Annotated in this window: 47 protein-coding genes, 1 tRNA gene and 1 pseudogene (1 of these 49 only partly in view); 30 read left to right on the forward strand and 19 right to left on the reverse strand. The window is 72.7% G+C overall.

Annotated elements, in window-relative coordinates; translation table 11 throughout:
* The 8 genes in view from IG94_RS0103935 to IG94_RS0103970 are tightly spaced (at most 37 nt apart) and all read left to right on the forward strand, a layout consistent with a single transcriptional unit that may run on beyond the window.
* Window positions 1–554: the end of a histidinol-phosphate transaminase gene (locus IG94_RS0103935; RefSeq protein WP_031031031.1), read on the forward strand. 556 nt of this gene lie to the left of the window's left edge; 554 of the gene's 1110 nt are visible here — the last part of the coding sequence; its start codon lies beyond the left edge, outside the window; it ends in the stop codon at window positions 552–554.
* Entirely contained in the window at window positions 551–1144 is a 594-nt protein-coding gene (hisB, locus tag IG94_RS0103940) for an imidazoleglycerol-phosphate dehydratase HisB (protein ID WP_031031032.1), read from the forward strand. The genes IG94_RS0103935 and hisB overlap by 4 nt, the downstream gene beginning before the upstream one ends.
* Before the next feature lie 3 nt (window positions 1145–1147).
* The gene (locus IG94_RS42800; RefSeq protein ID WP_031031034.1) at window positions 1148–1312 is read left to right on the forward strand and encodes a hypothetical protein; all 165 of its coding nucleotides are present in this window, start codon (window positions 1148–1150) and stop codon (window positions 1310–1312) included.
* Complete coding sequence (gene hisH, locus IG94_RS0103950; protein WP_037764736.1) at window positions 1303–1956, forward strand: imidazole glycerol phosphate synthase subunit HisH; 654 nt, start codon at window positions 1303–1305, stop codon at window positions 1954–1956. Before IG94_RS42800 ends, hisH begins: the two co-directional genes overlap by 10 nt.
* Before the next feature lie 17 nt (window positions 1957–1973).
* Complete coding sequence (gene priA / locus IG94_RS0103955) at window positions 1974–2699, forward strand: bifunctional 1-(5-phosphoribosyl)-5-((5-phosphoribosylamino)methylideneamino)imidazole-4-carboxamide isomerase/phosphoribosylanthranilate isomerase PriA (protein WP_031031040.1); 726 nt, start codon at window positions 1974–1976, stop codon at window positions 2697–2699.
* The gene (locus IG94_RS0103960; protein ID WP_031031042.1) at window positions 2696–3100 is read left to right on the forward strand and encodes a RidA family protein; all 405 of its coding nucleotides are present in this window, start codon (window positions 2696–2698) and stop codon (window positions 3098–3100) included. Before priA ends, IG94_RS0103960 begins: the two co-directional genes overlap by 4 nt.
* Window positions 3097–3852 carry an imidazole glycerol phosphate synthase subunit HisF gene (hisF, locus tag IG94_RS0103965; protein WP_031031045.1) on the forward strand — a complete coding sequence of 252 codons (756 nt, stop codon included), beginning with the start codon at window positions 3097–3099 and terminating at the stop codon, window positions 3850–3852. The genes IG94_RS0103960 and hisF overlap by 4 nt, the downstream gene beginning before the upstream one ends.
* A 37-nt stretch (window positions 3853–3889) precedes the next feature.
* Window positions 3890–5164, forward strand: coding sequence for an MFS transporter (locus IG94_RS0103970; protein WP_372457697.1), 1275 nt, complete (start codon window positions 3890–3892; stop codon window positions 5162–5164).
* A gap of 21 nt (window positions 5165–5185) precedes the next feature.
* On the opposite strand, the gene IG94_RS0103975 is transcribed toward IG94_RS0103970, so the two are convergent.
* Entirely contained in the window at window positions 5186–5821 is a 636-nt protein-coding gene (locus tag IG94_RS0103975) for a TIGR03085 family metal-binding protein (RefSeq protein WP_031031051.1), read from the reverse strand.
* Window positions 5822–5902: 81 nt separating this feature from the next.
* On the opposite strand from IG94_RS0103975, the gene hisI reads away from it, so the two are divergent.
* From hisI to lgt, 11 genes and pseudogenes are all read left to right on the forward strand, one after another.
* Window positions 5903–6343, forward strand: a complete 441-nt coding sequence (hisI, locus tag IG94_RS0103980; RefSeq protein ID WP_051159577.1) for a phosphoribosyl-AMP cyclohydrolase — start codon at window positions 5903–5905, stop codon at window positions 6341–6343.
* Window positions 6344–6372: 29 nt separating this feature from the next.
* Window positions 6373–7863 (forward strand): anthranilate synthase component I, encoded by a 1491-nt coding sequence (locus IG94_RS0103985; RefSeq protein ID WP_031031056.1) that lies wholly within the window; start codon window positions 6373–6375, stop codon window positions 7861–7863.
* Window positions 7864–7947: 84 nt separating this feature from the next.
* Window positions 7948–8589 carry a TIGR02234 family membrane protein gene (locus tag IG94_RS0103990; protein WP_031031060.1) on the forward strand — a complete coding sequence of 214 codons (642 nt, stop codon included), beginning with the start codon at window positions 7948–7950 and terminating at the stop codon, window positions 8587–8589.
* A 374-nt stretch (window positions 8590–8963) separates the two neighbouring features.
* Entirely contained in the window at window positions 8964–9215 is a 252-nt protein-coding gene (locus IG94_RS0103995; RefSeq protein WP_031031062.1) for an HGxxPAAW family protein, read from the forward strand.
* Between the two features lie 101 nt (window positions 9216–9316).
* Window positions 9317–9772, forward strand: coding sequence for a DUF2752 domain-containing protein (locus tag IG94_RS0104000; protein WP_031031064.1), 456 nt, complete (start codon window positions 9317–9319; stop codon window positions 9770–9772).
* Window positions 9773–9892: 120 nt separating this feature from the next.
* On the forward strand, window positions 9893–10702 hold the full coding sequence (gene trpC / locus IG94_RS0104005; protein WP_031031069.1) for an indole-3-glycerol phosphate synthase TrpC: 810 nt from the start codon (window positions 9893–9895) through the stop codon (window positions 10700–10702).
* A gap of 21 nt (window positions 10703–10723) precedes the next feature.
* Window positions 10724–10885 (forward strand): annotated as a pseudogene (gene trpM / locus IG94_RS44300) (tryptophan biosynthesis modulator TrpM); the annotation flags it as partial.
* Between the two features lie 145 nt (window positions 10886–11030).
* Window positions 11031–12314 carry a tryptophan synthase subunit beta gene (gene trpB, locus IG94_RS0104010; protein ID WP_031031070.1) on the forward strand — a complete coding sequence of 428 codons (1284 nt, stop codon included), beginning with the start codon at window positions 11031–11033 and terminating at the stop codon, window positions 12312–12314.
* Complete coding sequence (gene trpA / locus IG94_RS0104015; RefSeq protein ID WP_031031073.1) at window positions 12311–13126, forward strand: tryptophan synthase subunit alpha; 816 nt, start codon at window positions 12311–12313, stop codon at window positions 13124–13126. The genes trpB and trpA overlap by 4 nt, the downstream gene beginning before the upstream one ends.
* A 101-nt stretch (window positions 13127–13227) precedes the next feature.
* Entirely contained in the window at window positions 13228–14001 is a 774-nt protein-coding gene (locus IG94_RS0104020; RefSeq protein WP_031031075.1) for a DsbA family protein, read from the forward strand.
* A 76-nt stretch (window positions 14002–14077) separates the two neighbouring features.
* Window positions 14078–15112: a prolipoprotein diacylglyceryl transferase gene (lgt, locus tag IG94_RS0104025; protein ID WP_031031076.1), complete on the forward strand. Its 1035-nt coding sequence runs from the start codon at window positions 14078–14080 to the stop codon at window positions 15110–15112.
* Window positions 15113–15222: 110 nt separating this feature from the next.
* On the opposite strand, the gene IG94_RS0104030 is transcribed toward lgt, so the two are convergent.
* Genes IG94_RS0104030 through IG94_RS0104055 form a run of 6 tightly spaced genes read right to left on the reverse strand, consistent with a single transcriptional unit; the run spans window position 15223 to window position 22471 of the window.
* Entirely contained in the window at window positions 15223–16047 is an 825-nt protein-coding gene (locus IG94_RS0104030; protein ID WP_031031079.1) for an HpcH/HpaI aldolase/citrate lyase family protein, read from the reverse strand.
* On the reverse strand, window positions 16044–17273 hold the full coding sequence (locus IG94_RS0104035) for a CaiB/BaiF CoA transferase family protein (RefSeq protein WP_031031083.1): 1230 nt from the start codon (window positions 17271–17273) through the stop codon (window positions 16044–16046). Before IG94_RS0104035 ends, IG94_RS0104030 begins: the two co-directional genes overlap by 4 nt.
* On the reverse strand, window positions 17270–18643 hold the full coding sequence (locus IG94_RS0104040) for an ADP-ribosylglycohydrolase family protein (RefSeq protein WP_031031086.1): 1374 nt from the start codon (window positions 18641–18643) through the stop codon (window positions 17270–17272). The genes IG94_RS0104035 and IG94_RS0104040 overlap by 4 nt, the downstream gene beginning before the upstream one ends.
* Window positions 18631–19887 (reverse strand): ADP-ribosylglycohydrolase family protein, encoded by a 1257-nt coding sequence (locus tag IG94_RS0104045; protein ID WP_224326155.1) that lies wholly within the window; start codon window positions 19885–19887, stop codon window positions 18631–18633. The genes IG94_RS0104040 and IG94_RS0104045 overlap by 13 nt, the downstream gene beginning before the upstream one ends.
* Window positions 19884–21389, reverse strand: coding sequence for an ADP-ribosylglycohydrolase family protein (locus IG94_RS0104050; RefSeq protein WP_224326149.1), 1506 nt, complete (start codon window positions 21387–21389; stop codon window positions 19884–19886). Before IG94_RS0104050 ends, IG94_RS0104045 begins: the two co-directional genes overlap by 4 nt.
* Complete coding sequence (locus IG94_RS0104055; protein ID WP_078892151.1) at window positions 21386–22471, reverse strand: ADP-ribosylglycohydrolase family protein; 1086 nt, start codon at window positions 22469–22471, stop codon at window positions 21386–21388. Before IG94_RS0104055 ends, IG94_RS0104050 begins: the two co-directional genes overlap by 4 nt.
* A gap of 248 nt (window positions 22472–22719) precedes the next feature.
* On the opposite strand from IG94_RS0104055, the gene IG94_RS0104060 reads away from it, so the two are divergent.
* From IG94_RS0104060 to IG94_RS0104070, 3 genes are all read left to right on the forward strand, one after another.
* Entirely contained in the window at window positions 22720–23451 is a 732-nt protein-coding gene (locus tag IG94_RS0104060; protein ID WP_031031096.1) for a VIT1/CCC1 transporter family protein, read from the forward strand.
* A gap of 431 nt (window positions 23452–23882) precedes the next feature.
* Window positions 23883–28427 carry a glutamate synthase large subunit gene (gene gltB / locus IG94_RS0104065; RefSeq protein WP_031031100.1) on the forward strand — a complete coding sequence of 1515 codons (4545 nt, stop codon included), beginning with the start codon at window positions 23883–23885 and terminating at the stop codon, window positions 28425–28427.
* Window positions 28420–29883 carry a glutamate synthase subunit beta gene (locus IG94_RS0104070; RefSeq protein WP_031031102.1) on the forward strand — a complete coding sequence of 488 codons (1464 nt, stop codon included), beginning with the start codon at window positions 28420–28422 and terminating at the stop codon, window positions 29881–29883. Before gltB ends, IG94_RS0104070 begins: the two co-directional genes overlap by 8 nt.
* Window positions 29884–29996: 113 nt before the next feature.
* Here the strand turns inward: IG94_RS0104070 and IG94_RS0104075 are convergent, their stop codons facing one another.
* The gene (locus IG94_RS0104075) at window positions 29997–30896 is read right to left on the reverse strand and encodes a chitosanase (protein WP_031031105.1); all 900 of its coding nucleotides are present in this window, start codon (window positions 30894–30896) and stop codon (window positions 29997–29999) included.
* 541 nt (window positions 30897–31437) lie between these two features.
* Here IG94_RS0104075 and IG94_RS0104085 point away from each other — a divergent pair.
* The gene (locus IG94_RS0104085; protein WP_031031109.1) at window positions 31438–32160 is read left to right on the forward strand and encodes a vWA domain-containing protein; all 723 of its coding nucleotides are present in this window, start codon (window positions 31438–31440) and stop codon (window positions 32158–32160) included.
* A 6-nt stretch (window positions 32161–32166) separates the two neighbouring features.
* Here the strand turns inward: IG94_RS0104085 and IG94_RS0104090 are convergent, their stop codons facing one another.
* The gene (locus IG94_RS0104090; protein WP_031031114.1) at window positions 32167–32796 is read right to left on the reverse strand and encodes an SIMPL domain-containing protein; all 630 of its coding nucleotides are present in this window, start codon (window positions 32794–32796) and stop codon (window positions 32167–32169) included.
* 38 nt (window positions 32797–32834) lie between these two features.
* Entirely contained in the window at window positions 32835–33731 is an 897-nt protein-coding gene (locus IG94_RS0104095; protein WP_031031115.1) for a hypothetical protein, read from the reverse strand.
* A gap of 156 nt (window positions 33732–33887) precedes the next feature.
* Here IG94_RS0104095 and IG94_RS0104100 point away from each other — a divergent pair, with 156 nt between their 5' ends.
* The 4 genes from IG94_RS0104100 (at window position 33888) to IG94_RS0104115 (ending at window position 39868) form a co-directional block, all read left to right on the forward strand.
* Window positions 33888–34238 carry a chorismate mutase gene (locus tag IG94_RS0104100; RefSeq protein WP_031031117.1) on the forward strand — a complete coding sequence of 117 codons (351 nt, stop codon included), beginning with the start codon at window positions 33888–33890 and terminating at the stop codon, window positions 34236–34238.
* Between the two features lie 112 nt (window positions 34239–34350).
* Window positions 34351–36849, forward strand: a complete 2499-nt coding sequence (pepN, locus tag IG94_RS0104105) for an aminopeptidase N (protein ID WP_031031119.1) — start codon at window positions 34351–34353, stop codon at window positions 36847–36849.
* Window positions 36850–37049: 200 nt separating this feature from the next.
* Window positions 37050–38462 carry a pyridoxal phosphate-dependent decarboxylase family protein gene (locus IG94_RS0104110; protein WP_031031122.1) on the forward strand — a complete coding sequence of 471 codons (1413 nt, stop codon included), beginning with the start codon at window positions 37050–37052 and terminating at the stop codon, window positions 38460–38462.
* Window positions 38459–39868 carry a lysine N(6)-hydroxylase/L-ornithine N(5)-oxygenase family protein gene (locus IG94_RS0104115; RefSeq protein ID WP_031031125.1) on the forward strand — a complete coding sequence of 470 codons (1410 nt, stop codon included), beginning with the start codon at window positions 38459–38461 and terminating at the stop codon, window positions 39866–39868. Before IG94_RS0104110 ends, IG94_RS0104115 begins: the two co-directional genes overlap by 4 nt.
* 28 nt (window positions 39869–39896) lie before the next feature.
* Here the strand turns inward: IG94_RS0104115 and IG94_RS0104120 are convergent, their stop codons facing one another.
* Entirely contained in the window at window positions 39897–41720 is a 1824-nt protein-coding gene (locus tag IG94_RS0104120) for a bifunctional metallophosphatase/5'-nucleotidase (RefSeq protein ID WP_031031128.1), read from the reverse strand.
* Between the two features lie 238 nt (window positions 41721–41958).
* Here IG94_RS0104120 and pyk point away from each other — a divergent pair, with 238 nt between their 5' ends.
* The gene (gene pyk / locus IG94_RS0104125) at window positions 41959–43389 is read left to right on the forward strand and encodes a pyruvate kinase (RefSeq protein WP_031031130.1); all 1431 of its coding nucleotides are present in this window, start codon (window positions 41959–41961) and stop codon (window positions 43387–43389) included.
* 47 nt (window positions 43390–43436) lie between these two features.
* Here pyk and IG94_RS0104130 read toward each other — a convergent pair.
* Window positions 43437–43510, reverse strand: a tRNA-Leu gene (locus tag IG94_RS0104130).
* A 102-nt stretch (window positions 43511–43612) separates the two neighbouring features.
* Between IG94_RS0104130 and IG94_RS0104135 the strand changes: the two genes are divergently transcribed.
* A complete protein-coding gene (locus IG94_RS0104135) occupies window positions 43613–44269 on the forward strand; it encodes an ANTAR domain-containing response regulator (RefSeq protein WP_031031132.1) in 657 nt (218 codons plus the stop codon).
* 79 nt (window positions 44270–44348) lie between these two features.
* On the opposite strand, the gene IG94_RS0104140 is transcribed toward IG94_RS0104135, so the two are convergent.
* The 7 genes from IG94_RS0104140 to IG94_RS0104170 all read right to left on the reverse strand — a co-directional run bounded on the left by IG94_RS0104140 (window position 44349) and on the right by IG94_RS0104170 (window position 53811).
* Window positions 44349–45065 carry an ABC transporter ATP-binding protein gene (locus IG94_RS0104140; RefSeq protein WP_031031136.1) on the reverse strand — a complete coding sequence of 239 codons (717 nt, stop codon included), beginning with the start codon at window positions 45063–45065 and terminating at the stop codon, window positions 44349–44351.
* Entirely contained in the window at window positions 45062–45970 is a 909-nt protein-coding gene (locus tag IG94_RS0104145) for an ABC transporter ATP-binding protein (protein WP_031031138.1), read from the reverse strand. Before IG94_RS0104145 ends, IG94_RS0104140 begins: the two co-directional genes overlap by 4 nt.
* A gap of 2 nt (window positions 45971–45972) precedes the next feature.
* On the reverse strand, window positions 45973–47799 hold the full coding sequence (locus tag IG94_RS0104150; protein ID WP_031031142.1) for a branched-chain amino acid ABC transporter permease: 1827 nt from the start codon (window positions 47797–47799) through the stop codon (window positions 45973–45975).
* 5 nt (window positions 47800–47804) lie between these two features.
* Window positions 47805–48737 (reverse strand): branched-chain amino acid ABC transporter permease, encoded by a 933-nt coding sequence (locus IG94_RS0104155; protein WP_031031145.1) that lies wholly within the window; start codon window positions 48735–48737, stop codon window positions 47805–47807.
* A 114-nt stretch (window positions 48738–48851) separates the two neighbouring features.
* The gene (locus IG94_RS0104160) at window positions 48852–50087 is read right to left on the reverse strand and encodes a branched-chain amino acid ABC transporter substrate-binding protein (RefSeq protein WP_031031147.1); all 1236 of its coding nucleotides are present in this window, start codon (window positions 50085–50087) and stop codon (window positions 48852–48854) included.
* 868 nt (window positions 50088–50955) lie between these two features.
* On the reverse strand, window positions 50956–51444 hold the full coding sequence (locus IG94_RS0104165) for a PaaI family thioesterase (RefSeq protein WP_031031149.1): 489 nt from the start codon (window positions 51442–51444) through the stop codon (window positions 50956–50958).
* A gap of 87 nt (window positions 51445–51531) precedes the next feature.
* Entirely contained in the window at window positions 51532–53811 is a 2280-nt protein-coding gene (locus tag IG94_RS0104170) for an FdhF/YdeP family oxidoreductase (RefSeq protein WP_031031152.1), read from the reverse strand.
* 177 nt (window positions 53812–53988) lie between these two features.
* Here IG94_RS0104170 and polA point away from each other — a divergent pair, with 177 nt between their 5' ends.
* Window positions 53989–56712, forward strand: coding sequence for a DNA polymerase I (polA, locus tag IG94_RS0104175; protein WP_031031155.1), 2724 nt, complete (start codon window positions 53989–53991; stop codon window positions 56710–56712).
* Window positions 56713–57225: the final 513 nt, after the last annotated feature.

Raw genomic sequence — 57225 nt, forward strand, 5'->3', positions numbered from 1 at the left:
ACGACGCGGCGCAGGCCGCGAAGCCCTCCATGGTCGTGGTCGACGAGGCGTACATCGAGTTCAGCCACGGCGCCTCGCTGCTGCCGCTCCTCGACGGCCGCCCGAACCTGGTGATCTCCCGCACCATGTCGAAGGCGTTCGGCGCGGCGGGCCTGCGCCTCGGCTACCTCGCCGCGCACCCGGCCGTCGTCGACGCCGTACAACTCGTACGGCTGCCGTACCACCTCTCCGCCGTCACCCAGGCGACCGCGCTGGCCGCCCTGGAGCACACGGACACGCTGCTGAAGTACGTCGAGCAGCTGAAGGCCGAGCGGGACCGGCTCGTCGCCGAGCTGCGCGCCGTCGGCTACGAGGTGACCGAGTCCGACGCCAACTTCGTCCAGTTCGGAAGGTTCGCGGACTCCCACGCCACCTGGCGGAAGATCCTCGACCGGGGCGTGCTGGTCCGGGACAACGGCGTACCGGGATGGCTGCGGGTCACCGCGGGCACCCCGCAGGAGAACGACGCGTTCCTCGACGCGGTACGTGAAGTCAAGAAGGAGCAGAGCACATGAGCCGCGTGGGACGCGTGGAGCGCACGACCAAGGAGACCTCGGTCCTCGTCGAGATCGACCTCGACGGCACCGGCAAGACCGACATCGCCACCGGCGTCGGCTTCTACGACCACATGCTCGACCAGCTCGGCCGGCACGGCCTGTTCGACCTGACCGTGAAGACCGACGGCGACCTGCACATCGACTCCCACCACACCATCGAGGACACCGCCCTCGCGCTGGGCGCCGCCTTCAAGCAGGCGCTCGGCGACAAGGTGGGCGTCTACCGCTTCGGCAACTGCACGGTCCCGCTGGACGAGTCGCTCGCCCAGGTCACCGTCGACCTCTCCGGCCGCCCCTACCTCGTGCACACCGAGCCCGAGAAGATGGCGCCGATGATCGGCGAGTACGACACCACGATGACCCGGCACATCCTGGAGTCCTTCGTCGCCCAGGCGCAGATCGCCCTGCACGTGCACGTGCCCTACGGGCGCAACGCCCACCACATCGTGGAGTGCCAGTTCAAGGCGCTCGCCCGGGCCCTGCGCTACGCCTCGGAGCGCGACCCGCGCGCCGCCGGCATCCTGCCCTCCACGAAGGGCGCGCTGTAACCCATGAACGGTACGTCCACCGCACTGATCGTCGTCGGCCTCTTCTTCCTCGGCGGCATCTACTCCTTCGCCAAGCAGCAGATGCCCAAGGGCCTGATCGTGCTGCTCTCCATCGGCGCCGCGATGTGCCTGTTCGCGGGCGTCCTGAGGCTGGAGGTCTGGAATTGACCGCCGCCCCCGGCAAGAAGGTCGTCGTCCTCGACTACGGCTTCGGCAACGTCCGCTCCGCCGAGCGCGCCCTCGCGCGCGCGGGAGCCGACGTCGAGATCACCCGCGACTACGACAAGGCGATGAACGCCGACGGACTGCTCGTCCCCGGCGTCGGCGCCTTCGCCTCCTGCATGAACGGCCTCAAGGCGGTCCGCGGCGACTGGATCGTCGACCGCAGGCTCTCCGGCGGGCGCCCGGTCCTGGGCATCTGCGTCGGCATGCAGATCCTGTTCTCGCGCGGCATCGAGCACGACGTGGAGGCCGAGGGGCTGGACGAGTGGCCCGGCACGGTCGGACCGTTGCAGGCCGACGTCGTGCCCCACATGGGCTGGAACACGGTCGACGCACCGGCCGGCTCCCAGCTCTTCGCCGGCCTGGACGCCGGCGCCCGCTTCTACTTCGTGCACTCCTACGCCGTCCACGAGTGGGCCCAGGAGGCGCACAACCCGCTGATCGCCGAGCCGAAGGTCACCTGGTCCACGCACGGCGAGCCCTTCGTCGCCGCCGTGGAGAACGGCGCGCTGTGGGCCACGCAGTTCCACCCCGAGAAGTCCGGCGACGCCGGCGCCCAGCTCCTCACCAACTGGATCGAGACCCTGTAGAGATGAGCCCGGTAGAGATGACCACGCTCGAACTCCTCCCCGCCGTCGACGTCCGCGACGGCCAGGCCGTCCGCCTCGTGCACGGCGAGTCCGGCACCGAGACCTCCTACGGCTCCCCGCTGGAGGCCGCCCTCGCCTGGCAGCGCTCCGGCGCCGAGTGGCTGCACCTGGTCGACCTGGACGCGGCGTTCGGCACCGGGGACAACCGCGCGCTGATCGCCGAGGTCGCGAAGGCGATGGACATCAAGGTGGAGCTGTCCGGCGGCATCCGCGACGACGACACCCTCGCCGCCGCGCTCGCCACCGGCTGCACCCGGGTGAACCTGGGCACCGCCGCCCTGGAGACCCCCGAGTGGGTCGCCGAGGTCATCGCCGAGCACGGCGACAGGATCGCGGTCGGCCTGGACGTACGGGGCACCACGCTCCGGGGCCGCGGCTGGACCCGCGACGGCGGCGACCTCTACGAGACGCTGGGCCGCCTCGACAAGGAGGGCTGCGCCCGGTACGTCGTCACCGACATCGCCAAGGACGGCACCCTCCAGGGACCCAACCTGGAGCTCCTGAAGAACGTCTGCGCGGCCACCGACCGCCCGGTCGTGGCCTCGGGCGGCGTGTCCTCCCTGGACGACCTCCGCGCGATCGCCGGACTCGTCCCGGCCGGTGTCGAGGGGGCCATCGTCGGGAAAGCCCTGTACGCGAAGGCATTCACCCTGGAAGAGGCCCTGGAGGCTGTGTCCCCATGACATCCGAAGCCGTACGGCGCGTGCAGAGCGGAAATCCCTGGGAAGAGTCCTTCGGTTTCGCACGGGCCGTGGCGGCGGGTGATCGAGTGATCGTGGCCGGCACCACCGCCTTCAAGGGCGACATGCTGTACGGGGAGGGCGACCCCTACGAACAGACCAAGGTCGCCTTCGCCACCGCGGTCGACGCGATCGGCGAGTTCGGGCTGGGCATCGAGTCCGTGATCCGGACCCGTGTGTGCCTGGCCCACTCCCGCGACGTCGACGAGGTGGGCCGCGCCCACAAGGAGCTGTTCGACTCCGTGCGGCCGGTCACGACCCTGCTGGTCGTGGAGGGCTTCATCGACTCGCGGGTCTTGGTGTCGGTCGAAGTGGAAGCGTATAGAGGAGCCGTGGATTCATGACCCTGGCGGTCCGAGTCATCCCCTGCCTGGACGTGGACGACGGGCGGGTCGTCAAGGGCGTCAACTTCCAGAACCTGCGCGACGCGGGTGACCCCGTCGAGATGGCCAAGGTGTACGACACCGAGGGCGCCGACGAGCTGACGTTCCTGGACATCACCGCCTCGTCGGGCAACCGCGAGACGACCTACGACGTGGTGCGCCGTACCGCCGAGCAGGTGTTCATCCCGCTGACCGTCGGCGGCGGCGTGCGCACCGCCGAGGACGTGGACAAGCTGCTGCGGGCCGGCGCGGACAAGGTGGGCGTCAACACGGCCGCCATCGCCCGGCCCGACCTGATCCGCGAGATCGCCGAGCGGTTCGGCCGCCAGGTCCTCGTCCTGTCGGTCGACGCCCGCCGCACCGAGGCGGGCACCTTCGAGGTGACCACCCACGGGGGCCGCCGCGGCACCGGCATCGACGCGGTGGAGTGGGCCCACCGCGCCGCCGAACTGGGCGCGGGCGAGATCCTGCTCAACTCGATGGACGCGGACGGCACGAAGGACGGCTACGACCTGGAGATGATCGGGGCGGTCCGGAAGCACGTGAGCGTCCCGGTGATCGCCTCCGGCGGCGCGGGCAGCCTCGCCCACTTCGCCCCGGCGGTCGGCGCGGGGGCGGACGCGGTACTGGCGGCCTCCGTCTTCCACTTCGGCGACCTGCGCATCGGCGAGGTCAAGGAGACGCTGCGGGAGGCGGGGCATCCCGTCCGGTAGGTCCGGGGACCGCTCACCGGTCCGCTCCGTGCCGGAGGTGCCGGAGAGGGCCGAGGCGGTGCCGGACCCGCTCATACCCGCGGCCGTCCGCGCCGCCGTACCCGCCCACCGCGACGGCAACGTGCTGCGCTGGGTCGGCGCCTACACCGCGTCCATGCTCGGGGACACCGTGTTCTACCTCGCGCTGTCCTGGGCCGCCGTGCAGCGCGGCAGTGCCGCCGAGGCCGGGGTGGTCACGGCCGTGAGCGCGGTGCCGCGGGCGCTGCTCATGCTCGGCGGGGGAGTGGTCGTCGACCGGCTGGGACCGCGCCGGGTCGTGATCGGGAGCGACGCCGTACGGTGCGCGGCGGTCCTCGCGGTGGCCGTACTGCTCTTCGCGACCGAACCCGGGCTGTGGCTCCTCGCCCTGCTCGCCCTCGTCTTCGGCGCGGTGGACGCCCTCTTCCTGCCCGCCGTCGGGGCGCTGCCCGCGCGGATCACCGCCAAGGACCAGCTGGCCCGGGTGCAGGGCATGCGCGGCCTCGCCGTCCGGTTCGCCGCCGTCGTGGGCGCCCCGCTCGGCGGGCTCGGGGTGGCGGTGGGCGGGTCGGCCGCCGCCTTCGCCCTCGCGGGGCTGCTGATCGCCGTGTCGGTGCCGCTGCTGGTCTGCGTGCGGATGCGTGAGCTGCCCGCCGACGACGCGGTGGCCGCCGCCGAGGGCGGGACCGCCTGGCGGGACCTGCGGGACGGGCTCTCCTACGTCCGCCGGCACCGTGTCCTCGGGCCGCTGATGCTGGTGATCGCCCTCGGCGACCTCGGATTCGTCGGCCCGCTCAACGTCGGCCTGACCCTGCTCGCCGACGAGCGCGGCTGGGGAGCCTCCGGGATGGGCTGGGTGCTCGCCGGCTTCGGGGCCGGCGCCGGGGCGGCGGCCCTGCTGCTGACCGTCCGGGGGCGCGTGCCGCACGCCGGGTACGTCGTCGCCGGCGCGCTCGTGCCCGGTGCCGCCGCGATCGGCGCGCTGGCGCAGGCGCCCGCGCTGCCCGCGGCCGTCGGGACCGCGCTGCTCATCGGCCTGCTCGCGGGGCTCAGCGGCGCGCTGTGCGGAGCCCTGCTCCAGACCCAGGCCGACCCGGGCCACCTGGGGCGGGTCACCGCCGTCGCCGGGATCGTCAGCCTGGGCATCGCGCCACTGAGCATGCCGCTGTCCGCCGCCGCCATCGGCGTCTGGGGCACCGGGCCGGTCTTCGCCGCCAGCGCGGCGGTCTGCGGCCTCGGCGGCGTCGTCGCCCTGTGCGCGCCCGGGGTACGGCGTGCCGAGCTGCCGAAGTGAGGCGGCGCGACCCCGAGGGCCTCAGATGCCGAGCTGCTTCGTCTCCCGCAGCCTGGTGATCGCGGCCTTCTCGCCCTCCAGCTCCACGTCGGCCGCCCCCTGCCGTCCGTACGCGAACAGCAGCAGCTCGGACGGCTCGCCCGTCGCCGTCACCACCGGCGTCCCCCGGTGGGCGACCGTCGTCTGCCCGTTCGGGCGGCGCAGCACCAGGCCCGTCGGGATGCCCCGGCCCATCAGCCGGGCGGAACGCTCCAGGCGGGACCAGAGGGCGTCCTGGAAGACCGGGTCCAGCTCGCGCGGCGACCAGTCGGGCTGCGCGCGGCGGACGTCCTCGGCGTGGACGTAGAACTCCACCGTGTTCGCCGCCTCGTCGACCTGCTTGAGCTGGAAGGGGGAGAAGCGGGGCGGACCGGTGCGGATCAGCTGGAGCAGCTCCTCGTACGGCTTCGCGCCGTACTCCTCCATCACCCGGTCGAGGCGGGCCGCCAGGGGCTTGATCAGGGTGCCCCCGGCCGCGTCAGGACGCCGCTCGCGCACCACCACGTGCGCGGCCAGGTCACGGGTCCGCCAGCCCTCGCACAGGGTGGGCGCGTCCGGGCCCGCCGTCTCCAACAGGTCCGCGAGCAGAAGCCGTTCACGCTTGGCGAAAGTCGACATGGGGCCAGCCTACGGCCGCCCGCCGGGTCCGCCCAGTGGACAGCGCCGGGGAGTGTCCGTCCCGCGCGGCACAATGGGGGCATGACCAGCAGCTCCCCCATCGGCGACCCGACCGGCGACTCCGCCGGCGACCCCACCGGGCGCACCGGCCCGCTCGCCCCGGAGATCGCCGACCGCCTCAAGCGCACCGCCGACGGCCTCCTGCCCGCCATCGCCCAGCAGTACGACACCGGAGAGGTGCTGATGCTCGGCTGGATGGACGACGAGGCGCTGCACCGCACGCTGACCACGGGACGCTGCACCTACTGGTCCCGCAGCCGCCGGGAGTACTGGGTCAAGGGCGACACCTCCGGACACTTCCAGTGGGTGAAATCCGTGGCCCTGGACTGCGACGCCGACACCGTCCTCGTCAAGGTCGACCAGGTCGGCGCCGCCTGCCACACCGGAGCCCGCACCTGCTTCGACGCCGACGTACTGCTCGCCGACGGTGCGGGGGCCGACGCCGACCGCGCGGATCAGTAGGGTCTGCGGCCATGGACGTCACGTATGACATGGACCTCGACACCTTCCGCAAGCTGGCCGCCGACCGCCGGGTGATCCCGGTCAGCCGCAAGCTCCTCGCCGACGGCGACACGCCCGTGGCCCTGTACCGCAAACTCGCCGCCGAGCGCCCCGGCACCTTCCTGCTGGAGTCCGCGGAGAACGGACGGAGCTGGTCGCGCTACTCCTTCGTCGGCGTCCGCAGCGCCGCCACCCTCACCGAGAAGGACGGCGCCGCCCACTGGGAGGGCACCCCGCCGGTCGGCGTCCCCACCGACGGCGACCCGCTCGCCGCCCTGCGCGCCACCATCGAGGCCCTGCACACCCCGCGCGACCTCGCGAACGACCTCGGTCTGCCGCCGTTCACCGGCGGCATGGTCGGCTACCTCGGCTACGACGTCGTGCGCCGCCTGGAGAAGGTCGGCCCCGGGGAGCGCGACGACCTGAAGCTTCCCGAGCTGACCATGCTGCTGACCAGCGACCTCGCCGTCATGGACCACTGGGAGGGCTCGGTCCTGCTGATCGCCAACGCGATCAACCACAACGACCTGGAGACCGGCGTCGACGAGGCCTACGCCGACGCGATCGCCCGCCTGGACGCCATGGAGGCCGACCTCACCCGCGCGGTCGCCCAGCCCCCGGCCGCGCTGCCGCCGTCCGAGCTGCCCGAGTACACCGCGCTCTGGGGCGGCCCCGACTTCCAGGACGCCGTCGAGGACATCAAGGAGCGCATCCGCGCGGGTGAGGCCTTCCAGGTGGTCCCCTCGCAGCGGTTCGAGACGCCGTGCACCGCGAGCGCGCTCGACGTGTACCGGGTGCTGCGCGCCACCAACCCCTCCCCGTACATGTACCTGCTCCGCCTCGACGGCTTCGACGTCGTCGGCTCGTCCCCCGAGGCGCTGGTCAAGGTCGAGGACGGCCGCGCCCTGCTGCACCCGATCGCCGGCACCCGCCCGCGCGGCGCCACCCCGCAGGAGGACCAGGCGCTCGCCGAGGAGCTGCTCGCCGACCCCAAGGAGCGCGCCGAGCACCTGATGCTCGTCGACCTCGGCCGCAACGACCTCGGACGCGTCTGCGAACCCGGCTCCGTCGAGGTCGTCGACTTCATGTCGGTCGAGCGGTACTCGCACGTCATGCACATCGTCTCCACGGTCACCGGCCGGGTCGCCCCGGACCGCACCGCCTTCGACGTCCTCACCGCCTGCTTCCCGGCCGGCACCCTCTCCGGCGCCCCGAAGCCGCGCGCCCTGCAGATCATCGACGAACTCGAACCCTCCCGGCGCGGTCTGTACGGCGGCTGCGTCGGCTACCTCGACTTCGCGGGCGACTCCGACACCGCCATCGCCATCCGCACGGCGCTGCTGCGCGACGGCACCGCCTACGTCCAGGCGGGCGCCGGCGTCGTCGCCGACTCCGACCCGGTCGCCGAGGACACCGAGTGCCGCAACAAGGCGGCGGCGGTGCTGCGGGCCGTGCACACGGCGGGCCGGCTGGCGCAATAGGGCCAACCGGTCGCGGCGGTGGGGGGATTCTCACGTCGGGGATTCCGAACCCCGGGTGACGGTTCGCCCGGGGTTCGGGTGATAGTGGAGTACGTGACAGCTGTTCCTCACCCCCGTGACCCAGCCGCAGGACCCGCCCGGGCCGGCCGCCGGAGCCTCGGCGTCGCCCTCCTGTGCGGCGCGCTCGGCGCCGCCGTAGCCCTGCTCGCCACCCGGCAGGAATGGGCGGAGGGCACCGCGATCGTGGCGGGCGGCGCCTTCCCGCTGACCGCCAAGGGCAGCGACGTCACGGGCGTACCCGCGGCGCTCGCCATAGTGGGCCTCGCCGCGCTCGTCGCCGTGTTCGCCGTGCGCCGCGCCGGCCGCTTCGCCGTCGCCGGCCTGCTCGCGCTCAGCGGCGCGGGCACCGTGGCGGCCGCCCTCGCCGGCGCCTCCGACAGCTCGGCCCTGGACGACCAGGCCGCGAAGGCCGCCGGTGACACCTCGGCCACCGTGGACGTCCTCTCCCACACGGCCTGGCCCTACGTCGCGGCCGTCGGCGGCGGCCTGCTCCTGCTCGCCGGGCTGCTCGCCCTGCGCTACGGCCGCCTGTGGCCCGCGATGTCCGGCCGCTACGAGCGCGACGGCACCCCGCGCCCGCGCCGCAGGCCGCAGACCGTCGACCCGGACCGTCCCGAGGACCTCTGGAAGGCCATCGACCGAGGCGAGGACCCGACCGGCGCGTGACCCCTCCGGGGGAGCGGGGCCTGGTCGGTGCCCGTCCCTCCGGGGGCGCCCGGTGCCTGTCCCCCGCGGTGGGGGCGAGGCGGGCCTTGCCGGTGCCCGGGTCCTGTGGGGAGGGAGCGGAACCACCCGCGGCCGGCCTCCCCGGCGAAGCATCCGTGGGCGCCCGGCCCACGGGAGGGCCCCGCACGCGCCCGTTCCCGGGCGAGGAGACACCGGCCTCCCGGCGCGCCGCGCCCCGTGCCGCGCCGGCCTCCTGGCGCGCCGGCCCCGTTCCACCCGCCGGAGCACCCCCGCTCACGGCGCGTGTGTCCGTGCGGGACAATGGACGACGAGCGTCCTGCTCAGACACGACACACAGCAACGAGGAGCAAGCAATGGCGGGCAGCAGCCACGGTCACACCCCGGCCGCCTGGACCGGTGTCATCATCGCCTTCATCGGTTTCTGCATCGCGGGCATGTTCATGGTGGCGGCCCGGCCGGCGGGCTTCTGGGCCGGCATGGCGGTCGTGCTCCTCGGCGGCGTCGTGGGCTACATCATGCGCATGATGGGCCTCGGCCAGCCGAAGCAGAACCACCCCGTGCACCAGGTCGCCGACGACCGCACGGCGGCCGGCGCGCAGGGCTGACCGCGCGGCACGGCGGTCCCGGATCCTCCGAGGGGCGGTCCCGGCACCACACGGATGCCGGGACCGCCCCTCGCGTGCGGGTACGGCGGGCCCGGGGCAGAATGCGGGACGTGGACGCCGAGAGCGCAGAGCCCCGCCCGACCGGCACGCCGCTGTCCCGCGGCGCGGCCGCCCGCCTGGCCGTCCCGGCCGCGGTGCTCGCCGCCGTCGCCGGGGCCTTCACGTACGTGGGCAGCGTGGACCCCTACGAGCCCGGCCACTACCCCGTCTGCCCCCTGCTGCGGTTCACGGGCGTCTACTGCCCCGGCTGCGGCGGACTGCGCAGCGCCCACGCCTTCGTCCACGGTGATCTGGCCGGTGCGCTGCACGCCAATGCCCCGGCCGTCCTCGCCTATCTGGGCTTCGCCGTCCTGTGGGTCCTCTGGGCGGTCCGCGCGGCCCGGGGCCGCCCCGTGCGGGTGGACCTCGGCCCGGTGCACCTGTGGACCCTGGGGACGCTGATGCTGGTGTTCACAGTGGTCCGGAACCTGCCGTTCGGCGGCTGGCTGCTGCCTTGACCACCGGGTGAACGTCCAGGGCGCAACGGGACCGCGACCGGCCGGATGCGGGGCTCGCGCCCGGCTGCGGATACCATCGCAGTGACCACAGCTTCAGCCGTCCGAAAGGGGACCGCTCGCGTGAGTGTGCTCGACGAGATCATCGACGGAGTCCGTGCCGACCTCGCGGAACGGCAGGCGCGCGTCAGCCTCGACGAGCTCAAGGAGCGCGCGGCCGAGGCACGCCCCGCGAAGGACGGTGTGTCCGCCCTGCGCGGCGACGGCGTCAAGGTCATCTGCGAGGTCAAGCGCTCCAGCCCCTCCAAGGGCGCGCTGGCGGCCATCGCCGACCCGGCCGCACTCGCCGCCGACTACGAGGCGGGCGGCGCCGCCGTCATCTCCGTGCTCACCGAGGAGCGCCGCTTCGGCGGCTCGCTCGCCGACCTGGACTCGGTCCGCGCGCGGGTGGACATCCCCGTACTGCGCAAGGACTTCGTCGTCACGTCGTACCAGCTCTGGGAGGCTCGCGCGCACGGCGCCGACCTCGTGCTGCTGATCGTCGCGGCCCTGGAGCAGCCCGCCCTGGAGTCCCTGGTCGAGCGCGCCGAGTCCATCGGACTCACCCCGCTCGTCGAGGTCCACGACGAGGACGAGGTCGAGCGCGCGGTGGCCGCGGGCGCCAAGGTCATCGGCGTCAACGCGCGCAACCTGAAGACCCTCGAGGTCGACCGCGGCACGTTCGAGCGGGTCGCCCCGGAGATCCCCGCGCACATCGTCAAGGTCGCCGAGTCCGGCGTCCGTGGCCCGCACGACCTCATCGCCTACGCCAACGAGGGCGCCGACGCCGTCCTGGTCGGCGAGTCCCTGGTCACCGGCCGCGACCCCAAGACGGCGGTCTCCGACCTGGTGGCGGCCGGCGAGCACCCGGCGCTGCGGCACGGCCGGGGCTGACCCACCGGTAGGCTGACTCCCATGACGCTCCCGCCCGTCCCGGCTTCCCGGGACCCGTACGCGCGCCTGGCGCGCGGCTGCCGCCCCCGCGGTTGCCGCGCCCCCGCACGCCGGGTCCACGGCCGCCGGGTGCGGTACGTCATCGGGGACGAGCCGGGACAGGTGAACGGACGGCGATGGCGACGCGCCCTTCAGGGGCGCGGGGCTGTACCGAATCTCCGACTCCGCCGCGTGTGCGCGACGCGCCACACGCGGCCCGCGGCCGACGGATAACTCCCCGCCCCCACGGCGATCAGTCCCCACCAGGCACTCACCGTGAGGTTCACGCATGCCCAGCAACTTCTTCATCCCCGACCCGGAGGGTCAGGTCCCCTCCGCCGAGGGTTACTTCGGCGCCTACGGAGGAAAGTTCATCCCCGAGGCCCTCGTCGCCGCGGTCGACGAGGTGGCCGTCGAGTACGACAAGGCCAAGTCCGACCCGGAGTTCGCCCGCGAGCTGGACGACCTCCTCGTCCACTACACCGGCCGCCCCAGCTCCCTCACCGAGGTCCCCCGCTTCGCGGAGCACGCGGGCGGCGCTCGGGTCTTCCTCAAGCGCGAGGACCTGAACCACACCGGCTCGCACAAGATCAACAACGTGCTCGGCCAGGCCCTGCTCACCAAGCGCATGGGCAAGACCCGCGTCATCGCCGAGACCGGCGCCGGCCAGCACGGCGTGGCGACCGCGACCGCCTGCGCCCTCTTCGGCCTCGACTGCACCATCTACATGGGTGAGATCGACACCCGCCGCCAGGCCCTCAACGTGGCCCGGATGCGCATGCTCGGCGCCGAGGTCGTCTCCGTGAAGTCCGGCAGCCGCACGCTCAAGGACGCGATCAACGAGGCGTTCCGCGACTGGGTCGCCAACGTCGACCGCACGCACTACCTCTTCGGCACCGTCGCCGGTCCGCACCCCTTCCCGGCGATGGTCCGCGACTTCCACCGCGTCATCGGCGTCGAGGCCCGCCGCCAGCTCCTGGAGCAGGCCGGACGCCTCCCCGACGCCGCGGTCGCCTGCGTCGGCGGCGGCTCCAACGCCATCGGCCTCTTCCACGCCTTCATCCCGGACGCGGACGTCCGCCTCATCGGCTGCGAGCCCGCCGGGCACGGCGTCGAGACCGGCGAGCACGCGGCCACCCTGACCGCGGGGGAGCCCGGCATCCTGCACGGCTCCCGTTCCTACGTCCTCCAGGACGACGAGGGCCAGATCACCGAGCCGTACTCGATCTCGGCCGGCCTGGACTACCCCGGCATCGGCCCCGAGCACTCCTACCTCAAGGACTCCGGCCGCGGCGAGTACCGCGCGGTCACCGACGACGCTGCCATGCAGGCCCTGCGCCTGCTGTCGCGCACCGAGGGCATCATCCCGGCCATCGAGAGCGCCCACGCGCTGGCCGGCGCCCTGGAGGTCGGTGAGGAGCTGGGCCGGGACGGGCTGATCGTGGTCAACCTGTCCGGCCGCGGCGACAAGGACATGGACACCGCCGCCCGCTACTTCGGGCTGTACGACACCGACGCCGAGGTCGCCGCCGACGAGACCGGCGCCGCGGAGATCGAGGGGGACGCCAAGTGAGCGGGAACGTGCAGCTGCTGAACGACACCCTCGCGGCGGCGAAGTCCGAGGGCCGCGCCGCCCTGATCGCCTATCTCCCGGCCGGGTTCCCGACCGTGGACGGCGGCATCGAGGCGGCCAGGGCCGCGCTCGACGGCGGCGCCGACGTCGTCGAGGTGGGTCTGCCGCACAGCGACCCGGTGCTCGACGGCCCGGTCATCCAGACCGCCGACGACATCGCCCTGCGCGGCGGCGTGAAGATCGCCGACGTGATGCGCACGGTCCGCGAGGCGCACGCGGCCACCGGCAAGCCGATCCTCGTCATGACGTACTGGAACCCCATCGACCGCTACGGCGTGGAGCGCTTCACCGCCGAGCTGGCCGAGGCGGGCGGCGCCGGGTGCATCCTGCCCGACCTGCCGGTCCAGGAGTCGGGGCTGTGGCGGGAGCACGCCGACAAGCACGGGCTCGCCACGGTCTTCGTGGTCGCGCCCAGCAGCCGGGACGCGCGCCTCGCCGAGATCACCGCGGCCGGCAGCGGCTTCGTCTACGCGGCCTCCCTCATGGGCGTCACCGGCACCCGCGAGTCGGTCGGCGCGCAGGCCGAGGACCTGGTGCGGCGCACCCGTACCACCACCGGCACCCCGGTCTGCGTCGGCCTCGGCGTCTCCAACGCCGCCCAGGCCGCCGAGGTCGCCCGCTTCGCCGACGGCGTGATCGTCGGCTCGGCGTTCGTCAAGCGGATGCTGGACGCCCCCGACGACGCGGCCGGCCTGGCGGGCGTCCGCGCGCTCGCCGCCGAACTCGCCGAGGGCGTACGCGGAAAGGCGTGACGGCGGGCACGTAACGGACAAGTACGTGACCGGGGTCCCTCGTACGAGTGGACCTGGGACCGGGGAGGCGCGCTGCGCCTCCCCGGTTCGTTCTGCGGGGTGTGAGCGAGAAGAACCGACAGGGAAAGCGCACCGCCCGCGAGAAGCTGGCGGCCGAGCGCGAGAAGCAGAAGTCCAGGGACCAGCGCCGGCGCGCGCTGATCGTCGGCGCGACCGTGGTCTGCGTCCTCGGCCTCGCGGCGGTGATCGGCGTGGTCGCGGCCAACGCGGGCAAGGACGACGGCGGCGACGCCGCCGGACCGGTTGTGGCACCCTCCGGCGCGCAGGGCAAGGACAGCCTCGCGATCCCCGTCGGCAAGGAGAGCGCCAAGTCGACGCTCACCATCTGGGAGGACTTCCGCTGCCCGGCCTGCAAGGGCTTCGAGCTGGCGTACCGCGACACCGTCCACGAGCTGACCGAGTCCGGCCGGCTCAAGGTCGAGTACCACCTGGCCACGATCATCGACGGAAACATGCGCGGTACCGGCTCCCGCACGTCGGCCAACGCCGCCGCCTGCGCCCAGGACGCCGGGAAGTTCACCCCGTACCACGACGTGCTGTACGACAACCAGCCGTCCGAGACCGACGACGCCTTCGCCGACGAGGACAAGCTGCTCGACCTGGCCGGCAAGGTCGACGGCCTCGACACCACCCTGTTCCAGGAGTGCGTGAAGAACGGCAAGCACAACAGCTGGGTGGAGAAGTCCAACAAGGCCTTCCAGAGCGGCGGCTTCAGCGGCACCCCGACGGTGCTCCTGGACGGCAAGAACATCTACCAGGACCAGTCGATGACACCGGCCAAGCTGAAGCAGATGGTGGAGGACGCGAACAAGTAGCGAGTCCGCTCGTTACGGACCCGTAGCCGGGCTGGCCGACGCGTGTCCGGTCCGACACGGTAGCGTCGACCCTGCCATGGAACTTGCCTTCATTCCCAGCCCGTCGCGCGGGGTGCTGCACCTCGGTCCCATCCCGCTGCGCGGCTATGCGTTCTGCATCATCATCGGCGTCTTCGTGGCCGTCTGGCTCGGCAACAGGCGCTGGATCGCCCGGGGCGGGCGGGCCGGCACGGTGGCCGACATCGCGGTCTGGGCCGTCCCGTTCGGCCTGGTCGGCGGGCGGCTCTACCACGTGATCACGGACTACCAGCTGTACTTCAGCGAGGGCCGTGACTGGGTCGACGCCTTCAAGATCTGGGAGGGCGGCCTCGGCATCTGGGGCGCGATCGCGTTCGGCGCGGTGGGTGCCTGGATCGGCGCCCGGCGCCGGGGCGTCCCGTTGCCCGCGTACGCCGACGCCATCGCACCCGGCATCGCCCTCGCGCAGGCCATCGGCCGCTGGGGCAACTGGTTCAACCAGGAGCTGTACGGCAAGGAGACCAACCTGCCGTGGGCCGTGGAGATCACCTCGACGGCCGACGGACGGGTGCCGGGCACCTACCACCCGACCTTCCTGTACGAGTCGCTGTGGTGCATCGGCGTCGCCCTCCTCGTCATCTGGGCCGACCGCCGCTTCAAGCTCGGCCACGGGCGCGCCTTCGCGCTGTACGTGGCGGCGTACTGCGTGGGCCGGTTCTGGATCGAGTACATGCGCGTCGACGACGCCCACCACATCCTGGGCCTGCGGCTCAACAACTGGACCGCGCTCTTCGTCTTCCTGCTCGCCGTCCTGTACATCGTGCTCTCGGCACGGAAGCGTCCGGGCCGTGAGGCCGTGGTCGAGCCCGGCGCGGAGACCCTCGACGGTGCCGCCGGGGACGACCCGGACGGGGGCACGGACGGCACGGAGAAGAGTGCGCGGACGCGTGGGGAGGACGACGCGGAGGCCGTGCCCGAGAAGACCGGGGACGCGGCCGACGGCGCCGACGCCGCGCACGACACGGATCGGGCGGACGAGGCGGAGACCTCCGAGAGCGTGAAGGACGGGGCCGACTCCGCCAAGAAGGCCTGACCGCCGTACGCGTACCGAGGGCGCCCGGAACTCACCGGGCGCCCTCGGCGCATGTCCGGACCTCCGTCGGACCTCCGTCGGGCCTCCGCGGGACCTCGGCCAGGACTCGGTCAGGACAGGGAGGGCTTCCGGGCCAGCGACAGCGTGCGCCGGGCCGTCGCCACCACCGCCGCGTCGACGAACCGCCCGTCCGGCAGCGCCTGCGCGCCCGGCTGCGCGGTGGCCGCCTTGACGATCGTCTCCGCCTGCTCCAGCTCCCGCTCCGTCGGCAGGTACGCGCGCTCGATGACCGGCAGCTGGCGGGGATGGATCGCGGCCCGCCCGAGGAAGCCCAGCGCGCGGCCGTGCGCGCAGGACGCCGCCAGGCCCTCCAGGTCCCGCGTGTCCGGATGCACCGTCTGCGCGGGCGGCGCCAGACCGGCCGCCCGCGCCGCCACGACCACGCGCGACCGGGACCAGTCCAGGCCGGCGTCCCCGCGTACGCCGAGGTCGGCCCGGAGGTCCGCCTCGCCCAGGGCGATGCCGCGCAGCGCGGGGTGCGAGGCGGCGATCGGGTACGCCCGCTCCACCCCGAGGGCCGTCTCCAGGAGCGCGTACAGCGGCAGCGCGCCGGTGGCCGCGGCGACCCCGGCGACCTGCTCCGGGGACGTCACCTTGGGCAGGCGCAGCCCGGACAGGCCCGGCAGCGCGGCCAGCGCCGCCAGGTCCGCGGCGGCGAACGGGCCGTCCAGGGCGTTGACGCGGACGTGCACCGGCACCGGCTGCGCCTCGGTGAGCAGCTCGGCGGTGGCCTCGCGGGCGTACTCCTTGCGGTCGGCGGCGACCGCGTCCTCCAGGTCGACCATCACCACGTCGGCACCGGCGACCAGCGCCTTGGCGACCACCCCGGGACGGTCCCCGGGAGCGTACAGCCAGGTCAGCGGGGGTGCGGTCATACGACGCCCTCCTCACGCAGCTCCTTGACGTCGGCCGGGGAGAGCCCGAGACCGGTCAGCACCTCCTCGGTGTCCGCGCCGTGCGGGCGGCCCGCCCAGCGGATCGCGCCCGGGGTGGCGGAGAGCCGGAAGAGGACGTTCTGCATGCGCAGCGGTCCCAGCTCCGGGTCGTCGACGGTCGTGACCGTGTCGAGGGCCCGGTACTGCGGGTCGTCCATCACGTCCCGCACGTCCTGCACCGGCGCGACCGCCGCCTCGGCCTTCTCGAAGGCGGCGAGCACGTCGGCGCGGGTGTGCCGGGCGATCCAGTCGCCGACCGCCGCGTCGAGCACGTCGGCGTGCCGGGCCCGCTCGGCGCCGGTCGCGAACCAGGGCTCGTCGATCAGCTCCGGGCGGCCCACCAGGCGCATCACGCGCTCCGCGATCGACTGGGCCGAGGTGGAGACGGCGACCCAGGTGCCGTCGGCGGTGCGGTAGGTGTTGCGCGGGGCGTTGTTCTGGGAGCGGTTGCCGGTGCGCGGCTGGACGTGGCCGAGCTGGTCGTACCAGGTGGGCTGCGGGCCGAGAACGGTGAGGATCGGCTCGATGATCGCCATGTCGACGACCTGGCCCTCGCCGGTGCGCTCCCGCGCGGACAGCGCGGTCATCACGGCGTACGCCGTCGCCAGGGCCGCGATCGAGTCGGCGAGGCCGAACGGCGGCAGCGTCGGGGGCCCGTCGGGCTCGCCGGTCGTCGCCGCGAAGCCGCTCATGGCCTCGGCGAGGGTGCCGAAGCCGGGGCGGCGCGCGTAGGGCCCGAACTGCCCGAAGCCGGTGACCCGGGTGAGGACCAGGCGCGGATTGACCGCGGACAGCTCCTCCCAGCCCAGGTCCCACTTCTCCAGGGTGCCGGGACGGAAGTTCTCGACGACGACGTCCGCGGTGGCGGCCAGCCGCAGCAGCGTGGCGCGGCCCGCGGGCCTGGACAGGTCCAGGGTGATCGCGCTCTTGTTGCGGCCCAGCACCTTCCACCACAGGCCGACCCCGTCCTTCGACGGGCCGTGGCCCCGCGACGGGTCGGGCCGGGTGGGGTGCTCGACCTTGATCACCTCGGCGCCGAAGTCGCCCAGCATGGTGGCGGCGAGCGGGCCCGCGAAGAGGGTGGCGAGGTCGAGCACCCGCAGGCCGGTGAGGGGACCGGGCAGGGGAGGCTCGGCGGTCGGGGGAGGGGCGGCGGGCTCGGTCATGGGCGGGTGGCCTCCCGGTGGGTGAGGTGGGCGAGGGCGTCGAAGCCGGTGCCGTCGAAGTCGCCGACGGAGGTGGCCAGGCGGTTCTTGAGCGGGGCGGTCCAGTGCTCGGGCAGGGCGGCGGGCGACCCGGCGAGGAGCCCGGCGACGCAGCCCGCGGTGGCGCCGTTGCTGTCGGTGTCCCAGCCGCCGGACACGGCACGCGCGACGGAGCCGGTGAAGTCGCCGTCCGCGTGGGTGAGGGCGGCGGCGATCAGCGCGGTGTTCGGGACGGCGTGCACCCAGTGGTGGGCGGGGGAGTGGACGGCGTGCAGTTCGTCCACGACCGTGTCGAAGTCGGCGTGCGCGGCGGCGAGTCGGACGGCGTGCCGGACGGCCGCGGCCAGGCGGGAGCCGTCCGGCACGACCGTGAGGCCGGCGCGCAGACAGGCGTGGACGTCGGCGGCGCCGGCCGCGGCGGTGGCGATGACGGCCGCCGCGAACATCGCCGCGTAGACGCCGTTGGCGGTGTGGGTGAGGACCGCGTCCCGGTGCGCCTGAGCGGCGGCCGCGGCCGGGTCGCCCGGGTTGGTCCAGCCGTGCACGTCGGCGCGGATCAGGGCGCCGATCCACTCGCGGAAGGGGTTGTGGCGGCGGGCGGTCTCCGGGGGCTCGACGCCGGTCAGGAGGTTGCGGTAGGCGGCGCGCTCGGCGGTGAAGGTGCGGCCCGCCGGCAGCTCGTCGAGCCAGACCCGGGCGACGTCGGCGGTGGTGAAGGACCTGCCGTGGCGGCGCAGGAGCAGGAGGTTGAGCAGGGGGTAGTTGAGGTCGTCGTCCTCGGGCATGCCGTCGATGTTCTCGGCGAGGGAGGTCGGCGCGGAGCGGCGGTTCCAGGGGTACGCGGCGAGCAGGTCGCGGGGAATGCCCCGGGCGGTGAAGTACGAGGTCGGGGGCCAGTTGCCGGTGGCGCCGGCGAGGCGGCGGATGCCGGTGAGGGGAAGCTTCTCGACGGGTTTGCCGAGGAGGCAGCCGGCGGCCCGGCCCAGCCAGGCGGCCTCCAGCCGGGCCGGGGACACGGACGCGGCGGGCCGGGACGCGGCGGGAGGGGGCGGCCAGTCGGGGCACAGGGCCCTGATCCGGTCGAGGGCCGTCGGCTCGGCGTCCGCCGACGGGCTGGGCAGGCGGGCCAGTTCGTCCAGGAGGTCCTCCGCCAGGGCGCGGAGGCGGGCAGGGGCGGGCCGGTCGGACGCGCCGGCCCGGAGCGGCGCCTCGCCGCCGCCCGCAGCCCGCCAGCGGGCCGCGACCGCCGACGCGTCACGGCCGTCGAGGCCGGCCTGGCGCAGCTCGTGGCCGACCAGGTCCTCCGGCTGCACCCAGGTCAGCCGGAGCATCCCGCGTCCTCCACCGCCGCGCACGCGTCCCCGATCGCGGCGAACGCCCGCTCGTGGGCGCGGCGCTTGCGCACGTCCCGCTCGAACACCTCGCGGGCGACGCCGGTGAGCACCGCGGCCGGCTCCCACAGGTCCAGGCGGCTGGCCTCCGCGACGGTCTTGGCCCACTCCTCCGGTACGGGCGAGCCCAGCGCGCCGGACAGCGCGCCCGCCATGGTGGCGATGGAGTCGCAGTCGCGGCCGTAGTTGACCGCGCCGAGCACCGCGTGCCGGAAGTCGCCGCCGGAGACCAGCAGCATGCCGAGGGCGACGGGCAGTTCCTCGATCGTGTGCAGGCGCGAGGGCCGGCGGGCGCCGAGCGAGGGCGCGCGGTAGTCGGGACCCACCGTGTCGTACGGCGCCACCGCCTCGCGCAGCGGAACCAGCGCCGACTCGAAGTCCGAGTGGCGCGCGGCGACTTCGCAGACCGCCTCGATCGCGGCCCGGGTGCCGTCCTTGGCCAGGGACAGCGCCGCCGCCACCACCGACTCCGGGGTCGCCCCCGGCGCGCAGGCCGCCGCCACCGCCGCCGCGAACACGCCCGCCGCCTCCCGGCCGTACGACGACTGGTGCGCGCCCGCGACGTCCAGCGCCTCGGCGTAGGCGCCGGCCGGGTGGGCGGCGTTGACCAGGCCGACCGGGGCCATGTACATCGCGGCGCCGCAGTTGACGATGTTGCCGGTGCCGGCCTCGCGGGGGTCCACGTGGCCGTAGTGGATCCGCGCCACGAGCCACTTCTCCGCGAGGAAGATCCGCTGGAGGGGAAGGGCGTCCGCCTCCAGCTCCGGGATCCAGCGGGGGGTGGTCAGCAGGTCCGGGACCAGGTGGTCGGCGACCGCGTAGGCGTCGAGGTGGTCGCGGACCGTGGCGTAGACCCGTACCAGCGCGTGCGTCATCAGGGTGTCGTCGGTGACGTGTCCGTCGCCCTTGTGGTACGGCGCGAGGGGGCGGGCGGTGCGCCAGTCGGCGCCGTGCCAGGGGCCGACGACGCCGTGGATCCGGCCGCCGTGGCGTTCGAGGATCTGGTCGGGGGAGTAGCCCTCGACCGGGCCGCCGAGCGCGTCGCCGACGGCCGCGCCGACCAGGGCGCCGGTGACACGCTCGGCCAGGCTCGCCGTGCCGGTCCGTGTGGTGCCGGGCTGTGCTGTGCCCGGGTGTGCTGTGCCGGGCCGTGCTGTGCCGGCCTGGGGGGTGCGGGGTGTCATGCCGTACGTCCTTCTTCGTGCGGGGTCCGGTGGTCCACGAGGTGGTCCTCGGAGTGGTCCTCGGGGCGGGACGAGTGGGTGGCGTGCAGGAGGCCGGCGAGTTCGACGAGGTCGGTGCCGGACAGGCGGGGCAGGGTGCAGCCGGGGAGGGTGCGGCAGGTGTCCCGCCAGGACGCGGGGACCGAGGCGCCGCCGCCGAGCGCGCCGGTGAGGGCGCCCGCCAGCGCGGGGGCGGAGTCCGCGACCCTGGACAGGCAGGCCGCCGCCGGGACCGCCTCCGCGATGCGGCCGCGCGCGGCGGTGGCCAGCGCGAGGGCGACCGGGACGGTCTCGGCGGCGGCGATGCCGTAGCTGTAGACGTGGTCGACGATGCGGTGTTCGAGGAGCGGGACGAGGGCGAAGGTGCTCTCGGTCTCCGCCGCGAGGGCCAGGGCCTGACGGGCATTGCGGCCGATCTCCGTCCCCTCGGGGAGCTCGGCGAGCGCGGCCGTCACACAGGCGTCCACGTCGGCGCCGCCGAGGGCGCGGGCCAGCGCCGCCGCCATGGCGCGGGCGCCGTGCACGCCGTCGCCGTCCTGGGTGTAGCGGGCGTCGAACTCCGCGAGGTCGGCCGCGGGGCGCGGGGCGCCCGGGTGGGCGACGGCCAGGACGCAGGCCCTGACGCAGGCGGCGTCGTCGAAGTAGTGCGGGTTGTCGTGACCGGTGGCGGGTGGGCGCAGGCCGGTGGCGAGGTTGCCGAGCCCGGCCCGGACCGAGATGCGGGCGCGCAGCGGCAGTACCGCGGACTCGGCCTCCGGGGCGCGTTCCGTCGCCGCGGCGACCTCGCTCGCGATCGCGTTCCAGGTCAGGTCGATCGCGGCCCGCATCCGCCGGTCCCGGCTCAGGTCCCCGAGCGCGCTGTCGTCCCCGGCCCGCAGCACCGCCTCCGCCGCGAACGCCGCCCACTCGGCGTCGTCGGAGGGGCCGAGGCGCAGCGGCTCCGGGGGCTGGTTCAGGGCGATGGGCACGGGGAGCGTGGTGGTCGCATTCAGCTCGGCGAAGGTGTCCAGCTCGCGGGTGAGCCGGCGCGTCCACTCCGGCATCCGGACGGCCCGGTGCCGGGCGGCGGGCCATCCCGCGGCGTCCCCGGCCGCGAGCCCGAGGAGCAGCCCCTCGACGCGGTCGCGGCGGAGCGGGGCACGGTACGGCGCGCGGACCCCGTACTCCGGCCCGGGACGCCGCCCGCCGCGGGCCGCCCGGCTGCCGGGGCGTTCGGCGTGCTGCCCGTTCTGGGCGGGTGGCGCGTGTTCGGGGTGTTGTTCGTCCCGGGCGGGTGCCGCTTGCCCAGGGCACTGACCGCCTCCGCCGGGGACCGCGGCACCGGGTCCGGCGGAGACCGCCTCGCCGCCCCCGCTGGGGCCCGGCTCCCCGGGTTCGCCCGGTGGCTCGACGTACGCCGTGGTGACGGCCGCCGCGACGTGTGCCGTGGTCACGGCCGCGCCGGGGCGGGGCGCGCCGCTCACGACCGGGCCTTCGCCGGTGCGTCGTCCTCCGCGCCGTCCACCGCGCCGTGCGCGCGGTACGGCACTTCGGGCCCGCCCCGCGCCCCCGCCGCCCGGATCAGCAGGTCCGCCACCTCCAGGACGTGGTGACCGGCGATCGCCGGCAGGCAGGTGCCGCGGGCCGGGCCGATGGCCGCCGCCCAGTCGGCCGGGATCGCGGCGGTGCCGTGGGTCGCGCCGGCCAGAGCGCCGGCGACCGCGCCCGTGGTGTCGGCGTCGCGGCCCATGTTGACGGCCGTCAGCACCGCGTCCGCGAAGTCGCCGTCGGCCGCCGCGTACGCGCCGAAGGCGAGGGCGACCGCCTCGGGGGCCAGGTCGGTCCACGGGTAGCCGCCGATGACCACGGCGGAGCGGACCGCCCGTTCGCCCCGGTGGGCCGCCGTGAGCGCGCGGCGCAGGGAACGCGCCGTCCAGGAGTCGTCCGGTACCACGGCCAGCGCGGCGGCGACGACCGAGACCGGCGGCGCCCCGGCCATCGCCGCCGCGACGCCCGCCGCCACCGCCTGGCCGCCGTAGATGCCCTCGCCGTCGTGGCTGACCGAGCCGTCGATCGCCGCGAGCCGGGCGGCCTCGGCGGGCCGGCCCGCCGCGAACACGCCGTGCGGCGCGGCCCGCATCGCCAGCCCGTCGCTCCAGGCGTGGCGGTGCTGGGCGGAGATCGGGGCGGCGAGGCCGCGGCGCAGGTTCTCCAGGGTGCCGCGTTCGCTGAAGCCGGCGCCCCGGAACGGCCCCTCGTCCCGGTCCGCGATCCACTCGTGCCAGGCCCCCTCCACCCGGGCCGGGGTGAGCCCGGAGCCGTACCGGGCCAGCAGCAGACCGGAGAAGATCGCGTACTCGGTGTCGTCCGTGCCGGCGGGCCGCTCGGCCACGTACCCCGTGATGCGGCCCCAGCGGGCGCGGATCTCGGAGGGCTTCATGTTCTCGGCCGGTGCCCCGAGGGCGTCCCCGACGGCCAGTCCGAGCAGTGCGCCCCGGGCCCGTTCGCCCGGCCCGGGGGCGCCCTGGGGCGCGGGGACCGGGGGAGTGCAGGCGATGGATGCCATGCGGCCGCTCCTCTCCCTCTGCGCATCTGTCCCCGGTGCGCCGGACACCGCAGCCTCACGGGGCACAGCGTCACCCGGTCGACATCCGCGGAGGCAGGATCGAGAAGGTGTCCGAGGAGACGCGCGGAGAGACAAAACCGCAGGTAAGCCCAGCCTTTCCTTGCTGGCGGCGAGGAATGGAACGGCGTAGATTGCGTGTTGTCAAAAGATGGAATGAGTCCAAAGTAGCTAGTACTCCGGGGGTTCCCATGGCCATCATCGAAACCGAGGCGCCGCTCCACGAGGCGCACCGCGACAACCACACCCATCGCGACGTGAACGGCGGCTGGCTGCGCCCCGCCGTCTTCGGCGCGATGGACGGCCTGGTCTCCAACCTCGCCCTGATGACCGGCGTCGCGGGCGGTACGGCGAGCCAGCAGACCGTGGTGATCAGCGGTCTCGCCGGTCTCGCCGCCGGAGCCTTCTCCATGGCTGCCGGCGAGTACACCTCCGTCGCCTCCCAGCGCGAGCTGGTCGAGGCCGAGCTGGACGTCGAGCGCCGCGAGCTGCGGAAGCACCCGGCGGACGAGGAGGCCGAGCTGGCCGCGCTCTACGAGGCGCGGGGCGTCGAGCCGGACCTCGCGCGCGAAGTGGCCCGCCAGCTGTCCAGCGACCCCGAGCAGGCGCTGGAGATACACGCCCGCGAGGAGCTGGGCATCGACCCCGCGGACCTGCCGTCGCCGCTGGTCGCGGCCGTGTCGTCGTTCGGGTCCTTCGCGCTGGGCGCCCTGCTGCCCGTCCTGCCGTTCCTGCTGGGCGCCGGTGCGCTGTGGCCCGCGGTGCTGCTCGCGCTGGCCGGGCTGTTCCTGTGCGGCGCGGTGGTCGCCAAGGTGACGGCCCGCAGCTGGTGGTACAGCGGTCTGCGGCAGCTCGCCCTCGGCGGCGCGGCGGCCGGTGTGACATACGCCCTGGGCAGCCTGCTCGGGACGGCCGTAGGATAGTCCGGCCCCGAACTTATGCGAGGGACCGCATAAGTAGCCGTTACTGGCTGGTTTCGAGTGCGTAATCTCCGGGCATGAGCCGTAAGCGCTGCTGGCAAAGAAGCTCGCCGCGCATCCGTGGAGCGGGCGACGACGCTCCCTCCACGCCCTCGGACCGACGGACATCGATCTGTGCGCTTCGGTCTCCACAGCTTTCACCGCCGGACGCGGTACCCCCGCCGCACCCCCTCGGCGTCCGCATGTTGGAACGGATTGTCCCGTTTACCGAGAACCAATCCATCATGTAACCTGCACCAGCTTTTGTACCGAACCGCAGAGGGCCAGCGTCGTCCCTCGGCAACTGCACATGCCAGATGACGACGACGGGAGAGCCGATGCGTACGCCGCGCCAGCCGTCCCAGCATTCCGCGAGTGGCCAGAACTGGTCCTTCATGGATGCTCGCCCTGCCGCGCAGGGTATGTACGACCCCCGCAACGAGCACGACGCCTGCGGCGTCGGTTTCGTCGCCACTCTCACCGGCGAGGCGTCCCACACCCTGGTCGACCAGGCACTCACCGTGCTGCGCAACCTGGAGCACCGCGGCGCCACCGGCTCCGAGCCGGACTCCGGCGACGGTGCGGGCATCCTCTCCCAGGTGCCGGACGCCTTCTTCCGTGAGGTGGCCGGATTCGAACTGCCCGAGGCCGGTGCGTACGCCGCGGGGATCGCCTTCCTGCCGGGTGACGGCACCGAGGACGCGGTCGCCCGGATCGAGGCGATCGCCGGCGAGGAGGGCCTCACCGTCCTCGGCTGGCGCGAGGTCCCGGTCGCCCCGCAGATGCTCGGTGCCACCGCCCGCTCGACCATGCCGGTCTTCCGCCAGATCTTCGTGACCGACGGTGCCTCGCGGGGCATCGCGCTCGACCGCAACGCCTTCGCGCTGCGCAAGCGCGCCGAGCGCGAGGCGGGCGTCTACTTCCCGTCACTGTCCGCGCGGACCATCGTCTACAAGGGCATGCTCACCACCGGCCAGCTGGAGCCGTTCTTCCCGGACCTCTCCGACCGCCGCTTCGCCTCCGCGATCGCGCTCGTGCACTCCCGGTTCTCCACCAACACCTTCCCGAGCTGGCCGCTCGCCCACCCGTACCGCTTCGTCGCGCACAACGGCGAGATCAACACGGTCAAGGGCAACCGCAACTGGATGCGCGCCCGCGAGTCCCAGCTGGCCTCCGGGCTGTTCGGGTCGTCCGCGGACCTGGAGCGGATCTTCCCGATCTGTACGCCGGACGCCTCCGACTCCGCCTCCTTCGACGAGGTCCTTGAGCTGCTGCACCTGGGCGGGCGTTCGCTGCCGCACTCCGTGCTGATGATGATCCCGGAGGCGTGGGAGAACCACGACTCGATGGACGCGGACCGGCGCGCCTTCTACCAGTTCCACTCCACGATGATGGAGCCCTGGGACGGCCCGGCCTGCGTCACCTTCACCGACGGCACCCAGGTCGGCGCCGTCCTCGACCGCAACGGTCTGCGCCCCGGCCGCTACTGGGTCACCGACGACGGCCTCGTCGTCCTCGGCTCCGAGGTCGGCGTCCTCGACATCGACCCCGCGAAGGTCGTCCGCAAGGGCCGCCTCCAGCCCGGCCGCATGTTCCTCGTGGACACCGCCGAGCACCGCATCATCGAGGACGACGAGATCAAGGCGCAGCTCGCCGCCGAGCAGCCCTACGCCGAGTGGATCGAGGCCGGCGAGATCGAGCTGTCCGACCTGCCCGAGCGCGAGCACATCGTGCACACCCACGCCTCGGTCACCCGCCGCCAGCAGACCTTCGGGTACACCGAGGAGGAGCTGCGCGTCATCCTCGCGCCGATGGCCAAGGCCGGCGCCGAGCCGATCGGCTCCATGGGCACCGACTCGCCGATCGCGGCGCTCTCCGCCCGCCCCCGGCTGCTCTTCGACTACTTCACCCAGCTCTTCGCGCAGGTCACCAACCCGCCCCTGGACGCCATCCGCGAGGAACTGGTCACCTCGCTGCGCTCCTCGCTGGGCCCCCAGGGCAACCTGCTCGACCCCACGGCCGCCTCCTGCCGCAGCGTCCTGCTGCCCTTCCCGGTCATCGACAACGACGAGCTGGCCAAGCTCATCCACGTCAACGCCGACGGCGACATGCCCGGCTTCAAGGCCGCGACCCTCTCCGGTCTCTACCGGGTGCACGGCGGCGGCGACTCCCTGGCCGCCCGCATAGAGGAGATCTGCGCCGAGACCGACGCCGCCATCGAGAACGGCGCCCGGCTGATCGTCCTGTCCGACCGGCACTCGGACGCCGAGCACGCGCCGATCCCGTCGCTGCTGCTCACCGCCGCCGTCCACCACCACCTCATCCGCACCAAGCAGCGCACCGAGGTCGGTCTGCTGGTCGAGGCCGGCGACGTCCGCGAGGTCCACCACGTCGCCCTGCTCATCGGCTTCGGCGCCGCCGCGGTCAACCCCTACCTCGCGATGGAGTCCGTCGAGGACCTGGTCCGCGCGGGCACCTTCCTGCAGGCCGTCGACGGCGAGCCCGAGCCCGCCATCCGGAACCTGATCCACGCCCTCGGCAAGGGCGTCCTCAAGGTCATGTCCAAGATGGGCATCTCCACCGTCGCCTCCTACCGCGGCGCCCAGGTCTTCGAGGCCGTCGGCCTGGACCAGGAGTTCGTCGACAAGTACTTCAACGGCACCACGACCAAGATCGGCGGCGTCGGCATCGACGTCGTCGCCCAGGAGGTCGCCGCCCGCCACGCCAAGGCGTACCCGGCCAGCGGCATCGCGCCGGCCCACCGCACCCTGGAGATCGGCGGCGAGTACCAGTGGCGCCGCGAGGGCGAGCCGCACCTGTTCGACCCGGAGACGGTCTTCCGCCTCCAGCACTCGGCGCGCTCCGGCGAGTACGACATCTTCAAGAAGTACACCGAGCGCGTCAACGAGCAGTCCGAGCGGCTGATGACGCTGCGCGGTCTCTTCGGCTTCACGTCGGACCGGAAGCCGGTCCCGCTCGACGAGGTCGAGCCCGTCTCCGAGATCGTCAAGCGCTTCTCCACCGGCGCCATGTCGTACGGCTCCATCTCCCAGGAGGCGCACGAGACCATGGCCATCGCCATGAACCAGCTGGGCGGCAAGTCCAACACCGGTGAGGGCGGCGAGGACCCGGAGCGCCTGTACGACCCCGCGCGCCGCTCCAGCATCAAGCAGGTCGCCTCCGGCCGGTTCGGCGTCACCTCCGAGTACCTGGTCAACGCCGACGACATCCAGATCAAGATGGCCCAGGGCGCCAAGCCCGGCGAGGGCGGCCAGCTGCCCGGCCACAAGGTGTACCCGTGGGTCGCCAAGACGCGGCACTCGACGCCCGGCGTGGGCCTGATCTCCCCGCCGCCGCACCACGACATCTACTCCATCGAGGACCTGGCCCAGCTGATCCACGACCTGAAGAACGCGAATCCGCGGGCGCGGATCCACGTCAAGCTGGTCTCCGAGGTCGGCGTCGGCACGGTCGCGGCGGGTGTCTCCAAGGCGCACGCGGACGTCGTGCTCATCTCCGGCCACGACGGCGGCACCGGCGCCTCCCCGCTCACGTCGCTCAAGCACGCGGGCGGCCCCTGGGAGCTGGGCCTCGCCGAGACCCAGCAGACCCTGCTGCTCAACGGCCTGCGCGACCGGATCGTCGTCCAGACCGACGGCCAGCTCAAGACCGGCCGCGACGTCGTCATCGCCGCGCTGCTCGGCGCCGAGGAGTTCGGCTTCGCCACCGCGCCGCTCGTCGTCTCCGGCTGCGTCATGATGCGCGTCTGCCACCTGGACACCTGCCCGGTCGGCATCGCCACCCAGAACCCGGTGCTCAGGGACCGGTTCTCCGGCAAGGCCGAGTACATCGTGAACTTCTTCCGGTTCATCGCCGAAGAGGTCCGCGAGATCCTCGCCGAGCTGGGCTACCGCTCCATCGAGGAGGCCGTCGGCCACGCCGAGACCCTCGACGTGACCCGCGCGGTCGACCACTGGAAGGCGCAGGGTCTGGACCTGGAGCCGCTGCTCCACGTGCCCGCCCTGGCCGAGGGCGCGGCGCGGCACCAGACCGCCGTCCAGGACCACGGCCTGGAGAAGGCGCTCGACAACCAGCTGATCAAGCTCGCCTCGGACGCCCTGTCCGCCGCGGACGCCGCCCAGGCCGCGCCCGTGCGCGCCCAGGTCGCCATCCGCAACATCAACCGCACCGTCGGCACCATGCTCGGCCACGAGGTGACCAAGAAGTTCGGCGGCGCGGGCCTGCCCGACGACACCGTCGACATCACCTTCACCGGCTCGGCCGGCCAGTCCTTCGGCGCCTTCGTCCCGCGCGGTATCACGCTGCGCCTGGAGGGCGACGCCAACGACTACGTCGGCAAGGGCCTCTCCGGCGGCCGCGTGATCGTCCGCCCCGACCGGGGCGCCGACCACCTCGCCGAGTACTCCACCATCGCCGGCAACACCATCGGCTACGGCGCCACCGGCGGCGAGATGTTCCTGCGCGGCAAGGTCGGCGAGCGCTTCTGCGTCCGCAACTCCGGCGCGCTGGTCGTCTCCGAGGGCGTCGGCGACCACGGCTGCGAGTACATGACCGGCGGCCACGCCGTCGTCCTCGGCGAGACCGGGCGCAACTTCGCGGCCGGCATGTCCGGCGGCATCGCCTACGTCGTCGACCTCGACCGGGACAACGTCAACGCCGGCAACGTCGGCGCCGTACAGGCCCTGGACGACGCGGACAAGGACTGGCTGCACGACGTGGTGCGCCGGCACGCCGAGGAGACCGGCTCCACGGTCGCCCGGAAGCTGCTCGACGACTGGTCCGCCGCGGCGGAGCGCTTCAGCAAGATCATCCCCAGCACGTACCAGGCAGTGCTCGCCGCCAAGGACGCCGCCGAGCGAGACGGTCTCTCCGAGTCCGAGATCACCGAGAAGATGATGGAGGCGGCGACCAATGGCTGACCCCAAGGGCTTTCTGAACCACGGCCGCGAAGTCGCCACGTCCCGGCCGGTCGAGGAACGCGTCAAGGACTGGAGCGAGGTCTACGTCCCCGGCTCCCTGCTGCCGATCATCAGCAAGCAGGCCAGCCGCTGCATGGACTGCGGCATCCCGTTCTGCCACAACGGCTGTCCCCTCGGGAACCTGATCCCCGAGTGGAACGACTACGCCTACCGCGAGGACTGGTCGGCGGCGTCCGAGCGCCTGCACGCCACCAACAACTTCCCGGAGTTCACCGGCCGCCTGTGCCCGGCCCCGTGCGAGGCGGCGTGCGTGCTCGGCATCAACCAGCCGCCGGTCACCATCAAGAACGTCGAGGTGTCGATCATCGACAAGGCGTGGGAGACCGGGGACGTCGCCCCGCGCATCCCCGAGCGTCTGTCCGGCAAGACCGTCGCCGTCATCGGCTCGGGCCCGGCCGGTCTCGCCGCCGCCCAGCAGCTCACCCGGGCCGGCCACACCGTCGCCGTCTACGAGCGCGCGGACCGCGTCGGAGGCCTCCTGCGCTACGGCATCCCCGAGTTCAAGATGGAGAAGCGGCACATCAACCGGCGCATCGAGCAGATGCGCGCCGAGGGCACCCGCTTCCGCACCGGCGTCGAGGTCGGCCGCGACGTCACGGCCGGCAGCCTCAAGAAGCGCTACGACGCGGTCGTCGTCGCCGCCGGCTCCACCACCGCGCGCGACCTGCCGGTCCCCGGCCGCGAGCTGAACGGCATCCACCAGGCGATGGAGTACCTGCCCCTGGCCAACAAGGTCCAGGAGGGCGACTACGTGGCGCCCCCGATCTCGGCCGAGGGCAAGCACGTCGTCGTCATCGGCGGCGGCGACACCGGCGCCGACTGCGTGGGCACCGCCCACCGCCAGGGCGCCGCCTCCGTCACCCAGCTGGAGATCATGCCCAGGCCGGGCGAGGAGCGGAACCCGCTCGCCCAGCCGTGGCCGACCTTCCCGATGCTGTACAAGGTCACCAGCGCCCACGAGGAGGGCGGCGAGCGGGTCTACGCCGTCTCCACCACCCACTTCGAGGGCGACGAGGACGGCAACGTCCAGTGGCTGCACCTGACCGAGGTCGAGTTCATCGACGGCAAGCTCAGCCCGAAGCCGGGCACCGAGCGCAAGATCCCGGCCCAGCTGGTCACCCTCGCCATGGGCTTCACCGGCACCGACAAGGAGAACGGCCTCGTCGACCAGTTCGGCCTGGAGCTCGACGCACGCGGTAACATCGCCCGGGACGCCGACTTCCAGACCAACGTGCCGGGTGTGTTCGTCGCCGGTGACGCCGGCCGCGGCCAGTCGCTCATCGTCTGGGCGATCGCCGAGGGCCGCTCGGCCGCGCACGGCGCCGACCGCTTCCTGACCGGGGCCAGCGACCTGCCGTCCCCGATCCGCCCGACCGACCGCGCCCTCGCGGTCTGACGGACGGAACAACCGAAAAAGCGTCCCGCACAATGGCGTGCGGAACACTGATGGCGCCTGCCCCGTCCCCGACCGGACACAGGGCAGGCGCTGTCGCATGCCTGGGGCATCCGCTACGGCACCTTGTAGGTGTCCCCGTACATCTCCCACACCAGCGGCGTCGCCAGGTCCAGGTTCCCGGCCTGCAGGAAGCGCCGCTGGGCCGTGTCGATCCTGGACGCGTCGATACCCGGGCGCTTGGCCTCCATGGCCGCGCGGCGCACGTCCAGGAAGGTCTTCAGAAAGGCCTTCTCGGAGCCGCCCTGCCCCGGCGTCTTCGCCTCCCGCAGCGCCTGCTCGCGCAGCCCGTAGAACCCCTCGGCGTCCGTGTCGGGGCCGTGGAAGACCATCGCGTCGTAGTAGACGAACTGGCCCAGCGTGCCGAGGCCGTCCAGCTTGGCCAGGCGGACCGCCGGCTCGAAGTAGACCCGGTCGCGCTCCTCCTCCTGCGCCTCGCGGAAGGCCGGGACCTCGGCCTCGGCCCGCCAGGCCGCCGTGAACCCGGGGTCCAGGCCCTCGTGCGAGTCGGTGCCGTCGACCTCGCGCAGGGCGGGCAGGTACGTGGCCAGGGCGTTGTCCGGGTGGTCCGCCGTGTAGCGCTCGACCAGGGTGAGCAGGTCGTGGGTGCCGGTGCAGAACCCGATGATGCCCGCGGTGTAGCCGTCGCCCTCCCCGGGGTCCTCGATGGTGCCGTAGGCGGTGCGCCACTCGGTCGTCGAGTTCTCGGCACTGGACACGAGCCGCTGGGCCAGTTCCTTCTTCGCCTCGGCGGCGAGCCCCGCCGGCAGGTCGGCGATCAGCTCGTCGTCCGCCTCGCGCTCCTTCTCCGCCCGGTCCTTGGCGTCCGCACGGGACTGCGCGGTGGCCGCGGGCGGTGCGACGGGGGCGTCGGCCGAGTCCGACGGCAGGACGAAGTACACCCCCGTCGCGATCACGGGAACGGCCGCCAGGAGCAGCACTCCGGGACGTCTCACTGCGGGACACCTCCGCCGGTCGGTTCGGACACCTTGCACACCACAGCCACGGCCGGCAGCACCGCCGGGGGGCGTCGTCCGGATCTCGCCGGGGTCGCGGGGCCCGGCGCGCGCATATGCGGCGCCGGCGTCGGTTGCCGGAGCCCCGCCCGGTCGCCGGTCAGCGCGTACGTCACCAGGGGCGTCGCCCATCTCCGGGCGCCGGCCGCCGTCCGGGCCTGCCGGACCGCGCGCGCCCCCTCCTTCACGCGCTCCGGGCACGGGTGGCCCACGGACGCCTCGTGCACGCGGTCCGGGCAGATGTGCCGGGCGCAGCGGACGCGGCGCACCCGGCACTCCGCCGCGGGACGGCGGTGGCAGGTGGTGACGGCGGACTCCGAATCCACGGGCCGGCTCCTCGGGGCTGGACGGACGGTGAGCCGGTGGGGGCGGCGGCGAACAAAATAGCGAATGCCGGTGGACGGGCCGGGAGGCGGGGTGGTCCGTGGCGTAATCTCGGCGCCGACAGCCGCAAGTCCAGGGGTGACGGGGGAGAGACCGCATGGCCGCGATCAGTCTGACCAAGGTGCGGGAGACCGCGCCCGCGCTCGTCGACCTGTACAAGAGCGCCGGGGTGTCGCTGACCAAGCACGGCCTGGAGGGGACCCGGGCCGCGGTCTACCTCGTCGTCGACTACTCCGGCTCGATGAAGCCGTACTACAAGGACGGCACCGTGCAGGCGCTCGCCGACCGGGTGCTCGGACTGTCGGCCCAGCTCGACGACGACGGCACCGTCCCGGTGGTGTTCTTCTCCACGGACGTCGACGCGGTCACCGAGATCGCGCTCGCCGACCACCACGGGCGGATCGAGCGGATCGTGGCCGGCCTCGGGCACATGGGGAAGACCAGCTACCACCTGGCCATGGACGCCGTCATCGACCACTACCTCGACAGCGGCGCACACCACCCCGCCCTCGTCGTCTTCCAGACCGACGGCGGACCGATCAACCGGCTCGCCGCCGAGCGGTACCTGTGCAAGGCGGCGCGGCTGCCGCTGTTCTGGCAGTTCGTCGGCTTCGGCGACCCGGACAGCCGGCAGTTCGACTACCTGCGCAAGCTCGACGAACTGCCGTCGCCGGGCAAGCGCGTGGTCGACAACGCCGGCTTCTTCCACGCGGGCCGCGACCCGCGCGAGGTGAGCGACGCCGAGCTGTACGACCGGCTGGTCGCCGAGTTCCCCACGTGGCTGGTGGACGCGCGGGCCCGGGGCATCGTGCGGTCCTGACGTCCGTCAGTGCCGCAGCGAGAAGCCCAGCTGGACCCCGGCCGTCACCTCCACCGCCCCGGGCGCCAGGGCATTGGACGGGCCGCCGCCCCGGGCCACGCGGAACTGGGCCAGGGGCTGCGCCTCCACGTCCTGCACGTGCAGCACCGGGCCCAGCCGGACGTCCGCCGCCTCCGCATACACCTGCGCCCTGCGGCGGGCGTCGGCCACGGCCCGGCGGCGGGCCTCGTCGCGCAGGGCCGGCCGGTCGAGCACGTCGAACTCGACGCTGTCGATCCGGTGCGCGCCCGCGTCGACCATGTCCACGATCAGCCGCTCCAGCTCGTCCAGCGCCTCGCTCTCCACCGAGTACGAGGCCTGGCAGCGGTACCCGAGCAGCGTCCGGCCGTTGCCGTGGCCGTCGTACTCCGAGGCGAGGGCGAGCCGGGAGCCCGAGACCGAGGCGTCCGGCACACCGTGCCGGCGCAGCACCTCCCGCAGCCGCGTCACGGCCGCCCCCGCCCGCCGGAAGGCCTCCTCGGGCGAGGGCTCCAGCACGTCCACCGCCGGCTGCACCCGCGCCAGCCCGGGCTCCGCCCGCACCGTGCCCGCGCCGAACACACTGATTCCCCAGGGTTCTTCGATGCTCTGCGTCATACCGTCATTGAAGCAGCGCGCCCCACGCCCCACGCGTCCTACGTGTCGCACTCCAGCACCGTCCGGCACAGCCCGCACCGCGCCCGCACCCGCCCCCGCACCGGCACCCTGATCCGCTGGTGACAGGTCGGGCACGGGAACGACACCCGCAGCGGGCCCCGGCCGTCGGACGTGAACGCGTACGGCCCGCCCGCCGGAGGAGCGGCGGCGTGCGGGTCCTGGGCGTGCCGGCGGTCCCGGGCGTAACGGCGGCGGCCCGCCCAGCCGGCCGCGGTCAGCGGCGGCTGCCGCTCGTCCCGGCGGGCCCGCGCCAGGCCCCTGCCGTACGCCGTGTAGGCCTGCGGGCTGGTGAACCAGACCGACGGGTCCTCGCCGAACAGCAGCGCCCGCTTGGCCAGCACGTACCCGAACTCCTCCGGCGTCAGGTACCCGAGCTTCTGCGAGGACGCCCCGTCCTCCCGGAACGCGTCCAGGAGCAGCCAGCCCGCGCCCAGGTACGCCGCCGCCGTGTCGGTGAGGATCTCGTTGTCCCGGGTGCCGGGGAAGGACAGGTCGAGACGGTGCAGGTAGACGTGCATCACCTCGTGGGCGAGGGCCGCGCCGATGTCCCGGCGGTGGGTGCGGAAACGGTCGTTCAGCTCGACGAAGTACTCGGGGCCCGCCGCGAGTTCCACGTTCGCCGCGTGCGTCATCTCGCGGAAGGAGACGATCATGCGGGCGTCCGGCAGCCGGTAGTGCCGCACCAGCTCGCGGGCCACGCGCTGCGCGCCCAGATACAGGTCGTCGGTGTCGTGGAACGCCACGTCGGCCGGGGGCACGCTGGCCGGGAACGCCTGGACCGTGTCGTACGACAGCCGTCTGTACAGGGCGGTCACGGCCTCCCGTACCGTCTCCAGGTGCGGGAAGCCGTGCTCGACCGGTCCACCGTTCGCCACGCCCGACCCCCAAGACGGCGCCTGAAGTCTCCTCCCCACTGTACGAGACCTCCCGTACGGGGCGCGCTCCGTACGGGGGACGGCCCGCTGTACGGGGAGGTCCGCTGTGCGGAACGGTCTGCGGCGGCGGGCCCGGCGCCCGTAGGGTGTGCGCCCATGACCACCAGCAACACCGGTACCGGAGCCGTCGACCCCGCCGTCCGCGAGGAGCTGGCCCGGCTGCGGGACAGCATCGACAACATCGACGCGGCCGTCGTCCACATGCTCGCCGAGCGCTTCAAGTGCACCCAGCAGGTCGGCCTCCTGAAGGCCCGGCACGCGCTGCCGCCCGCCGACCCGGCCCGCGAGGCCAGGCAGATCGACCGGCTGCGCACCCTCGCCGAGAGCGCCAAGCTCGACCCCGCGTTCGCCGAGAAGTTCCTCAACTTCATCATCGCCGAGGTGATCCACCACCACGAGCGCATCGCGGAGGACAACGGCGCCGGCCCGCGCCCGGCCGCCGGCTGAGCCCCGGGGCCACGACGTGCGCCCCCGGGGCGCACGTCCCGGCGGGCCGGACATACGCCACGTACCGAACCGCCTCTGTGCGCTGCCCACCGCATCAGGCAGCATGTCGTGCATGTCCGTACTGACGCGCGACGAAGCGCAGACCCGTTCCCGGCTCCTCGACGTCCACCACTACGCGATCGCCCTCGATCTGACGCGTGGGGACGAGACCTTCGACTCCCGTACCGCCATCCGGTTCACCGTGCGCGGCGACACGGACGCCACGGACACGTTCGTCGAGGTCAAGCCCGCGGAACTGCGCTCCGTCACCCTCGACGGACAGCCCCTCGACCCGGCCGCCCTCGACGGCAACCGGCTGCCGCTGCGGGGCCTCGCCCCCGGCGAGCACGAACTGCGCGTCGACGCCGCCATGCGCTACTCCCGCACCGGCGAGGGCATGCACCGCTTCACCGACCCCGCCGACGGCGAGACCTACCTCTACACCCAGATGTTCCTGGACGACGTCCAGCGCGTCTTCGCCGCCTTCGACCAGCCCGACCTCAAGGCCGTCTTCGACCTCGCCGTCACCGCCCCCGAGGGCTGGACCGTCCTCGCCAACGGCATCACCGAACACACCGGTGACGGCCACTGGAAGGCCGCCACCACCCCGCTGATCTCCACCTACCTCGTCGCCGTCGCCGCCGGCCCCTGGCACTCCGTGCGCACCGAACACCGCGGCCTGCCCTTCGGCATCCACTGCCGCCGCTCGCTGGCCCCGCACCTGGACACCGACGCCGACGAACTCTTCGAGATCACCCGCGCCTGTTTCGACCGGTACCACGAGAAGTTCACCGAGCCCTACCCCTTCGACTCCTACGACCAGGCGTTCGTCCCCGAGTTCAACGCCGGCGCGATGGAGAACCCCGGACTGGTCACCTTCCGCGACGAGTTCGTCTTCCGGTCCGCCGTCACCGACACCCAGCGGCAGACCCGCGCCATGGTCATCGCCCACGAGATGGCCCACATGTGGTTCGGCGACCTCGTCACGCTGCGCTGGTGGGACGACATCTGGCTGAACGAGTCCTTCGCCGAGTACATGGGCTACCAGACCACCGCCGAGGCCACCCGCTTCGCCGACACCTGGACCGACTTCGGGGTCAGCCGCAAGGCCTGGGGCTACGACGCCGACCAGCGCCCCTCCACCCACCCCGTAGCCCCCGAGCACGTCGAGGACACCGCCTCGGCCCTCCTCAACTTCGACGGCATCTCCTACGCCAAGGGCGCCTCCGCCCTGCGCCAGCTCGTCCACTGGCTCGGCGAGAAGGACTTCCTGGCCGGCATCAACATCCACTTCGAGCGGCACAAGTACGCCAACGCCTCCCTCGCCGACTTCATCGACTCCCTCGCCGCCGCCACCGACCGCGACGTCCACGCCTGGGCCGACGCCTGGCTGCGCACCACCGGCGTGGACACCCTCACCCCCCGCGTCACCGGCGACAACGGCGGCCGCGCACTGGAGGTCGGCCGCAAGGGCGAGCGGCCGCACCGCGTCGCCGTCGGCCTCTACGACCGCGACCTCAACGACGAGGGCCGGCTCACCCTCCGCGAACGCCTCGACCTCGACCTCCCCCAGGACGACCCCCGGCCCATCGGCAAGCTCCCCGCCCTCGTCGTCCTCAACGACGGCGACCTGAGCTACGCCAAGGTCCGCTTCGACGCCGAGTCCTTCCGGACGATCCGCGAGGGCCTGTCCGGCCTGCCCGACCCGCTCACCCGGGCCGTGGTCTGGAACGCCCTCAGGGACGCCGTCCGCGACGGCGAACTCCCCGCCCGCGCCTACCTGGACATCGCCCGCGCCCACCTCCCCCGCGAGACGGACCTCGCCCTGGTGGACGGCGTACTCGCCTTCGCCGCCGGCCAGGTCGCCGACCGCTACGTCGCCCCCGAGCAGCGGCCCGCCGCCCTGACCACCCTCGCCGAGCTGTGCCGCGACCTCATCCGCCGCACCGAGGACGGCGACCACCCCGGGCTGCGCCTGATCGCCGTACGCCACCGCATCGCCACCGCCGCCCACCCCGACACCATCGCCGCCTGGCTCGCCGACGGCACCGTGCCCGGCGGCCCGGAACTCGACCCCGAACTCCGCTGGCGCATCCTCACCCGCCTCGCCGTACTGGGCGCCACCGACGAGGCCGCCATCGCCGCCGAACTCGAACGCGACCCGAGCGCCACCGGCCAGGAGGGCACCGCCCGCTGCCGCGCCGCGCTGCCCGACGCCGAGGCCAAGAGCCGTGCCTGGGAGGCCATGTTCGCCACGGACGACCTGTCCAACTACCTGTTCACCGCCATGGCCCAGGGCTTCTGGCAGCCCGAACAGGCCGACCTCGTACGGGAGTACGTGCCGCGCTACTTCGCCGAGGCCGTCGCGGTCGCCGCCCGGCGCGGCCCCGCCATCGCCGACGCCGCCGGCCGCTGGGCCTTCCCCGGCCACGCCGTCGACGCCGACACCCTGCGCCTGGGCGAGCGGTGCCTGGCGGACGCCGAGCCCCTCCCCGCCCTGCGCCGCAAGCTCACCGACCAGCTCGACGACCTGGCACGCGCGCTGCGGGTACGGGAGGCGGGCGCACGCTGACCGCGGGGCCGGGCGTCGGACACGTGGTGCCGGGTGGCACGCCCGCCGCGGTGTGCCATCCCGCACAAAGTGTCGAATCGTGCCCCTCCGCCTCACCGCCGGGTCCCTCGTTCGGGTACTGATCGTTGGGCTGTCCGGGTGTACGGGGCCGTCGGCCGCAAGCTGGAGTCCTGGTCCCGCGCCCGGAGGACAGACAGCCCATGGGCATCCCGCCCCTCGCCTCGGGCCCGCACGGCACCGACGCCCTGCGGCCCCTGCTGGACACGGTGCTCGACGCCCTGCGCGCCGGCACCGCCGCACGCGGCGGTCCCCTGCCCCCGGGCGGGCCCCGCGCCGTCGCCGCCCGGGTGGCGGACGCGGTCGGCGAGATCCTGCCCGGCCACGGCGACCCCGAGGCGCTGCGCGTCCTGGTCACCGTGCTCGCCGAGGGCGCCGCCGACCCCGCCCACCCCCTGTGCGCCGCCCACCTGCACGCCCCGCCGCTCGCCGTCGCGGCCGCCGCCGACCTCGCCGCGAGCGTCCTCAACCCCTCTCTCGACTCCTGGGACCAGGCGCCCGCCGCCTCCGCGCTGGAAGCCCTCGTCACCCGCGCCCTCGCCCGGGAGGCCGGCGCCGCCGACGCCCTCGTCACCACCGGCGGCACCGAGTCCAACCAGCTCGCCGTCCTGCTCGCCCGCGAGACCCTCGGCACCGGCCTGCGCATCGTCCACGGCGCGAACGCCCACCACTCCGTGCACCGCGCCGCCTGGCTCCTCGGCCTGCCCGACCCCGTCGTCGTCCCCGCCCCCGCCGGCACCCTCGACCCCGCCGCCCTGGACGAGGCCCTCACCCGGGTCCCCGGACCGCACCTCGTGGTCGCCACCGCCGGCACCACGGACGCCGGCCTCGTCGACCCGCTGCCCGCGATCGCCGACCGCTGCGCCGCCCACGGCGCCCGCCTGCACACCGACGCCGCCTACGGCGCGGGCCTCCTCTTCAGCGCCCGGCGCAGGCCCCTGCTCGCGGGACTGGAGGCCGCCGACACCGTCGCCCTCGACCTGCACAAGCTCGGCTGGCAGCCGATCCCCGCCGGCCTCCTCGCGGTCGCCGACGCCGCCGACCTCGCCGTGCTCCACCACCGCGCCGACTACCTCAACGCCGACGACGACACGGACGCCGGACTCCCCGACCTGCTCGGCCGCTCCCCGCGCACCAGCCGCCGCCCCGACGTCCTCAAGGCCGCCGTCACCCTCAAGACCCTCGGCCGCACCGGACTCGGCGCGCTCGTGGACGAAGTCTGCGACCTGGCCGAGGAGTTCGCCGTCCTCGTCCACGACCGCCCCGGGCTCGAACTGCACGCCCCGCCCACCCTCAGCACCGTCCTGTTCCGGCCCGCCCGCGCCACCGACGCCGACGTTGCCGCCGTACGCCGCACCCTGCTCGCCACCGGCCGCGCCGTCCTCGGCCGGGCCCGCGCCGGCGGCCGCCTCTGGCTCAAGGCGACCCTCCTCAACCCCCACACCCGGCGCGCCGACCTGGCCGCGCTCCTCGCCCTCGTCGAGACCGCGGCCGGAACCGGAGCCGCGACCCCGACCCCACCCGGAACCGCCCCGGAAGGACACCACGCCCCATGAACGCCACGCCCCTCGACTCCGAAGCCCCCCGCGACCTCGTCGGCGTCGGCATCGGCCCCTTCAACCTCTCCCTCGCGGCCCTCGCCGACCCCCTCACCGGCCTGAACGCCGTCTTCTACGACCAGCGCCCCGCCTTCCACTGGCACCCCGGCCTGCTCATCGAGGGCGCCCGCGTCCAGGTGCCGTTCCTGGCCGACCTGGTCACCCTCGCCGACCCGGCGAACCCCTGGAGCTTCCTCAGCCACCTGAGGGCCAGAGAACGCCTCTTCCCCTTCTACTTCGCCGAACGCTTCCACATCCAGCGCGCCGAGTACGACGCCTACTGCCGCTGGGTCGCCGAGGGGCTGCCGTCCCTCCGCTTCCACCACCAGGTCGACGCCGTCCGCTGGAACCCCGAACGCGGTCTCTTCGAGGTCGACTACACCCAGCTCGACGCCGCCGGAGAGGCCGAGGCCCTCGGCCGCACCCACACCCGCAACGTCGTCCTCGGCGTCGGCACCGCACCGCACGTGCCCGACCCGCTCAGGCCCCTCGTCGAGGACCCCCTCGTCCCCGTCGTCCACGCCGCCGACTACCTCGCCCACCGCGACACGCTCCGCGCCGCCGGACACGTCACCGTCATCGGCACCGGGCAGTCCGGCGCCGAGATCTTCCTGGACCTGCTCCGTTCCCGGCCCGTCGGCCGGGAGCGGCTGCACTGGCTCGGCCGCACCGAGTCCATCGCCCCGATGGAGTACTCCAAGCTCGGCCTGGAACACTTCACGCCCGACTACACCCGCTACTTCCACGGCCTGGCCGAACCGGTCCGCGACCGCCTCGTCGCCGCCCAGTGGCAGCTGCACAAGGGCATCGACGCCGACACCACCGCCGCCCTCCACGACGAGCTGTACCGCCGCACCCTCGACGGAGGCTGGCCCGACACCGTCCTCACCCCCGGCGTCCACGTCCGCACCGCCGGCCGCCTCTCCGGCACCCAGGTCGAACTCCACCTGGAGCACGCCCAGCAGAAGACCCGCTCCCGCCTCACCACCGACGCCGTCGTCCTCGCCACCGGCTACCGCGAACGCCCCCTCGGCCGGATCCTGGCCGGCCTCGACCCCTACATGCGGCGCGACAGCTCCGAACGCCACCGCGTCGACGACCGCCACCGCCTCGTCCTCGACCCGTCCGTCACCGGCGCCGTGTACGTCCAGAACGCCGAGACCCACACCCACGGTGTCGGCGCGCCCGACCTCGGCCTCGCCGCCTGGCGCAGCGCCACCATCCTCAACGACCTGACCGGGCGGGAGCCCTACCCGCTCCCCGGCCGGACCGCCTTCACCACCTTCGGCCTGCCGAACGGACGGCCCCAGATCCCGACCACGCACGACCACCGGGCGCTGACGCCCCTGACGGACGGGATCTGAGGCTGCCCGGCGCCCCCGGACAGGCGGCTCAGAACACCGGCGTGCCCTCCCGCGTCAGCGACCAGCCCACGGAGGCGAAGTCCGCCGGGTCCAGCACACCCTTCGCGGTCGCCCACTCCGCGATCCGCGTGCGGATCTCCGTCGACTCCGACCACACCTCCTGGGCCGACGCCACGTGCGGGAAGGCACCGCCGCCGTTGGCCCGGTAGTTGTTCACCGCCAGCACGAACCGCGCGGCGTCGTCCAGCGGGGCGCCGTCGCGGGCGAGGTTCCTGATCCGCGAACCGGCCGGCTGCGCGATGTCGATCTCGTACGTCAGCCCCGACACGTAGTCGTAGTTGTAGTCCGGGCGGCCGTTGGCGTTCGTCAGCTTCTCCACGTCCACCGGCGCACCGGCGGCCGTCTGCACGTAGTACTCCGCCGAGTACTCCAGGTACGCCCGCACCTGGGCGCCCGTCAGCACCTTCGCGACCAGCGTGTTGTCGTACACGTACAGGCTCGACAGGTCCCGGATCGTCACGTCGCCCGCCGGGATCTCGGAGGTCCGCGAGAAGGGCGACGCCTGCGCCAGGACCGGCAGCGACGCGTGCTCCGTGCCGGCCAGCGCCTCCTTGACGACATCCTCCTGCACCCTGGTGATGAGGTCGATGATCGGGGCGTCCTTGTAGCGCGCCTCCACCGTCGTCAGCGTCTCGGTGGCGGTGCCGACCACCTGGTTGACGTACTCCACCACCGTCGCGTGCTCGTCGGCGAGCAGCCGGGTGATCCGCCCGTCGTCGGCGACGCCGGCCGAGTCGCGCAGCGACGCCCGCACCGACTCGACGTGCCAGCGGCCCCGCTCGAAGACCAGCTCGAAGTCGAACAGCGTGAGCCGCTCGGCGAAGCACAGCGGCTCCGACAGGACGACGGTCCGCCCGGTCTCCTCGTTGACGACCTTCAGCTCCGCGATCTCCTCGTGGGCGTGCCCGACCAGGATCGCGTCGATACCGGGCACCTGACGGGCCACGTTGGCCGCCGCGTTCTCGACGTACGGGATCTGGTCACCGTAGGAGGAGGTGCCCGACGAGCCGGAGTGCGCCGACACGACCACCACGTCCGCGCCCATCGAGCGCAGCTTCGGCACCCACTTCGCCGCCTGCTCCTCCAGCCCCGGGAAGGCCAGCTTCCCCTGCACGTACGCCTTGTCCCAGATCGCGATGCCCGGGTTGGTCAGCCCCAGCACCGCCACCTTCACCGGCGGCGCGCCCTTCACCCGGAAGGTCTTCATGAAGTACGGCGGGAACGCGGGCCTGAGCGTCTTCGCGTCCACCGCGTTGGCGCCGAGCAGCGGGAAGTCGCACTGCTCCTCGAATCTGCGCAGCGTCTCGATGCCGTAGTTGAACTCGTGGTTGCCGAGCGCCACCGCGTCGTAGCCGATGGCGTTCATCGCCTGCGCCATCGGGTGCACCGGGCCGCCCTCGGCGGTGATCGGGTCGACCTTGGCGTAGTAGTACGTCAGCGGGGTGCCCTGGATGGTGTCGCCCGCGTCGAGGAGCAGCGTGTTGCGGCGGCCCTTCTCCTCGCGGACCTCGTTCACCAGGGTCGAGATGCGGGCCAGGCCCTGTGCGTTGCCCGCCTCGTCCGTGTACTCGGCGTCCTTGAAGTAGTCCCAGTTGAAGACGTGGCCGTGCAGGTCGGTGGTGCCCAGCACGGTCAGCGCGTACCGCTTCTCCTTCTTGTGGCCCATGGGTCCCTTGTGCCCCTGCTGGGTGGGGGCCGCCTCGGCCGCCGGAGCAGCCGGCGCGCCGGCCAGTGCGACCCCCGCCCCCGTCACGGCGGACCTGCTCAGGAACTTCCGGCGGTTGAACGGCATGGCTGACTCTCCTCGGTGACCCGTGCGGACTGCGTCAGCAGCGGCGGGGCGGGTAGTGGCGACGCGCGTAGATTCTGTCCTGGACACGTCGTCTGTCAAGGGTGGAAAGCCGATCCGTACGCTCATCGGAGCGGTGCTGCGCACAATTCAACACTTGTCAATCACCCTTTACTCAAAGGTTGTTGAGTGGTCATGCGTGGCCAATTCGCTACCCGGCAGTAAGTCATAGGCTCGACGCATGCGCCGAGCAAAGATCGTCTGTACCCTTGGGCCCGCCACCGACTCGTACGACCAGATCAAGGACCTGGTCGATGCCGGAATGGACATCGCCCGCTTCAATTTCAGCCACGGCAGCCACGCCGAGCACGAGGAGCGGTACCGGCGGGTCCGCAAGGCGTCCGACGAGACCGGCCGCAGCGTCGGCGCGCTCGCCGACCTTCAGGGCCCGAAGATCCGCCTCGGCCACTTCGGTGAGGGACCCGTACTCCTTGAACGCGGCGACACCTTCACCATCACCGTCGAGGAGGGCGTCGAGGGCGACCGCCACACCTGCGGCACCACCTACGCGGGCCTCGCCGCCGACGTCGCCCCCGGCGAGCGCGTCCTCGTCGACGACGGCAAGGTCTGCCTGGAGGTCACCGGCGTCGACGGCCCCCGGGTGCACACCAGGGTCGTCGAGGGCGGCATGGTCTCCGACCACAAGGGCCTCAACCTGCCCGGCGTCGCCGTCTCCGTCCCCGCGCTGTCCAAGAAGGACGAGGACGACCTGCGCTTCGCCCTGCGCGGCGGCTTCGACGTCATCGCCCTCTCCTTCGTGCGCAGCGGACGCGACGTCGCCGACGTCCACCGCATCATGGACGAGGAGGGCCGCCGCCTCCCCGTCATCGCCAAGGTCGAGAAGCCGCAGGCGGTGGAGGACATCGAGGGCATCGTCGCCGCCTTCGACGGCATCATGGTCGCCCGGGGCGACCTCGGCGTCGAGATGCCGCTCGAGCAGGTGCCGATCGTCCAGAAGCGCGCGATCAAGCTCGCCCAGCGCAACGCCAAGCCGGTCATCGTCGCCACCCAGATGCTCGACTCGATGATCGACAACGCCCGCCCCACCCGCGCGGAGGCCTCCGACGTGGCCAACGCGGTCATCGACGGCACGGACGCGGTGATGCTCTCCGGCGAGACCAGCGTCGGCAAGCACGCGACCGACACGGTGCGCACGATGGCCCGGATCGTCGAGGCGGCCGAGGAGGACATGCTGGCCAAGGGGCTGCCCCCGCTGACCGACCGCAACAAGCCCCGCACCCAGGGCGGCGCGGTCGCCCGCGCGGCCGCCGAGATGGGGGACTTCCTCGGCGCCAAGTTCCTCGTCGCCTTCACCCAGTCCGGCGACACCGTCCGCCGCCTCTCCCGCTACCGCTCGCCCATCCCGCTGCTCGCGTTCACCCCCGAGCCGGCGACCCGCTCGCAGCTGAGCCTGACCTGGGGCGTGGAGACGTTCCTCGGCCCGCACGTGGACTCCACGGACGCGATGGTCGACCAGGTGGACGAACTCCTCACCCGCTACGGCCGCTGCGAGAAGGGCGACACCGTGGTCATCACGGCGGGCTCGCCGCCGGGGGTGTCGGGCACCACGAACCTGGTGCGGGTGCACCGCATCGGGGAGGACGACCGCTGAACGGGTGGCCCGGCTGCGGCTGGGGTGCCTTCGAAAGGAAGGTTAAGTGCCCCGGGTGGGACTCGAACCCACACTGAATGCCTTTTGAGGGCATCGTCTCTGCCGATTGGACTACCGGAGCCTCTTCGAACCGAAGGTCAGTGTAGCCCCTCGGTGACTCAAAGATACAGGAGCTAGGTAGGCTCTTGTGAGCAGCACCCCTGCCCCGAACGAGGAGCCCCACGTGACCGCCCCCGAGTCGCCCCAGCCCGCTGACGCGAACGACGACGACAAGTCGCACGTTCCTCCGCTGACGACCCGCGTCGTCATCGCCGAGGACGAGGCGCTCATCCGGCTCGACCTCAAAGAGATGCTGGAGGAGGAGGGGTACTCCGTCGTCGGCGAGGCCGGTGACGGGGAGCAGGCCGTGGAGCTGGCCCGTGAGCACAAGCCGGACCTGGTGATCCTCGACGTGAAGATGCCCAAGCTCGACGGCATCTCCGCGGCCGAGAAGATCGCCGAGGAGAGCATCGCACCGGTGCTGATGCTGACCGCGTTCTCCCAGCGCGACCTGGTGGAGCGGGCGCGGGACGCCGGGGCGATGGCGTACCTGGTGAAGCCGTTCAGCAAGAGCGACGTCGTGCCGGCGATCGAGATGGCCGTCTCGCGGTTCACGGAGCTGAAGGAGCTGGAGAAGGAGGTCGCCGACCTCAGCCAGCGGCTGGAGACCAGGAAGCTGGTGGACCGCGCGAAGTCGGTGCTGCAGACGCAGTACGGCCTGACCGAGCCGGCCGCGTTCCGGTGGATCCAGAAGACGTCGATGGACCGGCGGATGTCGATGCAGCAGGTGGCCGAGGCGGTCATCCAGGACGCCGAGGAGAAGAAGGCGTCCAAGGGCTGAGGCCCTCCCGGAGCACGGCGAGGCCCGCGTCCCCTTTCGGGGGCGCGGGCCTCGCGTGTACGGCGGGACGGGCGCGCGGTCAGTCCTCGCCGAGGTAGGCCTTGCGGACCGACTCGTCGTGCAGGAGCGTCTGGCCGCTGCCGGACAGGACGATGTTGCCGGTCTCCATGACATGGCCCTGGTCGGCCAGCGAGAGGGCGGCCTGCGCGTTCTGCTCGACGAGCAGGATGGTGGTGCCCTGGGACTTCAGCTCGGCGATCGTCGCCATGATCTTCTGCATCATGATCGGCGACAGCCCCATGGAGGGCTCGTCGAGCATGAGCAGCTTGGGCTGGGACATCAGGGCGCGGCCCATCGCCAGCATCTGCTGCTCACCGCCGGAGAGGGTGCCCGCCGCCTGCTTCCGGCGCTCCCCGAGGATCGGGAAGAGGTCGTAGGCGCGCTGGATGTCCTTCTCGATGCCCGGCCGGTCGCTGCGCAGGAAGGCGCCGAGGCGGAGATTGTCCTCGATCGTCATGCGCGGGAAGATGTGCCGCCCCTCGGGCGAGTGGGCGAGCCCGAGGGAGACGATCTGGTGGGCCGGGGTCTTCTTGAGGGACTTGCCCCGGAACCTGATCTGCCCGCCGACCGGCTTGAGCAGGCCCGACAGGGTGCGCAGGGTGGTGGTCTTGCCGGCGCCGTTGGTGCCGATCAGGGTGACCACTTCGCCCGCGTCGACCGTGAAGGAGATGCCCTTCACGGCCTCGATCTTGCCGTACGCGACGCGGAGGTCCTCGACCTCGAGCAGTGCGGTCATCGGTCGTTCTCCTTGCCGGCCGCGGTGTCCGTGGTGGTGTCGGCCTGGGCGGCCTCGGCGGCCTCGACCTCGGCCGCCTCCGCGGCACCGGGGTCGTTCTCGAGGGGTTCGCCGAGGTAGGCGGCGACGACGCGTTCGTCGCCCTGCACGGTGGCGCTGTCGCCCTCGACGAGCTTCTGGCCCTGGACGAGGACGGCGACGCGGTCGCAGAGGTTGAAGATGAACCGCATGTCGTGCTCGATCACGAGGACGGCGATGCCCTGGTCGCGGATGGCGAAGACCAGTTCCTCGGTGGCCCGGGTCTCCTGCGGGTTCATGCCGGCCGTCGGCTCGTCCAGGAGCAGCAGTCCCGGTTCGCTGGCCAGCGCGCGGGCGATCTCCAGCTTGCGCTGCTCGCCGTAGGGCAGGTTCCGCGCGAGGTGGTCCGCCTTGGCGGCCAGGCCCACGAACTCCAGCAGCTCCAGGGCGCGTTCCCGGGAGGCCTTCTCCGCCTTGTGGAAGCCGGGGCCGCGCAGCACGGCCGACCAGAAGCCCTCCTTGGTCCGCGTGTGGCGGCCGACGAGGACGTTCTCCAGGACCGTCATGTTGGAGAAGAGGCGGATGTTCTGGAAGGTACGGGCGATGCCCGCCGCCGTGACCTTGAAGGACTTGGCGGGCAGGACCCGGTCCCGGTAGCGGACCTCGCCCTCGGTGGGGACGTAGAGGCCGGTCAGGCAGTTGAAGAAGGTCGTCTTCCCGGCGCCGTTGGGTCCGATCAGGCCGACGATCTCGCCGCTGCTGACGGTGAGGTCGACGCTGTCCACCGCGGTCAGTCCGCCGAAGCGCATGGTGACGCCGCGTGCGTCGAGGATCGTGGTACCGGTGGCGCCCGGCGCGCCGCCCGTGGTCGTGGTGTCGGTGGTCATCATCAGGCCCCTGTCTTGCTCAGGGTGGTGGGCGCTTCGGCCTCTTCGTGGAACTCCAGCTTGCGCCGCCGGTTGGCGATGAGGCCCTCGGGGCGGAAGCGCATCAGCAGGACGAGCGCCAGTCCGAAGGCGAAGAGCTGGTAGTCGTCGAGGAACTGGAGCTTGTTCGGGATCAGGAAGAGCAGCGAGGCGCCGATGAGCGGGCCCGCGATGGTGCCCATGCCGCCGAGTACGACCGCGGCGAGCAGGAACGCCGAGTTGGGCGGGGTGGTACCGGCGAAGAGGTACTGCTCGGGGGTGACCGTGTAGGTCACGTGCGCCTGGACCGTGCCGGCGAGTCCGGCCAGCGAGGCGCCGACGGCGAAGGCGATCAGCTTGACGCGGAAGCCGTTGATGCCCATGGCGAGCGCGGCGGTCTCGTCCTCGCGGATGGCGACCCAGGCACGGCCGATGCGGGAGTCGCCGCTGCGCCGGAAGACGAGGACGACGACGGCCGTGATGACGAGCATCAGGAAGAAGTAGTTGGCGAACCGGCCGATGGTGAAGCCGCCGATGTCGTGCGGGAGCCCCATGTCGAAGCCGAGGATGCTGAGATCCGGGATGGACGAGATGCCGTTGGAGCCGTTGGTGACGTCCGGTCCCGAGGTGCCGTCCAGGTTGTTGGCGGTGATGCGGAAGATCTCGCCGAAGCCGAGGGTGACGATGGCGAGGTAGTCGCCGCGCAGCCGCAGGGTGGGGGCGCCGATGAGGACGCCGAAGATCAGCGAGGCGGCGGCGCCGACGAGGACGGCACCCCAGAAGGGGAGGTGCAGGTCGAACGGGGAGCTGGGGGAGCCGGAGACCATCGAGGCGGCGTAGGCGCCGACGCCGAGGAAGGCGACGTAGCCGAGGTCGAGCAGACCGGCGAGGCCGACGACGATGTTCAGGCCGAGGGCGACCGTGGCGAAGATGAGGATGTAGACGCCGATGGTGGCGTACTGGTCGTCGGACTGGGTGAACGGGAAGCAGGCCGCCGCGACGAACGCGCCGCAGACGGTGATGTTCTGGTGCCGCGCGGTGATCTCGGAGACCTGCGCGATCAGCCCGGACTTGTTGAGGGCGGCGAAGCCGAGGCCGGCCGTGATCAGGAAGCCGACGAACAGCTCGTCGTACTCGGTGCCGATGCCGTACGTGAAGACGAACAGGCCGACGGCGAGGACGGCGACGATGACCAGGATCTCGGCGTAGGACGGCAGGGCACGCAGCGGGCGGGGGGTGCCGGAGGCGAACGCCGCCTTGACCACCTGCCAGTTGTGCGAGCTGGTGTGCTTGAACTGCTCCCAGCCCGTGTCGTCCGGGTCGAACGGGTCGGGCTCGGGGCGCTGCACGGGCAGGGCGAGGGAGCCGAGCAGGGCGATCAGGGTGGCGGCGGCCGCGACGTAGCCGCCGGGCTCCAGGTTGACGACGCCGCCGAGCTGCGCGCTGATCGCGACGACCGTGTACCAGGCGGTGGCGAAGGCGGCGAGCGCCGCGACCCTGAGGGCCGCGTCGGCGCCGGCCGGTACGAGCCAGCGCAGCCCCTTGACGTCGTAGGAGGCGAGGCCGAAGAGGGCGGTCAGGGCACCGGCGACCAGCACCAGCACCTGGAGGCCGCCCGGGTAGCCGTAGACGGTGAGGTCGCCGGGGAACTCGGCGGTCCAGGTCCAGGCGAGGAAGGTGGAGACGACGGTGAGGACGCCGCCGCCGGTGGCGAGGGCGCGGCCGACGCGCGGGGGGATGCCGATGAGGCCGGAGGTGTCGTCCGCGGCGGGGGCGCCGGTGTTGTCGGGCGCGGTGGTCTGTGTGGTCATCGGTGTCACGCCCTGTCCGCAACGCGTTCGCCGAGCAGGCCCTGTGGCCTGAACAACAGCACGAGGATGAGGAGGATGAAGGCCCAGACGTCGGACCAGGACTGGCTGCCGAACTGGTCGAGGCCGGGGATGTCGGCGATGTACGCGGTGGCGAGGGTCTCGGCGACGCCGAGGGTGATGCCGCCGATCATGGCGCCGTAGATGTTGCCGATGCCGCCGAGGACGGCCGCGGTGAAGGCCTTGAGGCCGAGGATGAAGCCCATCTTGAAGTCGATCTGGCCGTACTTGAGGCCGTTGGCCACGGCTCCGACGGCGGCGAAGACGGCGCCCAGCGCGAACGCGACCACGATGATGCGGTCCGTGTTGACGCCCATCAGCTTGGCCGTGTCACGGTCCTGCGCGGTGGCCTGCATGCCGCGTCCGATGCGGGTGCGCATCACGAAGAAGCCGAGGAACGCCATGCTCAGCGGGGCGGCGACGAACAGGAAGACGTCGCCGGTCTGCAGGGTGACGCTGCCGATGTGGAAGGGGCCCCCGTCGATCTGGGGGAAGGTCCGCGCCGACTTGGCCTCGGGGTACCAGGCCCACACCGCCTGCTGGAGGGCGAGGGAGAGGCCGATGGCGGTGATGAGGGGGGCGAGGCGGGGGGCGCCGCGCAGCGGCCGGTAGGCGAATCGTTCCGCTCCGACGGCGACGGCGACGGAGACCACCATGGCGCCGATGAGCATCAGGGGCAGTGCGATCAGCATGGAGGTGCCGTCGGGCAGGATGTACAGGTAGACCGTGAGTGCGCCGAAGGCGCCGGTCATGAAGATCTCGCCGTGGGCGAAGTTGATGAGCTGGACAATGCCGTAGACCATTGTGTAGCCGATGGCGATCAGCCCGTACATGGATCCCAGTAGCAGGCCGTTGACCAGCTGCTGCGGCAGTTCGTTCACCGCATGTCCTCCGAGACTTTCGGACGTTCGACGGATGTGGCCGGATGCGAGTCCGCGCGGGGCGCCTGTGGACAGCGCCCCGCGCGGCTCATGAGGTGTGGTGCGTGGGAGAGGTCAGCCGTTGTAGGTACCGGACTTCACGGAGCCCCAGGTACCGTTCTCGACGGCGTACACGGTGAGCTGCTTGTTGGTGGCGTCACCGAACTCGTCGAAGGAGACCTTGCCGGTCACACCGTCGAACGACACGTTCTGCATGGCGTCGACGACCTTGCTGCGGGCGTCGTCGGGGAGCTTGCCGTCGTTGTCCTCGACGACCTTCTTGACGGCCTCGATGATCGCCCAGGCCGAGTCGTAGGAGTAGCCGCCGTAGGCCTCGTAGGCCTCCTTGTAGCCCTCGGTCTTGTAGTTGGCGACGAACTCCTTGGCGGAGGGCAGCTCCTCCACCGGGGCGCCGACCGAGGTGGCGAGGTCGCCGGTGCCGCCGGCGCCGGCGAGCTTGATGAAGTCGGCGCTGTAGATGCCGTCGCCGCCGACCAGCGGGATCTTCGCCCCGGCCGCCTTGATCTGCTTGCTGAGCGGGCCGGCCTGCGGGTACTCGCCGCCGTAGTAGACGACGTCGGCGCCGGAGTTCTTGACCTTCGTGGCGACCGCGTTGAAGTCCTTGGTGTCCGGGTTGATGTGCTCGGTGCCGACGACCTGGCCGCCGAGCTTCTTGAACGCCTCGGTGAAGGTGGCGGCGAGACCGGCGCCGTAGGTCTTCTTGTCGTCGATGATGAAGGCCTTGCGCTTCTTGGAGTCCTTGTAGACGTACTCCGCCGCGAAGGGGCCCTGGATGGCGTCCGTGGTCGCCGTTCGGAAGTACGACTTGTACGGCCGGACCTTCTTGGTCTGCCAGTCGACACCCTGGCTGAGCGCGGGGTTGGTGTTGGCGGGGGAGACCTCGACCAGCTTCGCCGAGTCGAAGACCTTCTGCATCGACTCGCCGACGGAGGAGTTCAGCGGGCCGACCACGCCGAGGACGTCGTCGTTGGCGACGAACTTGGTGGCGTTCTGCTGGCCGACGGACGGCTGCCCCTGGTCGTCGAGGGACTCCACCTTGAAGGTGACGCCGTCGACGGTCTTCTCCTTGTTGGCGATCTTGGCCGCGAGGTCCACCGAGTTCTTGATGCCGAGGCCCAGCGCGGACAGGTCGCCGGTCAGCGGCGCGTCGACGCCGATGACGACGGTGGTGCCACCGCCGCCGCTGCCGGAGTCCGAGCCGCCGTCGTCGTCGCGCGAGCCGCAGGCGGTGAGTGTGAGCGCTCCCGCCGCCAGAGCGGCGGTGATGGCGATGAGCGAACGTTGACGCACGATCTGTCCTTTCCCTGGCACGGCCGCTTCCCGGTGGAGGCGGTCGAGTCGAGCGCGAGGTCGAGGGGTCGAAGTGACAATCCGACTGCGCGGTGACTGGCCGTGACTCTAAGCGGGTGTGGACAACGTGGAGGAGGGTCTGACACATGCTGTGACGCTCTTGTTATGACACCGGGTAATGCAGAGCGGTACTGGTTGGGGGGAAGGGCGGAATTCAGGCCGATTCGCCCTGTCTGCATGGTGAGAACATGCAGGACCGGCCGCCCGTGTTCAGGTGTCTGGGGTGTTTTGGTGATGACTTGGAATCGTCACTGCTGGCGACGTCAAGAGCCTGGGAGACGTCCCGCGCAAAGCTCGGCACCCCAGGGCGAAACCGCGGGTCCGTATTGCGGGCGCATTACGCAGCGTTACATTCAGGAAAGGGAGTCCGGCATTCCGGGGTGCTTTTCCGCATTCGGTCACCCGTAGCGTGACAATGATCTTTCGCGTGGAATGCGACTTTGTCTGGAAAGAGGCGGTGGGTGACGACGTCACCGCCAGGCCGTCGTAGGGCCGTCGTCGGGCCGGACCGGCGGGGTCGGCCGGGTCGGGGCCGTGGACGCCGGTCGGGGTGGTGAGGGCGGGTACGGGCGTGGGAGGGGGCCCGGGATGCCGTTCGCAGGGCGGGGTGACGCGTTTTGGGGCTCGCCGCCGGCCGGTGTCTCGCGTGCGCGGGGTGTCCCCGGCGGTCCGGGGGGGCGAGGAGACGGCGGCGCTGGGCCCCGGCGGTGCGGGCGGACGTGCCGGACTCCGCGTGTGCGGCACGACCCGCCGGACGGCACCCGCCTCGGAGGGGTGTCGGCGCGGCGGTGTGCCGCGCCGACGCGCGTCAGCCGGTCGCGCCCGCCCGGGCCGCGTCGCCGGGGTTCACGTCCCGCAGCAGGCAGGTCAGGCGCGCGGTGCACACCCGGCGGTCCTGCTCGTCGCTGACCACGATCTCGTACGTCGCCGTCGTCCGGCCCCGGTGTACCGGCGTGGCCACCCCGGTGACCAGGCCGGAGCGCGCCCCGCGGTGGTGCGTGCAGTTCAGGTCGACGCCGACGGCGATCTTGGAGCTGCCGCCGTGCAGCATCGAGCCGACCGACCCCAGCGTTTCGGCCAGCGCGGCCGAGGCGCCGCCGTGCAGCAGCCCGTAGGGCTGGGTGTTGCCCTCCACCGGCATCGTGCCGACCACCCGGTCCGCGGACGCCTCGACGATCTGGATGCCCATGCGCGTCCCCAGGTGCCCGGCCGAGAACATCGCGACGAGGTCGACGCCCAGCGCGGCGTACTCGTCGATCACTTCCTGCGGGAACTGCACCTGCTGCTGCTCGCCCATGGGCCGGCTCCGTCTCTCGCTCGTCTGGCGCTCGTCTGGCTGGTCCGCACGCGGCCCGTGCGGCCGGCGGCTCGGCTGAGCAAACGCTCAGTCGGTCGCCGATTGTTCCAGACGGACGACCACGGACTTGCTGGCCGGGGTGTTGCTGGTGTCCGCGGTGGCGTCCAGCGGCACCAGGACGTTGGTCTCCGGGTAGTACGCCGCCGCGCAGCCCCGGGCCGTCGGGTAGTGCACGACACGGAAACCGGGCGCCCGCCGCTCCACCCCGTCGCGCCACTCGCTGACCAGGTCGACGTAGGAACCGTCCGCCACGTCCAGCTTCCGGGCGTCCTCCGGATTGACCAGGACGACCCGGCGGCCGTTCCTGATGCCCCGGTAGCGGTCGTCCAGGCCGTAGATCGTGGTGTTGTACTGGTCGTGCGAGCGCAGTGTCTGCAGCAGCAGCCGCCCCTCGGGCAGCTCGGGGTACTCCACCGGCGCCGCGGTGAAGTTGGCCTTGCCGGTGGCCGTCGGGAAGCGGCGCTCGTCGCGCGGGGCGTGCGGCAGGGCGAAGCCGCCGGGGTGCGCCACGCGCGCGTTGAAGTCCTCGAAGCCCGGCACGACACGCCCGATGCGGTCGCGGACCGTCGCGTAGTCCTTCTCGAACTCCTCCCACGGCGTGCGGCTGTCCTCGCCCAGCACCCGGCGCGCCAGCCGGCACACGATCGCGGGCTCGGAGAGCAGCTGCGCGCTCGCGGGCCGCAGCCGGCCGCGCGAGGCGTGCACCATGCCCATGGAGTCCTCGACGGTGACGAACTGCTCGCCGCCGCCCTGGAGATCGCGCTCGGTGCGGCCCAGTGTCGGCAGGATCAGGGCCCGCGCGCCGGTGACCGCGTGCGAGCGGTTCAGCTTCGTCGACACGTGCACCGTGAGCCGCGCGCGGCGCATGGCCGCCTCGGTGACCTCCGTGTCGGGCGAGGCGGAGACGAAGTTGCCGCCCATGGCGAAGAAGACCTTTGCCTCGCCGTCGCGCAGCGCGCGGATGGCCCGGACGACGTCGTAGCCGTGCTCGCGCGGCGGCGCGAAGCCGAACTCCTTCTCCAGGGCGTCCAGGAACGCGGGGGCGGGCCGCTCGAAGATGCCCATCGTGCGGTCGCCCTGCACGTTGGAGTGGCCGCGCACCGGGCAGACGCCCGCACCCGGACGGCCGATGTTGCCGCGCAGCAGGAGGAAGTTGACGACCTCGCGGATCGTGGGCACCGAGTGCTTGTGCTGGGTCAGGCCCATCGCCCAGCACACGATGGTGCGCTTCGAGGCGAGCACCATGCGCAGTGCCTCCTCGATCTCCGCGCGTGCGAGACCGGTCGCGGTCAGCGTCTCGTCCCAGTCGGCGGCGCGGGCGGCCTCGGCGAACTCCTCGTAACCGTGCGTGTGTTCCTCGACGAAGGCCTCGTCGACCGCGCCCTCGGTGTCGAGGATCAGCTTGTTCAGCAGCCGGAACAGGGCCTGGTCGCCACCGAGGCGGATCTGCAGGAACAGGTCGGTGAGCGCGGCGCCCGCGGTGAGGCCCTTGGGGGTCTGCGGGTTCTTGAAGCGCTCCAGGCCCGCCTCGGGCAGCGGGTTGACGCTGATGATCTTCGCGCCGTTCGCCTTGGCCTTCTCCAGGGCCGAGAGCATCCGCGGGTGGTTGGTGCCCGGGTTCTGGCCCGCCACGATGATCAGGTCGGACTTGTACAGGTCCTCCAGGAGGACGCTGCCCTTGCCGATGCCGATGGTCTCGGACAGCGCCGAACCGGACGACTCGTGGCACATGTTGGAGCAGTCCGGCAGGTTGTTCGTCCCCAGCTCGCGCGCGAAGAGCTGGTAGAGGAACGCCGCCTCGTTGCTCGTGCGGCCCGAGGTGTAGAAGACCGACTCGTCGGGCGAGTCCAGCGCGGCGATCTCCTCCGCGACGATGTCGAAGGCGCGCTCCCAGGTGACCGGTTCGTAGTGCTCGGCGCCCTCCGGCAGGTACACCGGGTGCGTGAGCCGGCCCTGCTGGCCCAGCCAGTAGCCGCTGCGGGTGGCGAGGTCGGCCACCGGGTGCTCGGCGAAGAACTCCGGTGTGACCCGGCGCAGGGTGGCCTCCTCGGCCACGGCCTTCGCGCCGTTCTCGCAGAACTCCGCCTTGTGCCGGTGGTCTCCCTCCGGCCAGGCGCAGCCCGGGCAGTCGAAGCCGTTCTTCTGGTTGACACTCAGCAGTGTCAGGGCGGTCCGCTTCACGCCCATCTGCCGCTGCGCGATGCGCAGTGTGTGGCCGATGGCCGGGATGCCCGCCGCCGCATGCTGGGGCTCCGAGATGTGCGGTGCGTCCTGGACCGGATCACCCTTGGGCGGCTTGGTCGCCATCGCGCGCTCCTTCGCTTACGCGTGTGAAGTACGTCTCCGATCCTCGCACGCCCGGCCGACAACGGGACCGGCCGGGCCGGGCGGAGCCCTTGCCGTCCCGCACACGGAATCCAGGGCGGGGGCGCGGGGCGGCGCGGGCGGGGCGGACTGTCAGTGGCTCGTGGCAGGATCGGGGTTGTGGCGAAGACAGCATCGAAGAAGACCGACAGCACCTCCGGCGGCCGTCCGCGGCTGATGCTCATGGACGGGCACTCGCTGGCCTACCGCGCGTTCTTCGCGCTGCCGGCGGAGAATTTCACGACCGCGACGGGCCAGCCGACCAACGCGATCTACGGCTTCGCGTCGATGCTCGCCAACACCCTGCGTGACGAGGCACCCACGCACTTCGCGGTGGCCTTCGACGTCTCCCGCAAGACCTGGCGGTCCGAGGAGTTCACCGAGTACAAGGCGAACCGCTCCAAGACCCCGGACGAGTTCAAGGGCCAGGTCGAGCTGATCGGCGAGCTGCTCGACGCCATGAACGTCACGCGCTTCGCCGTCGAGGGCTTCGAGGCGGACGACGTCATCGCCACCCTGGCCACCCAGGCCGAGGCCGAGGGCTTCGACGTCCTGATCGTCACCGGCGACCGGGACTCCTTCCAGCTCGTCAGCGAGCACACCACGGTCCTGTACCCGACCAAGGGCGTCTCCGAGCTGACCCGCTTCACGCCGGAGAAGGTCTTCGAGAAGTACGGGCTGACCCCCGCCCAGTACCCCGACTTCGCGGCCCTGCGCGGCGACCCGTCCGACAACCTGCCGGGCATTCCGGGCGTCGGCGAGAAGACCGCCGCGAAGTGGATCAACCAGTTCGGCTCCTTCGCGGAGCTGGTCGAGCGCGTCGACGAGGTCAAGGGCAAGGCCGGCCAGAATCTCCGCGACCACCTGGAGTCCGTCAAGCTGAACCGGCGGCTCACCGAGCTGGAGCGGCAGGTCGAGCTGCCGAAGCCGGTCACCGAGCTGGAGCGGCCCGCCTACGACCGCAAGGGCGTCGCGATGATCCTCGACACCCTGGAGATCCGCAATCCGTCCCTGCGCGAGCGGCTGCACGCCGTGGACCCGGGCGCCGAAGAGGCCGAGACCGCCCCGGTCGTGACGGACGGGGTCGAGCTGGACGGCACGGTGCTCGGCACCGGCGAGGTGGCCGGCTGGCTCGCCGAGCACGGCACCCGGCCCCTCGGCGTCGCCACGGTCGACACGTGGGCGCTGGGCACCGGCTCGGTGGCCGAGGTCGCGCTCGCCGCCGCCGACGGGCCCGCCGCCTGGTTCGACCCCACGGAGATCGACGAGTCCGACGAGACGGCGTTCGCGGCCTGGCTCTCCGACCCGGAGCGGCCCAAGGTCCTCCACAACGCCAAGGGCGCGATGCGGGTCTTCGCCGAGCACGGCTGGAGCGTCGCCGGCGTGGACATGGACACCGCGCTCGCCGCCTACCTGGTCAAGCCGGGGCGCCGCTCCTTCGACCTGGACGCGCTGTCCCTGGAGTACCTGCACCGCGAGCTGGCCCCCGCCGCCGCGGCCGACGGGCAGCTCGCCTTCGGCGCGGACGAGGGCGCCGAGGCCGAGGCGCTGATGGTGCAGGCCCGCGCCATCCTCGACCTGGGCGAGGCGTTCGAGGGCCGCCTGGCGGACGTCGGCGCCGCCGATCTGCTGCGCGACATGGAGCTGCCCACCTCGGCGCTGCTGGCCCGCATGGAGCGGCACGGCATCGCGGCCGACCGGGCCCATCTGGAGTCGATGGAGCAGATGTTCGCGGGCGCCGTCCAGCAGGCGGTGAAGGAGGCGCACGCGGCGGCCGGACGCGAGTTCAACCTCGGCTCGCCCAAGCAGCTCCAGGAAGTCCTCTTCGGCGAGCTGAACCTGCCCAAGACCAAGAAGACCAAGACCGGCTACACCACCGACGCCGACGCGCTGGCCTGGCTCGCGGCCCAGACGGAGAACGAACTGCCGGTGATCATGCTCCGCCACCGCGAGCAGGCCAAGCTGCGCGTCACGGTCGAGGGCCTGATCAAGACCATCGCCGCGGACGGCCGCATCCACACCACGTTCAACCAGACGGTCGCCGCGACCGGCCGGCTCTCCTCCACCGACCCGAACCTGCAGAACATCCCGGTCCGCACCGACGAGGGCCGCGCCATCCGCCGCGGCTTCGTGGTTGGCGAGGGCTTCGAGTCCCTGATGACGGCCGACTACAGCCAGATCGAGCTGCGCGTGATGGCCCACCTCTCCGAGGACGCGGGCCTGACCGAGGCCTTCACGTCCGGCGAGGACCTGCACACCACCGCCGCCGCCCAGGTCTTCTCCGTCGAGCAGTCGGCGGTGGACGCGGAGATGCGCCGCAAGATCAAGGCCATGTCCTACGGCCTGGCGTACGGCCTGTCGGCCTTCGGCCTCTCCCAGCAGCTGAACATCGAGGCAGCCGAGGCCCGCGGCCTGATGGACGCCTACTTCGAACGGTTCGGCGGCGTACGGGACTACCTGCGCCGGGTCGTCGACGAGGCCCGGGCCACGGGCTACACGGCGACCCTCTTCGGCCGCCGCCGCTACCTGCCCGACCTCAACAGCGACAACCGCCAGCGCCGCGAGGCGGCCGAGCGGATGGCCCTGAACGCGCCGATCCAGGGCACCGCGGCCGACATCGTCAAGATCGCCATGCTCAACGTCGACAAGGCGCTGCGCGAGGCCGGCCTCGCCTCCCGGATGCTCCTCCAGGTCCACGACGAAATCGTGCTGGAGATCGCCCCCGGCGAGCGCGCCAAGGCGGAAGAACTGGTCCGCCGCGAGATGTCCGACGCGGTCCGGCTCAGCGTCCCCCTGGGCGTCTCGGTGGGCGCGGGCCCGAACTGGGAATCAGCAGCCCACTAGCCCCCCGGCCGCCGCTGCGGGCAGTGCGTGCCGCCCGAGCTGCGGGCAGTGCGTGCCGCTGGGGCGGCACGGGTGGGCGCAGCGGCACCCCGTAAGCGCCGGGCTGCGCGACCCACCCCCGGGCCCACACCCGCGCAGGGCGCCCGGGCAGCGCCGAGCTGCGTGACCCACCCCCGGCCGGCACCGAGCGGCGGCACCCCGCCGGCGCCGGTCCCCGCAGCCCACCTGCCCCGCCACGCCCGGCAGGGCCCGTCACTCCGCTGGCCCCCGACGAAACGCCCCGCCCCCACCCTCCCGGCGAGGATGCGGGCATGGGTATACGCATGCTCCACCACCGGACGACCACCCCGGCACGGGCAAGCACAGACCGACCCGCCCGCGCGCCACACTCCCCGGTCCCGGTCTGCGCACCGGGCGCAAGCACCGGCCGCATCCCCACCCCCCTCGCGACCACCCTGCGCCGCACCACGACGGACCTGAGGCGCAGACTCCGCCACCGCCCTCCGGCCCTTG

Source organism: Streptomyces olivaceus, assembly GCF_000721235.1.
GTDB classification, from domain to species: Bacteria; Actinomycetota; Actinomycetes; order Streptomycetales; family Streptomycetaceae; genus Streptomyces; species Streptomyces olivaceus.

What these genes read in the sequence shown, in the direction of transcription:
- trpB (WP_031031070.1), top strand. Translation starts at nt 11,031, where the DNA reads ATGCCCAGCAACTTCTTCATCCCCGACCCGGAGGGTCAGGTCCCCTCC.
- hisF (WP_031031045.1), top strand. Translation starts at nt 3,097, where the DNA reads ATGACCCTGGCGGTCCGAGTCATCCCCTGCCTGGACGTGGACGACGGG.
- IG94_RS0104145 (WP_031031138.1), bottom strand. Translation starts at nt 45,970, where the DNA reads ATGACCACCGACACCACGACCACGGGCGGCGCGCCGGGCGCCACCGGT.
- pyk (WP_031031130.1), top strand. Translation starts at nt 41,959, where the DNA reads ATGCGCCGAGCAAAGATCGTCTGTACCCTTGGGCCCGCCACCGACTCG.
- IG94_RS0104120 (WP_031031128.1), bottom strand. Translation starts at nt 41,720, where the DNA reads ATGCCGTTCAACCGCCGGAAGTTCCTGAGCAGGTCCGCCGTGACGGGG.
- IG94_RS0104165 (WP_031031149.1), bottom strand. Translation starts at nt 51,444, where the DNA reads ATGGGCGAGCAGCAGCAGGTGCAGTTCCCGCAGGAAGTGATCGACGAG.
- IG94_RS0104090 (WP_031031114.1), bottom strand. Translation starts at nt 32,796, where the DNA reads ATGACGCAGAGCATCGAAGAACCCTGGGGAATCAGTGTGTTCGGCGCG.
- IG94_RS0104040 (WP_031031086.1), bottom strand. Translation starts at nt 18,643, where the DNA reads ATGCTCCGGCTGACCTGGGTGCAGCCGGAGGACCTGGTCGGCCACGAG.
- IG94_RS0104035 (WP_031031083.1), bottom strand. Translation starts at nt 17,273, where the DNA reads ATGACCGAGCCCGCCGCCCCTCCCCCGACCGCCGAGCCTCCCCTGCCC.
- IG94_RS0104140 (WP_031031136.1), bottom strand. Translation starts at nt 45,065, where the DNA reads ATGACCGCACTGCTCGAGGTCGAGGACCTCCGCGTCGCGTACGGCAAG.
- priA (WP_031031040.1), top strand. Translation starts at nt 1,974, where the DNA reads ATGACCACGCTCGAACTCCTCCCCGCCGTCGACGTCCGCGACGGCCAG.
- IG94_RS0104150 (WP_031031142.1), bottom strand. Translation starts at nt 47,799, where the DNA reads ATGACCACACAGACCACCGCGCCCGACAACACCGGCGCCCCCGCCGCG.
- IG94_RS0104070 (WP_031031102.1), top strand. Translation starts at nt 28,420, where the DNA reads ATGGCTGACCCCAAGGGCTTTCTGAACCACGGCCGCGAAGTCGCCACG.
- IG94_RS0103995 (WP_031031062.1), top strand. Translation starts at nt 8,964, where the DNA reads ATGGCGGGCAGCAGCCACGGTCACACCCCGGCCGCCTGGACCGGTGTC.
- IG94_RS0104055 (WP_078892151.1), bottom strand. Translation starts at nt 22,471, where the DNA reads ATGGCATCCATCGCCTGCACTCCCCCGGTCCCCGCGCCCCAGGGCGCC.
- IG94_RS0104100 (WP_031031117.1), top strand. Translation starts at nt 33,888, where the DNA reads ATGACCACCAGCAACACCGGTACCGGAGCCGTCGACCCCGCCGTCCGC.
- IG94_RS0104000 (WP_031031064.1), top strand. Translation starts at nt 9,317, where the DNA reads ATGCGGGACGTGGACGCCGAGAGCGCAGAGCCCCGCCCGACCGGCACG.
- IG94_RS0103985 (WP_031031056.1), top strand. Translation starts at nt 6,373, where the DNA reads ATGGACCTCGACACCTTCCGCAAGCTGGCCGCCGACCGCCGGGTGATC.
- gltB (WP_031031100.1), top strand. Translation starts at nt 23,883, where the DNA reads ATGGATGCTCGCCCTGCCGCGCAGGGTATGTACGACCCCCGCAACGAG.
- IG94_RS0104110 (WP_031031122.1), top strand. Translation starts at nt 37,050, where the DNA reads ATGGGCATCCCGCCCCTCGCCTCGGGCCCGCACGGCACCGACGCCCTG.
- IG94_RS0104085 (WP_031031109.1), top strand. Translation starts at nt 31,438, where the DNA reads ATGGCCGCGATCAGTCTGACCAAGGTGCGGGAGACCGCGCCCGCGCTC.
- IG94_RS0104030 (WP_031031079.1), bottom strand. Translation starts at nt 16,047, where the DNA reads ATGACCGCACCCCCGCTGACCTGGCTGTACGCTCCCGGGGACCGTCCC.
- IG94_RS0104170 (WP_031031152.1), bottom strand. Translation starts at nt 53,811, where the DNA reads ATGGCGACCAAGCCGCCCAAGGGTGATCCGGTCCAGGACGCACCGCAC.
- hisB (WP_031031032.1), top strand. Translation starts at nt 551, where the DNA reads ATGAGCCGCGTGGGACGCGTGGAGCGCACGACCAAGGAGACCTCGGTC.
- hisI (WP_051159577.1), top strand. Translation starts at nt 5,903, where the DNA reads ATGACCAGCAGCTCCCCCATCGGCGACCCGACCGGCGACTCCGCCGGC.
- IG94_RS0103960 (WP_031031042.1), top strand. Translation starts at nt 2,696, where the DNA reads ATGACATCCGAAGCCGTACGGCGCGTGCAGAGCGGAAATCCCTGGGAA.
- IG94_RS0104060 (WP_031031096.1), top strand. Translation starts at nt 22,720, where the DNA reads ATGGCCATCATCGAAACCGAGGCGCCGCTCCACGAGGCGCACCGCGAC.
- lgt (WP_031031076.1), top strand. Translation starts at nt 14,078, where the DNA reads ATGGAACTTGCCTTCATTCCCAGCCCGTCGCGCGGGGTGCTGCACCTC.
- IG94_RS0103975 (WP_031031051.1), bottom strand. Translation starts at nt 5,821, where the DNA reads ATGTCGACTTTCGCCAAGCGTGAACGGCTTCTGCTCGCGGACCTGTTG.
- IG94_RS42800 (WP_031031034.1), top strand. Translation starts at nt 1,148, where the DNA reads ATGAACGGTACGTCCACCGCACTGATCGTCGTCGGCCTCTTCTTCCTC.
- IG94_RS0104045 (WP_224326155.1), bottom strand. Translation starts at nt 19,887, where the DNA reads ATGACACCCCGCACCCCCCAGGCCGGCACAGCACGGCCCGGCACAGCA.
- IG94_RS0104115 (WP_031031125.1), top strand. Translation starts at nt 38,459, where the DNA reads ATGAACGCCACGCCCCTCGACTCCGAAGCCCCCCGCGACCTCGTCGGC.
- pepN (WP_031031119.1), top strand. Translation starts at nt 34,351, where the DNA reads ATGTCCGTACTGACGCGCGACGAAGCGCAGACCCGTTCCCGGCTCCTC.